We start from the raw sequence: 56027 nt of genomic DNA, 5'->3' as shown, positions 1-56027 counted from the left end.
CGGCTTAGAAGGCTTAGAAGGCTTCGAAGTGGGCGTAGTGGGCGGCGTGCCCAGGATGGTGAAGGACTGCGTCGCCTTCCGGCCGTCCGTGCACGGGAACGACGCGGTGTACCGGCCCGGCGTCCTGATTGCCGTGGTGTACCCGGCGTGCTTGCCCCAATTGCCCCCTTCGCTCCACTTCAGCGGGGCGGCGAACCCCTTCGAGGTGACCGGCCCGGCGGGCGTGCAGCCGTTGCCCATCCCGGCGTACACCTGCGCGTAGATCTGCCCGCCCGGCTGGACCTCCGTCGTCATGCCCCAGGTGACCTCGTCGGCCGCCGCCGGGGCCGCCACCGTGAGTGTCGCCGCCCCCGCGGCCGTTAGTCCGATCAGTGTTTTCTTCAGCATGCTCGATCCCCTCTCCTGCGTACTCCCTCCACGCTTGAGCCGGGGAAACGGTTGAGCCGCACCGATGTTCAAGTACGTGAACGACTATCGAGTCTATGTTTTGCGGTCACGTATGGGTTAACTTGTCCGCCGTTGATCCCGTTCGACGACGAGGGAGACCGCGATGCGCACCGGCCGGCTCGTTCTTGCCGCGGTACTGGGGTTGTCGCTCGCGGCACCGGCCACGGCGGTCGCGGACGCGCAGCCGTGGCGCGACGCCCGCCAGTCGCCCGACCGCCGCGCCGCGGAGCTCGTCGCCGCGATGACCCTCGACGAGAAGATCTCCCAGCTGCACCTGCAGCCCGACGCGCAGCACCAGCGGTTCGTCCCGCCGATCCCGCGGCTCGGCGTCCCCGGGTTCCGGATCGCCAACGGCCCCGCCGGGATGGGCCCGGCCGACGACAAACCGCAGAAACCGGCGACCGCGCTGCCCGCCACGATGGCGCTCGCGTCGACGTTCGACACCGATCTCGCGCGCCGTTACGGCCGCCTGATCGGCGACGAAACCCGCGCCCTCGCGCACAACGTGTCCGAAGGGCCCGACATCAACATCGCCCGCGTGCCGCGCAACGGCCGGACGTTCGAAGGCATGGGCGAGGACCCGGTGCTCGTCGGGGCCATGGGCGCCGCCGACATCCGCGGCATCCAGGAGAACGGCACCATCGCCGAGGTCAAGCACTACGCGGCGAACAACCAGGAGACCCAGCGCCAGAGCATCGACGAGCACATCGACGAGCGCACGCTCAACGAGCTGTACCTGCCGCACTTCGAGCAGGCCGTGACCGAAGGCCACGCGGGCTCGGTGATGTGCGCCTACCCGAAGATCAACGGCGTCTTCACGTGCGAGAACCCGGCGCTGCTGCAGGACAAGCTGCGCGACGACTGGGGGTTCAAGGGGTTCGTCCAGTCCGACTGGGGCGCCGCGCACAGCACCGTCGGCTCGGCGAACGCGGGCATGAACCTCGAGATGATCGACGGCACCTGGTACGGCGAGAAGCTGAAGCAGGCCGTGCTCGCCGGGCAGGTGAGCGAACAGCGCGTCGACCAGCTGCTGCTGCCGCGGTTCCGCACGATGTTCGCGTTCGGGCAGTTCGACCACCCGCCGGTGCTCACCCCGCTGCCGACCGCGGAGCACGACGCCGCCGCGAAGCAGTTCGCCGAACGCGGCATGGTGCTGCTGCGCAACGAGCACGCCCAGCTCCCGCTCGACGACCGTGCGGTGCGGTCGATCGCGCTGATCGGGCCGTTCGCCGGCAAGGCCAAGACCGGCGGCGGGGGCAGCTCCGCCGTCATCCCGACGTCCACAGTGGACCCGTTGCCGGGGCTGCGGGCGCGGGTACCGGGTGCTGCGGTGACGTTGGACGACGGCAGCGACCCCGCCCGGGCCGCCGCGCTGGCGGCCGGTTCCGAGGTCGCGGTCGTGATGGTCGGCGACAACGAAACCGAGGGCAAGGACCGGCCGAGCCTGGCCCTGGACGGCAACCAGGACGCGCTGGTGGCGGCGGTCGCGGCGGCGAACCCGCACACGGTGGTCGTGGTGAAGAGCGGCGGCCCGGTGTTGATGCCGTGGGCGTCGTCGGTGCCGGCGATCCTGCAGGCGTGGTACCCGGGCCAGCAGGACGGTGCCGCGGTGGCGGGCGTGCTGTTCGGCGACGTCAACCCGTCGGCGAAGCTGCCGATCACGTTCCCGGCGGCGGACGCGGACACCCCGGCGAACACGGCGGCGCAGTTCCCCGGCGTGAACGGTGTCGCGCAGTACTCGGAGGGGCTGCAGGTCGGCTACCGCTGGTTCGACGCGCAGGGCCGCGCCCCGCTGTTCCCGTTCGGATACGGCCTGTCGTACACGACGTTCGCGTTCTCGGGGCTGTCGGTCCGGTCGGCGGGCGACGGCGCGACGGCGACGTTCACGGTCCGCAACACCGGCCACCGCGCGGGCGCGGAAGTGGCCCAGCTGTACCTCGGTTTCCCGGCGGCCGCGGGCGAACCGCCGCGGCAGCTGAAGGGGTTCTCGCGGGTCGAGCTGGCGCCGGGGCAGTCCCGCCGGGTGACGATCCACCTGTCCGCGCGTGACTTTTCGGTCTGGGACACGGCGAGCCACGCGTGGACGCCGGTGAAGGGCGGGTTCACGGTTCAGGTGGGTGACTCGTCGCGGTCGTTGCCGCTGCAGGCCCCGCTCGTGCGCCGCTGACGGAGGCCGCATCGCGGAGTTGTCCACAGCGCGGTCGTGATGTGGATCAGTGCGGCCGCGCGGTGGCTTTCCCCGGCTTTTCGTCGGAGAGGGCCGATACGCTGGAAGCGGGCAGGCCCCCAGGGAGGGCGGGGGTTTCGAACCGGGCGGGCGGGGGTTTCGAACCGGGCGCCGAGCTGGGGCGCCGGACGGGGCCAGTACCTGTTGTGGTGTGTCGGCGGCCTGTTGCCCGATCGCGGTGAACGACTGTGCTCCCGCAGCGACCGCGGCCGGCGCCAGGACCGATCCCGGCGAGTGCCGCACTCCGCGCCGCTTCCGCGGGGGCAGGCACCAAGGCCAGGTTATCGCGTAGATCAGCTACTTTGATCAAGGTCGGCGGAGGCCAACCGGGCCACCACGGCAGGTAGGGGAGAAGAGACAACAGCGGGGCTCGCACAGATCATGGGCTTCGACAACCACATGGTCACCACCGAGATCCGTGCGGCCCGCAACGACACGACTTTGCCGGAACCCTGCCAAGGAGTGCGGAGGTCGGCGTGGCGTCCGCTTCAGGCCTTGCAGCCCGGTGTGCTCGCCGCCGCGGTCAGCAGTTCCGGGGACTCCGCCAGCGGGGCCACCGGGTCGTAAGTGCCGTCGACGTCCTGCTGGGCCTGTTCCAACGCCTTCCACGCCGGATCCTGCGAAGCCGCATCACCCGGCTTCGCCTCGTCCAAGGCCTTCTTGGCGTCTCGCGCCCGGTCGCGGGCCGTCGTGTACTTCGTGACGAACGCCTGCCGGACCGTTTCGGCCAGCGGGACCGGCGCCGGCGGGAGTGTCTTCAGACGGTCGACCACCTCGCCCGTGCGGTCCGCGATGCCGCCCAGCTCCTGGCTCAGCGCCCGCTGCGCCTCCTCGACCGAGCCCGGCTCCGACGTTCCCGGGACCGCCTCGGCGTTGGTGCGCCTCCGGTAGTCGTGGATCGCCGAGCAGAAACCGTCCAGCCAGGCGAGCGTCGCGGGGTCGGCGGACGCGGGCGTCGGCGGCGCCGTCACCGTCACGGTCGGCGGTGCCACCGGGGCCGTTCCCGAACACGCCGTCAGCAGCAGGCAGGCCCCCAGCAAACCCGGCACGATCCTCATGGCGTCCCCTCACCGTTTGCGAGTACACGCGCGAGGGGCCCCGCCGGTTGCGTCACGCCGCGGCGAGCGTCCCGCCCAGCGCCAGCCGCCCGTCGTCGGTGAGCTCCGCGCGCGTCCACTGCCCGACGGCCACCACCCGGACCGGCCGGATGAGGCCGGCCCGCGCCAGCTCGTGCGCCGTCGCCTGGTCGCAGCACGGCAGCCCGTCGACCCGCAGGTCCGGTTCGCAGCTGCACGTCAGCTCGGCCCGGCCGGCGCCGACCGCCCGCAGCATCGCCAGTGCCCTTCTGTTCAACATGGTCGTTCCCCCTCCGTGGTGCTGTCCTGGAGGAGACGTGACCGCCGTCACCGAATACGCGGTTTTCGCGAGGTTCCCCCGAACGGTGCACCATGACGCCATGACGAAACAGATCGAAGACCCGGCCGTGCGCGCGTTCGTCGACGCGCTGAACGCGGGCGACCGCGAAGCGTTCCGGGCCGCGCTGACGCCCGACGCGACGATGTCCGACGACGGCACCGACCGCGACCTGGCGGAGTGGACCGAAAAGGAGATCTTCTCCAGCGACGGCCACCTGGAAGTGGAAACCGCGCAGGACGAGGGGCGGCGGTTCGTCGCGAACTACTCGAACTCGACGTGGGGCGCCATGCGGACGCGGTGGGCGTTCACCGTTCGCGACGGCAAGGTGGCGCGCTTCGAAACCGGTCAAGCCTGAACCCTGACCGGCTTCAGAGCCGTTCCTGCAACGCGTCCGCCGCGGCGAGCAGGTCCGCGGCCCAGCGCGCGCCCGGCTTGCGGCCGATGCGCTCGATCGGGCCGGACACCGACACCGCGGCCACGACCGTGCCCGCGGAATCGCGCACCGGCGCGGAGATGCTCGCCACACCGGGCTCGCGCTCGGCGACCGACTGCGCCCACCCGCGGCGGCGGACCTCCAGGAGCGTCCGCTCGCCGAAGACCGCGTCGGCCAGGATCGTGCGCTGCGTGTGCGGATCCGCCCACGCGGCGAGGACCTTCGCGCCCGAGCCCGCCGTCATCGGCAGCCGCGACCCCACCGGGACCGTGTCGCGCAGGCCGGACGGCGGTTCCGCGGTCGCGACGCACACGCGCTGGACGCCGTCGCGGCGGTAGAGCTGCACGCTTTCGCCCGTGACGTCGCGCAGTTTCGGCAGCACCACACCCGCGGCGTCGAGCAGCGGGTCCGTCGAACCGCCCGCCAGCTCGGCCAGCGCCGTACCGGGACGCCAGCGGCCGTCCGGACCGCGGCGCAGCAGCCGGTGCACCTCGAGCCCGACCGCGAGCCGGTGCGCGGTGGCCCGGGGCAGGCCCGTCCGCGTGCACAGTTCCGCGAGGCCGCAGGGGTCGTCCGCGACCGCCTGCAGGACGGCCACTGCTTTGTCCAGTACTCCGATACCGCTATGCTGTCCCACGAACCGATACTAGCGTCCCGCAGTTTGGGAAGTCCAGTATCTGGGAAAACCCTGAACTCGAGCTGCGCCCTCCTTCGCGGCTCGCACCCGAATTCGCAGGTGCGCGCCCGAGTTCGTCGACGAACCGTGGAAGGAGCCGGAGATGACCAGCCCGACCGGCAAGGCCCGCACGCTGGCGGAGAAGGTGTGGGAAAGCCACCTCGTGCGCCGAGGTGAAGGCGCCGAGCCGGACCTGCTCTACATCGACCTCCACCTGCTGCACGAAGTGACCAGCCCGCAGGCCTTCGACGGCCTCCGCCTGGCCGGGCGGCCGGTGCGCCGCCCCGACCTGACCATCGCGACCGAGGACCACAACGTCCCGACCGTCGACATCGAGCTCCCCATCGCCGATCCGGTCTCGCGCACCCAGGTCGACACCCTTCGCCGCAACTGCAAGGAGTTCGGGGTCCGGTTGCACCCGATGGGTGACGCCGAGCAGGGCATCGTGCACGTCATCGGCCCGCAGCTCGGCCTGACGCAGCCCGGGATGACCGTGGTCTGCGGCGACAGCCACACCTCCACGCACGGCGCGTTCGGCGCCATCGCCTTCGGCATCGGCACGTCCGAGGTCGAGCACGTGCTGGCCACGCAGACGCTGCCGCTGCGTCCCTTCAAGACGATGGCGATCACCGTCGACGGCGAGCTGCGGCCCGGCGTCACGGCGAAGGACATCATCCTCGCGGTGATCGCGAAGATCGGTACCGGCGGCGGGCAGGGCTACGTCCTGGAGTACCGCGGCAAGGCCATCGAAGCGCTCTCGATGGAGGCGCGGATGACCGTCTGCAACATGTCGATCGAGGCCGGCGCCCGCGCCGGGATGATCGCGCCGGACGAGACGACGTTCGCCTACCTGAAGGGCCGTCCGCACGCGCCGCAGGGCGCCGACTGGGACGCGGCGGTGGAGAACTGGCGGCAGCTGCGCACCGACGACGGCGCCGAGTTCGACGCCGAGGTGCACCTCGACGCGAACGAGCTCACGCCGTTCGTGACCTGGGGCACTAACCCCGGCCAGGGCCTCCCGCTGGGCGCCGACGTGCCCGACCCGGAGCAGATCGCGGACGAGAACGACCGCATCGCCGCTGAAAAAGCCCTGTCCTACATGGACTTGAAGCCCGGCACGCCGTTGCGCGAGATCGCCGTCGACACCGTTTTCCTCGGCTCCTGCACCAACGGCCGGATCGAGGACCTGCGGGCCGCGGCCGAGGTGCTGCGCGGTCGGAAAGTGGCGGACTCGGTTCGGATGCTGGTGGTTCCCGGCTCCATGCGGGTCCGCAAGGCGGCCGAGGAGGAGGGCCTCGACGAGGTCTTCACCGCGGCCGGCGCCGAGTGGCGCCAGGCAGGCTGCTCGATGTGCCTCGGCATGAACCCGGACCAGCTGAAGCCGGGCGAGCGCAGCGCGTCGACGTCGAACCGCAACTTCGAGGGCCGGCAGGGCAAGGGCAGCCGGACGCACCTGGTCTCGCCGCTCGTGGCCGCCGCCACGGCCGTGCGGGGCACGCTGTCGTCGCCGGAAGACCTGCTGACCGCCGCCCGCTGACCCACCCGAGGGAGCTACCGACATGGAACCGTTCACCCAGCACACCGGCATCGGCGTCCCGCTGCGCCGGTCCAACGTGGACACCGACCAGATCATCCCGGCGGTCTACCTCAAGCGGGTGACCCGGACCGGGTTCGAGGACGGCCTGTTCGCCGCCTGGCGCGGTGACCAGGACTTCATCCTCAACACCGAGCCGTTCTCGCGGGGCAGCGTGCTGGTCACGGGGCCGGACTTCGGCACCGGGTCCTCCCGCGAGCACGCCGTCTGGGCGCTGATGGACTACGGCTTCCGGGTCGTCATCTCCGCCCGGTTCGCCGACATCTTCCGCGGCAACTCCGGCAAGGGCGGCCTCGTGGCCGCCCAGTGCGAGCAGCACGACGTCGAGCTGCTCTGGAAGCTGCTGGAGAACGAGCCGGGCACCGAGGTCACGGTCGACCTCGAGACCAAGACCGTGCGGGCCAAGGACTTCACCGCGCCCTTCCAGATCGACGACTACGTCCGCTGGCGGCTGCTGGAAGGCCTCGACGACATCGCTCTCACGTTGCGCCATGCCGGTGAGATCGACGCGTTCGAGGCGGCCCGCCCCTCGTGGAAGCCGACGACCACCCCGGTCGCCGCTCCGTAGCCCGTCCGAGGGGCGGAATCCCTTGCGCTGCCGGGAATTCCGCCCCTTTTCGATCGGCTGCGACACCACACCAAACGGCCCTCGCGGGGATCTCCCGCGAGGCGGAACCCGCCCCGGGACAAGGGAAAGATTCCGCGTACCGTTTGGAATTTGTGCTGCCTTGGTAATACCGTGTCGCTAGTCGGCCCGACGCGGCCGTGGACGAGTACTTCCTTCTTGGAGGACTGGAATGGCCAACAAGGCCCAGCTGATCGAGGCGCTGACGGAGCGCCTGGGCGACAAGAAGGCCGCTTCCGAGGCGGTCGACGGTCTGGTCGACATCATCATCCGGACGGTCAACAAGGGCGAAAAGGTCAACATCACCGGCTTCGGGGTGTTCGAGAAGCGTGCCCGCGCCGCTCGTACCGCGCGCAACCCGCGTACCGGTGAGGCCGTGAAGGTCAAGAAGACCAATGTGCCGGCGTTCCGCGCCGGAACCACGTTCAAGGACGTCATCTCCGGCGCGAAGAAGCTGCCGAAGGCGACGCCGGTGAAGCGCGCGTCTTCCCGTACTACGACATCTTCCCGGGCGACGACGTCCACGCGGGCGGCCGCGGCCAAGCCGGCGACGACGCGCGCGACGACGACGCGGACCCGCGCGGCGGCGGCCAAGCCGGCGACGACAACGCGCGCGACGGCCGCGAAGGCGACCACGTCCCGCGCGAAGGCGGCTCCGAAGGCGACCACGGCTTCGAAGACGACGGCGGCGAAGTCCACGGCGGCCAAGACCACGGCTGCCAAGACGACGGCGGCGAAGACGACGGCCGCGAAGTCCACGACGACCCGGCGCACGACGGCCGCGAAGGCTCCGGCCCGGCGCACCACGGCGGCGAAGAAGAGCTGACCACCCGAAACTGTCGGACCCCTGCGGTAACGTGAAAACGGGGGTCCCCCAGGGGGTGACCCCCGCTGGGCGTAGGACATTCACGGCAGGGCCCCGCGCACCCGTGCGCGGGGCCCTGCCGTGTTCGCGGGCTTGCCTGCGCTGGCTTGGTGGGGGAGAAGCAGGTGGCCGTGGTGTCGTTGTCGCCGGGCTGAATGCCACGAGCGCGGCTGTAGTGAGCGCGGCGGCTGTCGCGGGCGCGGCTGCGGCGCGCGCGGCTGTCGCTGGCGGGGTTGTCGCCGGGCCGAATGCCGCGGGCGTGGCTGTGGCGAGCGCGGCGGCTGTCGCCGGCGCGGTTGTCGCCGGGCCGAATGCCGCGGGCGCGGCTGTCGCGGGCGTGGCTGTGGCTAGCGCAGCTGTGTCGAGCGCAGCTGTCGCCGGGCCGAACGTTGCCAGGTACACCGATGCCGACCGATTCCCCGCCCCAGGCGGAACGCGCGTTACCCACCGCCAAGATCGGCCGTCCGAACGGGATCCGGACACCACCCGCGCGGAGCACCCTTCCGCCCCGCAACCGGTTCCGCCCAATTTCGCAAAGTTGCTTGAGCGCCCGGCCGAGTGATGCCACGCTGCGTTCCTCGGGGTCCGCGTCCGGCGGTGTCCCGCGGCGCGCGCGAACCTGGGGGCGACCACCATCGAGATCCGGCTGCTCGGCCCGTTCCAGGCGCTCGTCGGCGGTTCGCCGGTCGTGCTGACCAGCTCCCGGCAGCGCGCGCTGCTCGCGACGCTCGCCCTCTCCGCGGGCCGCCTGGTGACGATCGACGCCCTCGCGCGCGGCGTGTGGGGCGAAGCGCCGCCCGCGCACATCCGCGGCAGCCTCCAGACCTACGTCATGCGGCTGCGCCGGCTGTGCGGCGAAGACACCGTCGTCACCGAACCGGACGGGTACCGGCTGGTCGTCGACCCGTCCCGGGTGGACGCGCTGCGCTTCCTCCGCACCCTCGACCAGGCCGCCGCCTCGAGCGAACCCACCCGCCGCCGCGCCCTGCTCACCGCCGCGCTCGCCGCCTGGGGCGGCACCCCCCTCGAAGGCGTCGGCTCTCCCGTGCTCGCCGCCGAATGGGGGCCGCTGCTGACCGAGCGGTACCTCTTCGCCGTCGAGCAGCGCATCGACCTCGACACCGGGCTCGTCCCCGACGCGCGGCTCGTCGCCGAACTCACCGACCTCGTCGCCCAGCACCCGCTGCGGGAATCGTTGTGGGAACGGCTGGTGCGCGTCCTCGCCCGGTCCGGCCGCCGCGCCGAAGCGCTGTCCCGCTACGCCGGGCTGCGCGCCCTGCTGGCCGACGAACTGGGCGTCGAACCCGGCGAGGACCTGCGCCGCCTGCACGCCGAACTGCTCGCCGCCGACAGCGAACCCGCCGTGCACACCGTGCCGCGCCAGCTGCCCTTCGACGTCGCCGGCTTCACCGGCCGCGGCCCCGAACTCGCCGAACTCGACCGGCTGCCGCCCGGCGGGGCGTCCGGCATCGTCGTCATCGAAGGCACGGCCGGGGTCGGGAAGACGTCGCTGGCCGTGCACTGGTCGCACCGCGTCCGCGACCGCTTCGCCGGCGGCCAGCTGTTCCTGGACCTGCGCGGGCACTCTGCGGGCACGCCCGTCACGCCCGAGGCCGCGCTGGCCGGGTTCCTGCGTGCCCTCGGCGTCCCGCCCGAAGCCCTGCCTTCCACAGTGGAGGAACGCTCCGCGCTCCTGCGCAGCCGCCTCGCCGGCAGCCGCACGCTCATGCTGCTCGACAACGCCCGCGACGCCGACCAGGTCCGCCCGCTGCTGCCCGGTCCGGGCAACCTCGTCGTCGTGACCAGCCGCAACCAGCTGCGCGGCCTCGTCGCCCGCGACGGCGCCCGCCGGATCGCCTTGCGCTCCTTCGACGACGTCGACGCCACCGCCCTGCTCGCCGGCAGCGTCGGACCCCAGCGCCTCGCCGCCGAACCGGACGCTGTCGCCGAGCTCGTCCAGCTGTGCGGCCGGCTGCCGCTGGCGCTGGCGCTGGCCGGGGAACGCGCGTCGCGCTTCTCCGGCGTTTCGCTCGCGGGGATCGTCGAAGAGCTGCGCGACCAGCGGCTGCGCCTGGACACCCTGCGCGACCCGCAGGACGCCGGCACGGATCTGCGCGCCGCGTTCTCGTGGTCGTACAAGGCGTTGCGCCCCGCCGCCGCGCGCTTCTTCCGGCTGCTCGGCCTGCACCCCGGCCACGGCTTCAGCCTGTCCTCGGCCGCCGCGCTCGCCGGCGCGAACCTGCGCGAAGCCCGCGAGCTCGCCGACCAGCTCGCCGCCGCGCACCTGCTCAACCAGCCCAGCACCGACCGGTACCAGTTCCACGACCTGCTGCGCGTCTACGCCGCCGAGCTCGTCGAAACCGAGTCGAGCGCGGCCGAACGCACGGCCGCGCTGCGCCGGCTCCTCGACTGGTACCTCGCGACCGTCGCCGAAGCGACCAAGCTCGTCCGCCCCGACCTGCTCACCGACGACATCGCGCTCGACGCCCCGCCCCTGCCCGCCGTCCCGTTCACCCAGCACGAACAGACGATCTCCTGGTACATGACCGAACGCGCGGCGCTCACCGCGCTCGTCGGCATCGCCGCCGAAAACGGCTTCACCGCCCACGCGTGGAAGCTCGCCTGGCTGCTGCGCGGGTTCTTCGCCGAGCGCCACGACCGCGACGACTGGATCACGACGGCCCGCACGGCCGTCACCGCCACCCGCGCCGCGGACGACAACACGGGCCTGCAGTACAGCGCCAACAACCTCGGCTCGGCGTACCTGCGCACCCTGCAGCCCGACAAGGCGCTCGAAGCCCTGGAGGAGGCGCGCGCGGCGTCCGAGCGGGGCGACGGGACCGCGCTGGCCGTGGCGATCCTGTCCAACCTGGCCGGCGCGTACTACGTGCGGGCCGAGTACGCCGAGGCCGAGCGCCACGCGCTGCAGGCGGTCCGGCTCGCCCGCGACCACGGCCAGCGGACGTTCGTGCCGCACGCGCTGCTGAACGTGAGCGCCAGCCGCATCGGCCTGCGCAACTACGACAACGCCGCCGAAGCGGCCCAGGCGGCGCACGAAGCCTTCGAAGGCTTGGGCGACCGCTATCACGCGGCCCTGGCGCTGGGGAACGTCGCCGAAGCGCTCGAAGGGGCCGGCCGGCACGAAGAAGCGGAGAAGGCGGGCTTGGAAGCGCTCGCCGAACTGAAGGAGCTGAACGCGGACTACGGCACGATCGACGTCCGGATCACCCTCGGCAGGCTCAAGCTCCGCACGGGGCGGGGCGAGGAGGCGCGGCAGCAGTGGGCCGAGGCGCTGAACGTCTGCCAGCGCCTCGGCGATCCCCGCATCCCGGAGATCCAGGCCCTGCTGGCGACGGTGCCGGCAGCCGGGCCCCCGGCCCGGGATGCGCCGTACCCCTAGCCCGGCGCAGCCCAGCGGGACCCGGTACCAGTACACCAAGATCGACTGTCACGACGCTGTCGCGTGACAGCGGCGCCTCAGCGGTGGCTGGGCGAGGGGGCCGGCAGTGCGCTCGGGTGGTAGTCGGCCGCCAGGAGGACCGGGCCCTCCTCCGCCGTCGGCGGGCGGAACGACAGGACCCAGAACGAGCCCTTCTTGCTCGGCACCACGCCGCCGCGCACGGCGGGCAGCTCCACGCCGTCGCGGTCGGCCAGTGCGCTGACCAGGTCCGGGATCACGCCGCCCTGGCTGCAGACCACCGGGGTCCCGCCGTCGCCCGCCAGCGCCAGCAGGCGCGCGACGCCCAGCACCGGGTCCGGCCAGTACCCCTCTTCCGACAGCAGCGGCTCGTGGCGCACCTCGGTGCCGACGTCTTCGGCGACCCCGTGCACCGTCTGCACGCACCGCAGCCGCGGCGCCGACAGCACCCGGTCCGGGCCGAACAGGCCCAGCACCCGCCGCAGCGCGGACGCCTGCTTCAGGCCCGCCTCCGACAACGGCCGCAGGTCGTCGTCGCCGGTCCACTCGTCGCGCTTGCCCGCCTTCGCGTGGCGCACCAGCACCAGCGTCGTCAGGCCCACCGGGACCTCGCAGAAAGCGCGCAGCACCCGCACGTCTTCCGGCCGTGTCAGCAGCTTCTCCGCCGCCGTCGCGTCGAGCCAGCGCAGCTCGTCGACCTCGTCGTTCGCCGCGAACTCACCCGACACGGCTTCGGCGCTGAAGTAGTCGACCGTCTTCGGGACCGTCCCGCCGCCGTCGCGCGCCGGCACCGGGTACGCCGTCCGGGCCACGTACCGGCCCAGTACCGCGTCGAACCCCGTCTCCTCGCGCACTTCGCGCACGGCGGCCTCGGCGATCGTCTCGCCCGGATCGAGCTTCCCCTTCGGCAGCGACCAGTCGTCGTACCGCGGGCGGTGGACCAGGGCGACCTCCGTCACCCGACCGGCGACGCGCCACAGCACCGCGCCGGCCGCCCGTACCTCGTGGGTCATCCGGCGGCCCCGTGCAGCTTCGCCAGCTCCAGCTGGTGGTCGCGCACCCGCGAGCCGTCCGCCGGGAACGGCGACCACTCGCCGCTCGCCGTCAGCACCCAGCACCGCGTCGCCGGGTCGAGCGCCGAGTCGAAGATGTCGTCGAGCTGCCGGGTCAGCTTCGGGTCCTTGACGCGCACCAGCGCCTCGATCCGCCGGTCCAGGTTCCGGTGCATCATGTCCGCGCTGCCGATCCAGTGCGTCCCGCCCGCGCGGAAGTGGAAGATCCGCGAGTGCTCGAGGAACCGGCCGAGGATCGACCGCACGTGGATGTTTTCCGACAGGCCTTCGACGCCGGGTTTCAGCGCGCAGATCCCGCGGACCACGACCTCGACGGGCACGCCGGCCTGCGACGCGTGGTAGAGCGCGTCGATCACCTGCTCGTCGACCAGCGAGTTGCACTTGATCCGGATGCCGGCCTGCTGCCCGGCCCGCGCCAGCTCGATCTCCTCGCCGATCGCCCGCACGATGCCACGGCGGATGCCGTGCGGCGACGTCAGGATCGTCCGGTAGGTGTCCTGCCGCGAGTAGCCGGTCAGGACGTTGAACAGGTCGGTGATGTCCGCGCCGATGCTCGGGTCGGCCGTCAGCAGCCCGAGGTCCTCGTACAGCCGCGCGGTCTTCGGGTTGTAGTTGCCGGTGCCGATGTGGCAGTAGCGCCGGATCGTCGAGCCCTCCTGGCGCACGACCATCGACACCTTGCAGTGCGTCTTCAGCCCGACCAGGCCGTACACGACGTGCACGCCCGCGCGCTCCAGCGTCCGCGCCCAGGTGATGTTGGCCTGCTCGTCGAAGCGCGCCTTGATCTCGACCAGCGCGACGACCTGCTTGCCCGCCTCGGCGGCGTCGATCAGCGCGTCGACGATCGGCGAGTCGCCGGACGTCCGGTACAGCGTCTGCTTGATCGCGAGGACCTTCGAGTCGGCCGCCGCCTGCTCGATGAAGCGCTGCACGCTGGTGGAGAACGAGTCGTACGGGTGGTGCACCAGCACGTCACCCTCGCGCAGCGTCGCGAAAACGCTCTTCGGCGTCTCACGCTCGCCGAACGCCGGGTGCGTCGCCGGGACGAACGGCCGGTCCTTCAGCTCCTTGCGGTCCACTCCGGACAGCTGGTGCAGGCAGGTCAGGTCGAGCAGGCCGGGCACCTCGACGACGTCCGCCGGGTCGACGTCCAGCTCGCGCAGCAGCAGCTCGAGCATGTGCTCGCTCATGTCCTGCGCGACCTCGAGCCGCACCGGCGGGCCGAACCGGCGCTGCGCCAGCTCGCGCTCGAGGGCCTGCAGGAGGTCCTCGTCACGGTCTTCGTCGACCTCGAAGTCGGCGTTGCGGGTGACGCGGAAGACGTGGTGCTCGGTGACGTCCATGCCGGTGAACAGCTCGCCGAGGTGCGCGGCGATGAGCTCTTCGAGGGGCAGGAACGTCGCCGTCCGGCTGGTGCGCTCGGTCTCGACGCGCATCAGGCGCGGCACGTTGCTCGGCACCTTCACGCGGGCGAAGCGCTCGGTGCCGCCTTCCGGGTCGCGGACCGTCACGGCGAGGTTGAGCGAAAGGCCCGAAATGTAGGGGAACGGGTGCGCCGGGTCGACGGCCAGCGGCGTCAGGACCGGGAAGATCTGCTCGGAGAAGTAGCTGGACAGCCGGAGCTGGTCGGCGCCGGAGAGGTCGGCCCAGCCGACGATCCGGATGTCGTGCTCGGCCAGCTGCGGGCGCAGGTTCTTCTCGAAGGCGCCGGTCTGGCGTTCGACGAGGTCCTGGTTGCGCTTGGAGATGTAGTCCAGCTGCTCGCGCGGGGTGAGCCCGTCCGCGCTGCGCACCAGCAGGCCGGTCTCGTCGCGGCGCTTCAGGCCGGCGACGCGGACCATGTAGAACTCGTCCAGATTGGACGCGAAGATGGCGAGGAACTTCGTCCGCTCGAGCAGCGGCTGCGACTCGTCCTCGGCCAGCGCGAGCACGCGGGCGTTGAAGTCCTGCCAGGAGAGTTCGCGGTTGAAGTACCGGTCGTCCGGCAGCGTCTCGACGGCGGTCGGCGCGGCGGTGACCGCGGGCGGCGCGGACGGGACGGCGCGGAACTCCTCGGCGCCGCGCGGGTTGCCCTGCGCGGCGCTGCGGCGCCGGGTCGCGGCCGGGGTGGCCGCCGCGGCGGTCGTCTTGCGGGTCCTGGCCTTGCCGGCGGTGGCGCGGGCGGCGGTGTCGCGCGCGGTGGACTTCGACGGGACCTTCTTCGCCGCGGTGGTCTTCTTCGCCGTCTCCGATGATCCGTTCGCCGGGTTCCGTCGCCTCCGCGGTGCGGGCGTGCCGTCGTCTGTGCTCACGGACCCCATTCTTCACCAAGCCAGGCTGAATTGCGCAGGCCGCGGTGAAGGTCAGGTGAACAGCTCTGCGGTGTGTTTTCCGACACCCAGGCTGCTGACGTGGGCGAGGTCTTCGGGGGTGTCGACGTCGCTGCGGAGGCTCGGGAGTTCTTTCGCGAGCGGAACGGCCCCGGAGGCTTCGTGGAGGCGGGCCGAGCCGGGGCCGAAGCGCGGGTCGAGGGGGGCGCCGGGCGCGGACAGCAGGAGGGTGGTGCCGGTGCCTTGGCGGTCGGCGACGAAGGCTCTCCTGTTGTCGCTTTCGGCGATGGCCTCGGTCAGGTCGATGGCGCGCAGGGCGGGGAGGTCGGCTTGGAGCGCTCCGACGACGGCGTGCGGATCGTCTTTCCGGAGCAGCTCGGCGCCGTGGCGGAAGGCGGCGTTGAGGGTTCTCTCGGGGGGTTCGGGGACGATCTCGACGCCCTCGACGCCCAGCTCGGCGAGTTCCGCGACGGCGGCCGGATCGGCGGCGACGAGCAGCACCCGCCGGACCCGCGCGGTCGAGGTGACGGCGGCGAGGGTGTCGGCGGCGAGCGCGAGGACGAGCAGGGGGTGAAGCTCGGGCGCGACGGCACCACGCAGCCGCGACTTGCCGTCGCGGGGGTGTTTCATCGGCACGACCAGGTCCACGTCCACGTGTCCATCTTTACCCGAAACGGCGGGTGGGTGTCGGGGGGAGGGGCGGGTTGTCCACAGGTTGCGGGGGTTGTGGACAAGTCGGGAGTCAGGAGGTTGGGCCGGAGCCGAGCGCCGGGCCGGCGGCGCTGAACGACCCTCCGCGAAGCCCGCGACAGACTTCCCGGCCGCCGGTCCACCCCCGCCTCCGACCCATGATCGTCGACCAAGGAGACCCTCCCTGGACTGCCCTTACCCCGGCGCGGCAGGATCTGGGGGAGCTGACGTGGAGGAGGAGATCGTGGCCCGGCGTGAGAAGGGCGGCTTCTGGGTGGGGCTGGCCGCCGTACTGTTCTACCCGCTCACCGGCATTGCCCGGCGGGTCTACGTCGGGGCCGAGAAGATCCCGCGGCAAGGGCCGGCTCTCCTGGTCATGAACCACATCTCGCACCTGGACCCCGCCGTCGACGCCGTCTTCGTGCACCGGCAGAAGCGCGTCCCGCGGTTCCTCTTCAAGGAGAGCTTGCTGCGCGCGCCAGTCCTCGGCCCGATCGTCGGAGGGTCCGGGCAGATCCCCGTCTCGCGCGGGTCCGCCGCCGCCGGGGACAGTCTCAAGGCCGCCCACCAGGCCCTCGAAGAAGGGAAGATCGTCGTCATCTACCCCGAGGGCACCATCACCAAGGACCCCGCCGGCTGGCCGAAGGAGTCCTTCACCGGCGCCGCCCGGCTCGCGCTGCAGAACGACGTCCCCGTCATCCCCATCGCGCGGTGGGGCACCAGCCAGATCTTCAACGGCTACACGAAGAAGTTCACGCCCTTCCCGCGCAAGACGATCACCCACTCCGTCGGCGACCCGATCGACCTGTCCGCCTACCGCGGCGGCAACACCCGCAGCGCGTCGAAGCTGCGCGAGGTCACCCAGGTGATGATGGACGAGGTGACCCGCCTGCTCGGCGAGATCCGCCACGAAGAACCGCCGTCGGCGAAGCCGGGGGACCCCGCCTGATGCGCGCCGACGTCCAGCGGGTCACCGTGCTCGGGGCCGGCTCGTGGGGCACCGCCTTCGCGAAGGTGCTCGGCGACGCCGGGCGCGACGTCACGATGTGGGCGCGCCGCGAACAGGTCGCCGAGGACATCCGCGAGCGGCACGCCAACGGCGCCTACCTCCCCGGGATCCAGCTGCCCGGGAACGTCACCGCGACCAGCGACCCCGAAAAGGCCCTGCACGACGCCGAAGCCGTCGTCCTGGCCGTGCCCAGCCAGAGCCTGCGCGCGAACCTCTCGGAGTGGCGCCCGCTGCTGCCGCCCGGCGCGATCCTCGTCAGCCTCGCCAAGGGCGTCGAACTCGGCACGCTCAAGCGGATGAGCGAGGTCATCGGCGAGATCGTCGGGATCGACCCCGGAGAAGTCGTCGTCGTCACCGGGCCGAACCTGGCCAAGGAGATCGCCGCCGGGCAGCCGTCCGCTTCGGTGCTCGCCTGCGCCGACCACGAACGCGCCGTCGCGATCCAGCGCGCCTGCGCCAACTCCTACTTCCGCCCGTACACCAACACCGACGTCGTCGGCTGCGAGCTCGGCGGCGCGTGCAAGAACGTCATCGCGCTCAGCACCGGCATGGCCGCCGGCCTGGGCCTGGGCACCAACACGATGGCGACCCTCATCACCCGCGGCCTGGCCGAGATGGCCCGGCTCGGCGCCAAGCTGGGGGCGGACCCGCTGACCTTCGCCGGGCTCGCCGGCGTCGGCGACCTGGTCGCGACCTGCTCTTCGCCGCTTTCGCGCAACCGCACCTTCGGCGAACGCCTCGGCCGCGGCGAGACGCTCGAACAGGCGCAGGCCGCCGCCGGCGGGCAGGTCGCCGAGGGCGTCATGTCGTGCTCGTCGATCCGGGCGCTGGCGCGGAGCGTCGGGGTCGACATGCCGATCACCGACGCGATGCACCGCGTCTGCCACGAGGGCGTCGACCCGCGGCAGGCGGGCGCGGAGCTGCTGGGCCGGTCGCAGAAGCACGAATGGTCCTGAAAGCCGGCCTTCTTCCCGGTTGCTGAGACGTCTTGACCGGTTCCGGGATGCCTGCGACGCTGGTCGCATGATGGCGCACGGACTCACCGAGCTGCGAGGTACGTCGTACCTCAGCGCCGTCATGTGCGCGTGTCGCTGTTGTCGGTGAACCCCGCCCCGGCCCAGCTCGACACCCCTTTTCTTCCGTGAGGACCCTCATGTTCGCCGTTCCGGACAACACCCTGCTGCGTCCCGAAAACCCCGCGCTGCGCCACCCCGTGCGCGTCGCGCTGGAGGTCGCCGCCGACCGCGACCGCTGGAAGCACCTGCTGCGCTACGACCCCGACGAGCGTTTCGCGACGCTCGTCGAGAAGGACGAGCAGCAGGAGGTCTGGCTGATGAGCTGGCTGCCCGGCCAGCGCACCGACCTGCACGACCACGCGTTCGCCAGTGGCGCGTTCACGCTGGTCAGCGGCCGGCTGACGGAGGCCGTGGCCCGCCGCGCGCCGGACGGCCGCGCGATCACCGAGCTGCACGCGCTGGCGGCGGGGCAGTCGCGGGTGTTCGGCCCGGGGTACGTGCACGAGGTGCGCAACGACGGCCCCGACCCGGCGGTCTCGATCCACGTCTACCGCGACGCGGGCCGCGCGATGCGCCCGTACCACCTCGACCCGCTGGGTGGCCCGGTCCTGGACTGAACCACTCAGTCCAGGTCGCCGCGGGCGCGGAACTCCCGCTCGATCGCGGCCCGGTCCGCGCCGCCCGCCAGCAGTGCGTGCAGCAGGATCCGCGCCTTCCGCGCGTCCAGCCAGCCGGCCATCGTCGCGCCCAGCGCGATCAGGCTGGACTCCGAGCCGTGGAAGCCGTAGGTCGACCGCAGCGTCGGGCCCGCGCCCGTTCGCGAAGCGACGACCACCGGCAGCGAAGGGACCAGCCGCGAAATCACGTCGGCCGTGCCGGCGGACACGTGCCCCGCGCCGGTCGCCGCGACCACGATCCCGCGCACGTCCGGCTGCGTGGCCGCGTGCGCGAGCACCGCCCCGGAGTCGGCCAAACCGGTCTCGACCACCGGGACCACGCCGCCGAAGTCCTCGCCACGCAACGGTGCGAGCCGGGGCGGTGACGGGTGGAACCAGTGCACCGCGTGCTCGACGACCATGCCGAGCGGACCCGCCGGCGCCGACGAGAACGCCTCCAGGTGGCTCGAATGCGCCTTCCGCACCCAGCGCGCCGCGTGGACGTCGTCGTTCAGCGTCACCAGGACACCCCGGCCGCGGCTGCGCGGGTCGGCCGCCACGGTCAGCGCGTTCCGCAGGTTGGCCGGGCCGTCCGGGCTGAGCAGCCCCGCGTTGCGCATCGCGCCGGTGACCACCACCGGGACGTCCGACGGCCAGACCAGCTCCAGGAAGTACGCGGTCTCCTCCAGGGTGTCCGTGCCCTGGACGACGACGAACCCGTCGGCCTCCTGCCGCAGCCCCCAGTCGCGGCACCGCAGCAGCGTCGCGAAGTCCAGCGACGCGCTGCCGATGCCGGCCAGCGTCTCGGCCAGGACGTCCATCGGCAGGTCGCCGAGGCCGCCGAGCAGGTCGGCCGCGCCGAGCCGGGGCACCGCGCCGCCGGAACCGGCGACCGGGGCCATGGAGATGGTGCCGCCGAGGGAGGCGAGGGCGATCAAGGACATGCGGCCACCCTATTCAGCCGGCCTTGACCGCCTGGAGCGTGTAGCTCGCCGCGATCCGCGACGGCGTGTCGCGCATCCGCCACTCGTTCCCGTCGCGGACCATCTGCCCGGGCACGGCGTCCCACGGAACGCTGTCGTGCTCGGTGAACCCGGTCAGCGTCAGCCCGTTGTCCAGCAGGGCGGTGATGATCTCGCCGAGGGAGTGGGCCCACTCGTGGGTCACGGTGTGGTGCTGCTCGCCCGCCACCTCGACGTAGCTGCCCGGTTCGTCGAACACGAGCGGCTCGGTGTGCTCGAAGTACGGGTAGCGCGGCACGGCCGGGTCGACGGTTTCGTCGAGCGTCGCCAGCATCGGGTGGCACTCCCGGATGAACAGCCGCCCGCCGGGGCGCAGCAGCCCGGCGACCACCGCAGCCCAGCGCGCCACCGACGGCAGCCAGCACAGCGCGCCGATCCCGGTGTAGACCAGGTCGAACCGCCCGGAGCCCAGCACCTCGACGGCGTCGTACACGTTGGCTTCGTGGAAGTCGATGGACGCGCCGACCGCCTCGGCCCGCCGCCGGGCCTCTTCGAGCGCCGGTCCCGAGAAGTCCAGGCCGGTCATCGAAGCGCCGAGCCGGGCCAGGGAAATCGTGTCCGAGGCCAGGTGGCACTGCAGGTGGACGCCGCGCAGCCCGCTGATGTCGCCCAGGCGCGGCCGGTCGAACCGCACGACGGGACTGAGGTGCGCCGGATCGGTGACGAAGTCGTCGAAGCTGTAGCCCGGCGACGCCGCGTGCAGCACCGCGCGTTCGTCCCAGTTGGCCTTGTTGACGGCGAACGAGTCCGTCACGACGTCGCCGCCCGTTCGGCCGCGCTGCGCAGCACGCAGAACTCGTTGCCCTCGGGGTCGGCGAGCACGGCCCAGCCGGTGCCGTCGGGCTTGCGGAGGTCGTTCACCAGCGTGGCGCCCAGCCCGAGCAGCCGCTCGACCTCCTCGTCGCGCGGGCCGTCCGGCCGCAGGCACACGTGGAGCCGGTTCTTGACCGTCTTCGGCTCGGGGACGCGCAGGAACAGCATGTCGATGCCGCCTTCGAGCTCGATGCCGCACTCGTCGTCGCCGGGCTGGTCCTCTTCGGGCACCGGCTTCCCGGTGACCTCGCTCCAGAACCGGCACAGTTCGTACGGATCGGCGCAGTCGACGGACACGTGCAGGACGGACGACGGCATGGCTCTCCTCCGGGCAGACGGCTGGTCCCGAGTCTGGCCGAGTCACCGGGTGAGCGCGAACGGATTACGACGCGAGCGCGAGCCCCGCCGTCCGGTGCACGCGGCGGCTGTCGTCGACGATGAGGATCTCGCAGTCCGGCCGGTCGGCCGCCCACGTGATGCCTTCGGCGCCCATCGCGAACGCCGCCGTCGCCAGCGCGTCCGCGGTGACCAGGTCGCGGGCCATGACGGTGACGCTCAGCAGCCCGGTCGCCGGCGCGCCCGACCGGCCGTCGAGGATGTGCGAGCCGCGCTCGTAGGCCGCCGACGTCGCGATGGCGCCGTCGCGCGACTCCAGCACCGCGCACACGGACAGGGGCTGCTCGGGGTGGCGGACGCCGACCCGCCACGGCCGTCCGGGCCGCGGCTCGCCGGCGGTGACGACGTCGCCGCCGGCGTTGAGGCAGAACGTCGTCGCGCCTTCGGCCTTGAGCATGTCGGCGGCGCGCTGCACCGCCCAGCCCTTCACCACCGCGCACGGGTCGAGGCCGCGGCCGGGCAGCCGCGCGCGGAACGCGCCGCCGGAAAGCTGCTCGTAGTACGCGCAGAGCTCGAGCACCTCGAGCAGGTCGTCGCTCAGCCCGCCGGCCGTCAGCTCGCCGCGGTCGTACCGGCTGACCTCGCTGTCCTCCTTGAAGGGGCTGAACTTCGCGTCGACGTCGCGGAACCAGGCGAACACGTCGTCGACGATTTCGGCGAAATCGCCCTCGTCCCGCAGGTCGAGGGAGATCGGCAGGCCCATCACCTGCTCCACGCGCGTGGTCATCTGCTGCCCCGTGCGTCGATGGCCGCCTGCAGCGACGTCTTGTAGGACTCGCTCGTCTCGGTCGCCCCGGTGATCGTGTCGATGTCGGCGCTCTGCGCCTTCATCGCTTCTTCCTGCAGGCGCGGCAACGCGGTCAGCGCGCGGCCGTCGTCCGGGGCCCGCAGCAGCGTGACCGCGACCATCCGCGACCCGGTGAAGGTCACCTGCACCTGCACGGTGCCGTAGCGGCTGGACTCCGCGGTGCCCTGGGTGGTCACCGTCGCATTCGCACTGTCCGAAGTGGACGGAGCAGTCGACGTCGAAGTGGGCGGACCGGCCGATGTGGACGGTGCGCTGGTGCTGGGCGGCGCCTGCGCGACGGAGGCGGTGTTGTGCACCGGCCCCGGCTCGAACCGCCAGACCGCGATGAACCCCGCGATCGACAGCGCGACGACGAAAATGGTCTTCTTCACGACAGCGTCCCCCTAGGCCGCGAGGCTGAAGCGTTCGGCGTGGACCTGGGTCTTCGGCACCTTCAGCTCGCGCAGGCTGCGCAGCACGGCCGACGTCATCCCGGGCGGGCCGCAGACGAACACGTCCCGTTCGTGGACGTCCGGCACCATCATGTGCAGGTTCGCCGGGCCGAGCATCGCCCCGCGCGGGCCGACCGCCTGGTCCGGTCCGGTGAGGACGCTGACGACGGCGCCGCGGGCCTTGGCCAGCCCGTTCAACTCGGGCAGCAGCACCGCGTCGGCCTGCGTGCGCACCCGGTACAGCACGACGACGTGGCCGTCGATGTCCTCCAGCAGCGCCCGGATCGGCGTGATGCCGACGCCGCCCGCCACGAGCAGCGCGTTGGGCCGCCGCTGGTGGATCGTCGTGAACGCGCCGTACGGGCCTTCGGCGAACACCCGCGTCCCGACGCGCAGGTTGCGCAGCGACGCGCTGGCGTCGCCGAGCGCCTTCGCGGTCAGCCGCAGCGTGCGGCCGTCGGGCGCGGCCGAGAGCGAGAAGGGGTTGGCCTGCCACCAGCGGTCCTTCGTGAGGAAGCGCCACAGGAAGAACTGGCCCGCCCGGGCCGGCATCTTGTCGAGGTGCTTGCCGGTCATGTACACCGAAACCACGTCCGGGGCTTCGGACACGACCGCGGTCACGCGCAGCTGGTGGCGCAGGTTCCGCCACAGCGGCAGCAGGACGCGCCCGGCGAGCACGGCGGCGCCGGCGCCGAGCCAGAGCGTCCACCAATAGGTCTTCGCGGTTTCCGAGCCGGCGAACGACTGGCCCAGCGCGATCTGGTGGGTGAACGCCAGCAGCACCGCGGCGTAGGTGTAGAGGTGGATGAAGTGCCACGTCTCGTACGCCAGCCGCTTGCGCGCGAACTTCGCCGAAGCCGTCCCGACGACGAGGATCACCGCGAACGCGACCAGCGCCCGCAGGATGCCTTCGAGGGTGTCGGCCATCTCGACCAGTTCGTCGACGACGCCCTTGCTCGACACCTCCGCGTAGCCGAACGCGATGAACACCAGGTGCGCCAGCAGGGTCCACAGGATCGTGAAGCCGGTCCAGCGGTGCCACGTCGTGAGCCGGTCCATCCCGATCCGCCGGTCCAGCCAGGGCAGCCGCGCGACGAGCAGCAGCTGGACCGCCATGGCCAGCGCGCCGTACATCCCGGCGAGCCGCCCGATGCTGATCAGCACGTTCTGCGACAGGCCGGCCTCGGCGAACAGCGCGGTGACGGCCGCCACGTTGGCGCCCAGGAAAAGGAAGAGGCCGGATTTCGCGGCGATCCGGGGGCGGATCGCCGGGCGCGTGGCCTCGGCGGTCTGCGTCATGGTGGTCACACGGATCCCCTTCGGTTTCGGTTCACGAAGGCCAGCCTCGCCACGGACCCTGTGGCGAGTCTGGGTACCGGCTGTCGGATTCCTGTCGGCCCGCGCCACCGCTCGCCGAGCACGCGCGCGCCGGGAGAAGATGGGGTGGTGCAGCCTGCCGAGCCCGTCCGCCTGCTCGTCGTCGACGACGAGCCGCACATCGCCGACCTCGTCGCCACCGTCGCCCGGTACGAGGGCTGGCACGCGGTCACGGCCGGGTCCGGGAAGGCCGCGCTGAGCCGGGCCGCCGAGTTCGGGCCGGACATCGTCGTGCTCGACCTGATGCTGCCCGACCTCGACGGCTTCACCGTGCTCGACCGCCTGCGGGAGAACGGCAGCGCGGTCCCCGTGGTCTTCCTCACGGCCAAGGACGCGACGGCCGACCGGGTGGCCGGGCTCACCCGCGGGGGCGACGACTACCTCGTGAAACCGTTTTCCGTCGAGGAGCTGATGGCCCGGCTGCGGGCGGTGCTGCGGCGCAGCCACGGCGGGGTGCCCGCCGCGGCGCGCGGCGCGGTGCTGCGTGTCGGGGACCTGACGCTGGACGAGGACACCCGCGAGGTCCGGCGCGGCGACCGCCCGGCCGAGCTGACCCCGACCGAGTACGAGCTGCTGCGCTACCTCATGCGGCGCTCGCCGTCGGTGCTGACGAAGGCGCAGATCCTCGACCACGTCTGGGAGTACGACTTCGGCGGCCGGTCCAATGTGGTCGAACTGGTCATCTCGCACCTGCGGCGCAAGGTCGACGCGGGCGACGGCGAACCGCTGATCCACACCGTGCGCGGCGTCGGGTACGTCGTGCGCCAGGCCAACCGGTGAAAGCCTTCTTCGCGAAGTGGTACGGGGCCTGGCAGCGCACGCGGCTGGGCACCCGGATCACGCTCGGCCTCGGCGCGCTCGCGCTGGTCGTGTTCGCGGCCGTCGGCGTCACGACGGTCGGGATCATGCACGGCTACCTCGACCGGCGGCTCGACGAGCAGCTGTCCAAGAGCCAGAACACCCAGCTGCCGCAGCTGCGGGAGACGCACGGCTCGCCGCAGTCGGTCTACTCGTGGTACTCGGCGCTGTACAAGGTGCGCGACGGCGTCGCGACGCCCGAGCCGGGCGGTCAGCTGCCCGGCGACGCCAAGCCGCTGGCGAAGATCGCCGCCGACGCGGTGGACGGCGACGTCACCCGCACGATCTACCTGTCCGACGACGGGCCGTACCGGGTGCGCGCGTGCCCGGTCGACAACGGGTCGGTGCTGCTGTCGGCGGCCCCGCAGAAGGACCTCGAGGGGACGGTGCGGCAGCTGGTCTGGGTCGAGGTCGGCGCGTTCACGTTCGCGCTGGCCGTGCTGGTGGTCGTCGGGCGGCTGGTGCTGCGCCGCGGCCTGCGCCCGCTGGCCGACATGGCGGGCACCGCGCACGACATCGCGTCCCACGACCTGACGGCGAACGCCGACCTGCCGGTGCGCGCGGCGGGCACCGGCGGCGGCGCCGAGGTCGAGGAGCTGCGGACGGCGTTCAACGTGATGCTGGCCCACATCGACACGTCCCTCGCCGCGAAGACCGAGGCGAACGAGCGGCTGCGCCGGTTCGTCGCGGACGCCTCCCACGAGCTGCGCACGCCGCTGACGTCGATCCGCGGCTACGCCGACCTCTTCCGCTACGCGGCGGCGAACGAGCCGGCGGAGCGGGAGGCGCACCTGGCGAAGATCCGTTCGGAGACGGCTCGGATGAGCGTGTTGGTCGACGACCTGCTGCTGCTGGCGCGGCTCGACGCGCGGGCCACCGAGACGCCGTTGCGGCCCGAGCGCGTCGATCTCGCCGAGCTGGCCGGGGACGCGGTGGACGCGTTCGCGGCCGGGCGGCCCGACCACCCGGTCTCCTCTTCGCTCGCGACGGCGGTCGTTTCCGCGGACCCGCTGCGGCTGCGGCAGGTGCTCGACAACCTGCTGGCCAACGCCGCCGTGCACACCCCGCCGGGGACCGCGGTGCACGTCTCGGTGGCTGCTTCGGCCGGCGAGGCGGTGGTCGAGGTCCGTGACGCCGGACCCGGGATCGCCGTGGCCGATCAGGAGCGGATCTTCGACCGGTTCTTCCGCGTCGACGACTCGCGCACCCGCGGCAACGGCGGCACCGGGCTCGGGCTGTCGGTGGTCCAGTCCCTGGTGACGGCGCACGGCGGCACGGTCACGGTGTCCTCGGAGCCGGGCCGGACGACCTTCACGGTCCGGTTGCCGCTCGCGCGGTGACGTGCGGCGGGACCTGCCAGCCGGGGGAGAGGTCTTCGGACGGCTCGGGCGCGCCGAAGACCGTCCGCACCGGGAGGACGCCCGCCCAGGCAGCATCGGCCTCGAGGTCCTCCGGCTCGTCGTCCGGGCCCTCGGCGCGCATCTTCACCGACGCCTCGGCGAGGTCGAGCGCGAGCACGCTGACCGCGGCGAACTCCTTCGCGTTGACCTCGCGCGCGTGCTCCCACGAGCCCGGCGCGAGGTGGTCGGTGAGCACCTTGAGGCCGTGCATCTTGGCTTCGGCGTCGAGCACCGGCCTCGCCTTCCCGAAGATCACCGCGCTGCGGTAGTTCATCGAGTGGTTGTTCACCGAGCGCGAGTAGACGATGCCGTCGAGGAGCGTCACCGTGACGCAGACGTCGAGGTCCCGCGCCGCCGTGCGGAGGCTCGCCGCGCCGGTGGAGCCGTGCAGGTAGAGCGTGTCGCCGTCGCGGCCGTAACCGGTCGGCAGGACGACGGGCGCGCCGTCGCGGACGATGCCGAGGTGGCAGATCAGGCCTTCGTCGAGGACGGCGTGCAGCGCCGAGCGGTCGGTCACGGCGCGGTGCTTCTTGCGGCCGAGCGTGGTGCGGGGCGTGGTGGACAGCATGCGACCAGCGTCTCCCAGCGCAGTGGCATCGGAAAACGTCCACTTCTCGTACACTTGGGAAGTCCACTCGACTTCGGGGAGGCTTCCCGTGACCCACGCCGACACCGCGCTCCCGGTCAGCCTCGACCGGTCGGCGGTGACGCCGCTGGCCGTCCAGCTCGCCGACGCGCTGCGCGAAGCCGCCGCGACCGGGCACCTGCGCGGGGGTGACCGGCTGCCGTCGACGCGGGCGCTGGCCGGCCGGCTCGGCGTCAGCCGCACGGTGACGTCGGCGGCCTACGAGCAGCTGCACGCCGAGGGCTGGATCGCCGGGCGGCACGGCTCCGGCACGTACGTGACGACGCCGCCGTCCTTCTCGGCTTCGGAGGTGCCGGCGCCCGCCGTCCCGGCGCCCGAGGCCGCCGCGCCGGTGCTGCTCGACCTCGGGCCGGGGACGCCGTGGGCGGACGGTCTGGACCGCGCGGCCTGGCGCCGCGCGTGGCGGGCCGCGGCCGACCCGGATCCCCTGGTCCGGGCGCACCGGGCGGGGCTGCCGGAGTACCGCGCGGCGGTGTCGGAGCACCTGCTGCGCCACCGCGGGCTGGCGGCGGGCTCGGTGCTGGCGACGGGCGGCACGACGGCGGCGGTCGTCGAGCTGGCGGCGGCGGTGCTGGAGCGCGGGGACGTCGTCGCGGTCGAGGAGCCGGGCTACCAGCGCGCGGTGCAGGCGTTCCGCCGGGCGGGCATGCGGGTGGTGGGCGTGCCGGTGGACGACGAGGGGTTGCGGCCCTCCGCGATCCCGGCGGGCGCGCGGGCGGTGTACTGCTCGCCGGCGCACCAGTACCCGATGGGCAGCAGGCTCTCCGCGGCGCGGCGGGTATCGCTGGTGGAGCTGGCGCGCTCGTCCGGGATGCTGGTGATCGAGGACGACTACGACGGCGAGCTGCGGTTCGACGTGGCGCCGTTGCCGATGCTGGCTTCGCTGGCACCGGACGTGGTGGCGCACCTGGGGACGACGTCGAAGATCCTCACCCCGACGCTGGGGGCGGGCTGGATGGTGGCCCCGGAGGCGATCACGTCGGCGGTCCTGGCGTACCGGGATTCGACGGGGACGCGCCCTTCGCCGGCGGGGCAGCGGGTGTTGTACGAGTTCGCGCGGAACGGCGACCTGGGCAGGCACCTGCGCAAGCTGCGACGCGAGATGGCGGAGCGGCGAACGTTGCTGGCCGGGGCTTTGTCGTCGGCCGGGATCCCCATCCGGGGCGACGACGCCGGGGCGCACCTGGTGGTGCCGTTCTCGTCGGCTTCGGTGGAGGAGTCGGTGATCGCATCGGCCGAGCGGCGGGGGATCCGGCTGGACGGGCTGGCGCGGCACTTCGCGGACGAGCCGACGGCGCACGGGGTGGCGATCGGGTACGCGGGGTGTTCTCGGGAAGCGTTGGTGGCGGCGTTGCCGACGTTGGTTTCTTTGCTTCGCTGAGGTTCTCTTGGCCTGGTGCCTGGTGCCTGGTGCCTGGTGTCGGTTGCCCGGTGCCCGCGCCGCCTGCCGCCGCCTGCTGCCCGCTGCCCGCTGCTCGTCGCCGGCAGTCCGCTGCCCGGTGTCCGCTGCCCGTCGCCCGCCGGCTGCGCCGCTTGCGCCGCAGCCGGCCCGGGGCCGGGACCGCGCTGATCGCCGCCGCCCCGAGCCCGAGCCGGTTCGCGACCTGCGCCGCCTGCCTGCTGCCCGCGCCGCCGCCTGCCTGCCTGCCTGCCTGCCTGCCTGCCGCCGGCTGCCCGCTGCTCGTCGCCGGCAGTCCGGTGCCCGGTACCCGGTGCCCGGTACCCGGTGCCCGGTACCCGGTGCCCGGTACCCGGTGCCCGGTACCCGGTGCCCGGTACCCGGTGCCCGGTGCCCGGTGCCCGGTGCCCGGTGCCCGCTGCCCGGTGCTCATCGCCCGCAGGCTGCGCCGCTTGCGCCGCAGCCTGTCCGGGGCCGGGATGCGCGGATCGCCGCCGCTCCGAGTCCGAGCCGGTCCTCGATCTGCGCCGCCTGTCTGTTGCCCGGGCCGTCGCCTGCCGCCGCCTGCTTGCCGCCCGGCTGGACCACCGGGTGCCTGTGCCGGGATGAGCGGATTGCCGCCGCGCCGAGCCGGAGCCGGTCCGCGACCTGCGCCGCCTGCTCGCCGCTCGCGCCGCCACCCTCCGGTCCGCGGCCGGAAGAGCAGCGGTTGTCCACAGGACCGCCGTGATGTGGACAACCTGGCCCAGCCGGCGGCTTTTCCGCGGTTTTGCGTCGGTGCTGGGCGATACGCTCGAAGTGGCGGTGAGCCCCCAGGGAGGGCGGGGTCCGGCCCGGGCCCACCGGCCCCTCGATGTACCGGACGTGCCAAGGCCCCCGCGGGTTGCGCTCGCCGCTCGGGCGGCGCCGTCCGTCGCACCGGGCTCGGCTGTTCCGCGAGGTCACCGGGTACGGTGGCTCACCATGAGCGAGAAGATCCGGGTGGCTGTCGTGTTCGGCGGGCGCAGCAGCGAGCACACCATCTCCTGCCTGTCCGCCGGCAGCGTCCTCGGGAACCTCGATCCGGCGCGGTTCGAGGCGGTTCCCGTCGGCATCACCCGGGAAGGCCGCTGGGTGCTCGGCACCGGCGACTCCGCCCAGCTCGCCATCCGCGGCCGCGAACTGCCCTCGGTCGACGACGGCAAGGGCCTCGTCCTCGCCGGCGATCCCTCCAGCCGGGGGCTCGTCGCCGTCGAACCCGGGCGGGAAAGCGAACTCCTCTCGCAGGTGGACGTCGTCTTCCCCGTGCTGCACGGCGCCTTCGGCGAAGACGGCACCATCCAGGGCCTGCTCGAGCTCGCCGGCATCCCGTACGTCGGCCCCGGCGTGCTCGCCAGTGCCGCCGCCATGGACAAGGAGACCGCGAAGAAACTCCTGGCCGCCGAAGGACTTCCGGTCGGCACCTTCACCGCCCTCAAGCGCGGTCAGTCCACTTTGGACGAAGCCGACCGGGTCAAGCTCGGCCTGCCCGTCTTCGTCAAGCCCTCGCGCGCCGGGTCGTCCGTCGGGATCAGCCGCGTGACGTCGTGGGACGACCTCGACGCCGCCATCGAGTTCGCGCGCGCCACCGATCCCAAGGTCCTCGTCGAGGCCGCCGTCGTCGGGCGCGAGGTCGAGTGCGGGGTCCTCGAATTCCCGGACGGGCACGTCGAAGCGTCGCTGCCCGCCGAGATCCGCGTCCTGTCCGAAGACGAAAACGCTTGGTACGACTTCGAAACCAAGTACCTCGGCGACGACGCCGAGCTCGACATCCCCGCCAAGATCGACGACGCCCTCACCGAAAAGCTGCGCGCGATGGCGGTGCGGGCCTTCCACGCGCTCGACTGCCAGGGCCTCGCCCGCGTCGACTTCTTCGTCGGCGCCGACGGCGAGCTGACCATCAACGAGGTCAACACCATGCCCGGCTTCACGACGAAGTCCGCCTACCCGAAGATGTGGGAGGTCACCGGCGTGGACTACCCGACGCTGCTGACCACGCTCATCGACACGGCGATCGCGCGCGGAACCGGACTCCGCTAGAACTTCAGCGGCTTGGCCGGCAGCTTCGCCGCCACGGTGTCCGAGATCGTCTGCAGCGGGCCGGTCCCGGCGCTGTCGGGCACGGTCAGCGCCGCGTAGACCTCGCGGTCCACGACGTACCACGTCGACGCGCCCTCGCCCGGCACCTGCAGCCACTGGACGCCGTTCACCAGGCGCAACGCCGCCGTCGGCGTCAGCTCCGGGGGCCGGTTCAGCCCGCACCGCAGCACCAGCGGGTCGTCCGCGCCCCAGGCCACCGTCGCCGGCGGCGCGGGGGCCGCCAGCTCACGGACCTTGAGGGACTTCCCGTTCGACGTCAGCTCCGCGGGCATCGCGCCCAGCAGGGTCGTGCAGCCCGGGGAGGCCGCAAAAGGCGCCGGCACGGGAACCAACGGCAGCGGACCCACGTCGTCCGAGGAGGATCGCTGGGTCACCGCGAAGACGGCGACGGCGACCGCCAGGGCCACGGCGAGCGCGGCCGCGGTGACGAGGACCACCCTGGGCGGAGCACCGGTGTCGGAGTCAGGCACCCCCCAACTACACCACTGGTCAGAGGTGGACGACCGGGCAGGTCAGCGTCCGCGTGATGCCCTCCACGTTCTGCACCTTCGCGACCACGAGCTGGCCGAGCTGGTCCACGTTGTCGGCCGCCGCGCGGACGATCACGTCGTACGGTCCGGTGACGTCCTCCGAGCTGGTCACACCCGGGATGCTGGAGATCTCGGCAGCCACCGCGGCCGCCTTGCCGACCTCGGTCTGGATGAGGATGTATGCGTGGACCACGGCGCGCCCTTTCGTCGGGATCGATCGGCTCAAGGTAGGAACGTCATCAGCAACGTATCGCCAGCTCATCGAAAAACATAGGGCATCCGACTATCGGTGATCGACCTTTGTCCCGGTAGAGAAAGCAGAGGTGACCGGTGTCACCGAACGACGGAACGGTCGCCGAGACCGGCGAGTTCGCGCTCATCCGCGCCGTCACCGAAGGACGGCGCCAGCCCCCGGGCACCCTGCTCGGCCCGGGCGACGACGCCGCCGTCGTCGCCGCCCCCGACGGCCGCGTGGTCGCCAGCACCGACGTGCTCGTCCAGGGCGTCCACTTCCGGCTCGACTGGTCGCCGCCCGAGTACGTCGGGCGCAAGGCCGTCGCGGTGAACCTGGCCGACATCGCCGCCATGGGTGCCACCCCGACCACCGTCCTGGTCGGGCTCGCCTGCCCGCCCGACACCCCGCGCGAGGTCGTCACCGGCCTCGCGGACGGCATGTGGGCCGAAGCCGAACGCGCCGGCGTCGGCGTCTCCGGCGGCGACATGGTCCGCGCCGACCAGCTCGTGATCAGCGTCACCGCGTTGGGCGACCTCGGCGACCGCGAGCCGGTGACGCGCTCGGGTGCCCGGCCCGGCGACGTCCTCGCGGTGAACGGGCGGCTCGGCTGGGCCGCGGCCGGCCTGGCCGTGCTCGGGCGCGGGTTCCGCTCCCCGGTCGGCGTCGTCAACGCCCAGCGCTGCCCGGAACCGCCCTACGAAGCCGGCCCGCGCGCGGCGCTGGCCGGGGCCACGGCCATGATCGACGTCTCCGACGGCCTGCTCGCCGACCTCGGGCACATCGGGGAGGCGTCCGGCGTCGGCATCGACGTCCGCACCGCCGACCTCGACATCCCGGCCCGGCTCACCGAAGTCGGCGCCGCGCTGGGCGCCGACCCCCTCGACTGGGTCCTCACCGGTGGCGAAGACCACGCCCTCGCGGCGACCTTCCCGCCGTTCACCGAACTCCCCGACGGCTGGCGCACGATCGGCGTCGTCACGATGGCCGACTCCGGGATCACCGTGGACGGGAAACCGTTTTCGCGAGAAGGCGGCTGGACGCACTGGCGCTGATCTAGGCTTCGGAAGCGTGAGAATCGTTCCAGTTCCCTACGACCACCCCGACGCGGCCAAACTCATGGCGGCGGTGCAGCAGGTGTACGTCGAGCGCTATGGCGGCGAGGACGCCACGCCGATGAGCCCGGCGGACTTCGACCCGCCGCAGGGCCTGTTCCTCGTCGGCTACCAGGGCGACGAGGCCGTCGCCTGCGGGGCGTGGCGCGCCCACGACGGCCCCGAGCCGGATTTCCGGGAGGGCGACGCCGAGTTCAAGCGGATGTACGTCGCCGACTCGGCGCGCGGCCGCGGCTTCGCGCGGATGATCCTGTTCGAACTGGAACGCACGGCGGCGTTGTGCGGCCGCAAGCGCGCGGTCCTGGAAACCGGGACCAAGCAGCCGGAAGCCATCGCGCTGTACACGTCGTCCGGGTACGCCGAGATCCCGAAGTTCGGTCTCTACAAGAACGAGCCGGGAAGCCAGTGCTTCGGCAAGGACCTCACCTCGGTGTGAGCTTCAGCAGGGCCGCCTGATGCGGCCGCAGTGACGCCGAGACGCCGGTGCCGGTGTCCTGGTGGGCCCAGAGATCCCGGACGTTCCACGAGCCGGGGATCGACGCGGAGACGGTCGCGGTGGTGCTGCCGGTGTTGAGCAGCACCACCGCGAACCCGCCGCCGGTAAGCGGTTTCCCCCACACCTGGTAGCCGGGCCCGGCGTCGAGCCGGCGGCCCTGACCGCCCGCGAAGTCCTGGTCGACGGCGATCGCCTCGGGGTTGCCGAGCGTCGCGAGGTCGGTACCGCGCAGCTTCGCCGGGTCGGTGCCGGCGAACAGCGGCGCGTTCAGCACGGCCCAGACGCTGAAGTGCGCGCGGGCCTCGTCGGCGGTCAGCGTGCCGTTGCCGACCTGCAGCATGTCCGGGTCGTTCCAGCCGCCCGGGCCGCCGCTGTGCACGGCGACGGCGGCCTGCTGGTCGATCGTCGCGAGCACCGAGTCCCAGGTCGGGACCAGGTCGTAGGTGGTGCGCCACAGGTTCGCCACCGGCCGCGCCCAGGTCCACGGGCTGGAGACGCCGTACTCGGAGATCGCGTAGACGATCGGGCGGGGCAGCGCGGCCAGTTCGTCGCGCATCTTCTCGAACGCGGCCTTGCGGTCGAGGCCGTCGACGGTGTCGGCGTTGCACCAGTCGTACTTGAGGTAGTCGACACCCCAGCGGCCGAACGTCTCGGCGTCCTGGCGTTCGTGGCCGAGCGAGCCGATGCCGGACGCGGGGTAGGCGTCGTTGGCCATGGCGCAGGTGCGGCTGCCGGGTACGGCGTAGATGCCGAACAGCAGGCCGCGCGAATGGACGTAGTCGGCCAGGTCGGCGATGCCGTGCGGGAACCGCTTCGGGTCCGGCCGCAGGGAGCCGTCGGCGGCGCGCGCGGGCGCCTGCCAGCAGTCGTCGACCACGACGTACTTGTAACCCGCGTCACGCAGGCCGGTGTCCGCGAGCGCGTCGGCTGCCTTCTTGACCACGTCTTCGGTGAGGTCGTAGCAGCGGACCTGGTTCCAGCTGTTCCAGCCCATCGGCGGCGTCCCGGCCAGGCCGTTGGCGAGTGCGGGGGACGCCGTGGGCAGGCTGAGCAGCCACGTCAGCACGACGAGGAGGAGCACGAGCGGGCTGGTTTTCTGCTTCACGGCAATGCCGTGATCCAATCGCAGGGCACGTGAAACCGCAGTCACTCGGAGGCGGCATGCCGATCTACGCACTCGGTTCGCTCGAACCGACGATCCACCCCGACGCCTACGTCCACCCGGACGCGACGGTGATCGGCGACGTCCGGATCGGCGCGCACGCGTCGGTGTGGCCGCAGACCGTGCTGCGCGGCGACCACGGCTACATCGAGATCGGTGAGCGCTCGAACGTCCAGGACGGCTGCGTCCTGCACTGCACCGAGCGGCACCCGACGATCCTCGGGCCGTCGTCGGCGATCGGGCACGCGGTGCACGTGGAGGGCGCGACGATCGGCACCGGCTGCCTGATCGCGTCCGGTGCGGTGGTGCTGAACGGTTCGGTGATCGAGGACGGCGGCATGGTCGGCGCGGGCGCGGTGCTCTCGTACGGCTCCCACGTCAAGACCGGCGAGATCGCGCTGGGCGTGCCGGGGAAGACGCGGGAGAACAAGTCGTTCAGCGCGGAGAACATCGCGCTGGTGGTCGACTCCTACGTCGAGCGGGGCCGCCGGTTCAAGGCGGAGCTGAGGCGGCTCGACCCGCTCGGGTGACGTCGGCCACGCCCGGTAGGCTTGCGCGCCGTGACCGCACGACCGCTGCAGGACATCGTCGAGGCAGGCTGGGCGAAAGCCCTCGAACCGGTGGCGCCGCAGGTCGCCGCGATGGGGGAGTTCCTCCGCGCGGAGATCGCCGCGGGCCGGACCTACCTGCCGGCGGGTGAGCACGTGCTGCGGGCGTTCAAGCAGCCGTTCCACGACGTGCGGGTGCTGATCGTCGGCCAGGACCCGTACCCGACCCCCGGGCACGCGGTGGGCCTGAGCTTCTCGGTGGCGCCGGACGTCCGGCCGATCCCGAAGAGCCTGGTCAACATCTACAAGGAGTACTGCGACGACCTCGGTCACCCGCTGCCGTCCAACGGCGATCTGACGCCGTGGGCCGACCAGGGCGTGCTGCTGCTCAACCGGTCGCTGACCGTGCAGCCCGGGAAGTCCAACTCGCACCAGGGCAAGGGCTGGGAGGCGGTCACCGAGCAGGCGATCAAGGCCCTCGCGGCCCGGTCGGAGCCGATGGTGGCGATCCTGTGGGGCCGCAACGCCCGCAACCTGCGCCCGATGCTGGGTGACGTCCCGTGCATCGAGTCCGCGCACCCGAGCCCGCTCTCGGCGCACAACGGCTTCTTCGGGTCCCGGCCGTTCAGCCGGGCCAACCAGCTCCTGGAGCAGCAGGGCGCGGCGCCGGTGGACTGGAAACTTCCCTGACGATCGGTGTCCGGATCGGTGTGACGGCTCCGACCAGGGGTAAACGAACCTTGGAGGACACCCCATGAACGTCACTTCGGCCGACGGCACGACCATCTTCTTCGAGCAGCGCGGCGACGGCCCGCCGGTCATCCTGGTCGGCGGCGCGTTCAACGACCGGACGACCACGGTGGGCCTGGCCGAGGTCCTGGCCGGCGACTTCACCACGATCGTTTACGACCGCCGTGGACGCGGGGACAGCGGGGACGCCCCGGAGTACGCGGTGGAGCGCGAGATCGAGGACCTCGCGGCGCTGATCGCGCACGTGGGCGGGACGGCGTCGGTGTTCGGGCACTCGTCGGGCGCGGTCCTGGCCCTGGAGGCGGCCGCGGCGGGGATCGGGATCGAGCGCGTGGTGGCGTACGAGCCGCCGTACGCGACGGACGAGCACCCGCGCGGTGACGTCGTCGACGAGGTGCGGGCCCAGCTCGCGGCGGGGGACCGCGACGGCGCGGTGGCGACGTTCCTGCAGGTGGCGGGCACGCCGGCGGAGATGGTCGAGGGGATGAAGCAGGCCCCGGTGTGGGGCTGGTTCACGGCGCTGGCGCACACGCTGCCGTACGACCTGACGATCTGCGGCCCGGGTGCCCGGATCCGCGCGGAGAACCTGGCGAAGATCACGGTCCCGACGCTGGTGATCGGCGGCGGCGCCAGCGACGAGACCCTGCAGGCGGGCGCCCGCGCGGCGGCCGCGGCGGTGCCGGGCGCGCGTCACGAGACCCTGGAGGGGCAGGACCACGGCGTGCTGCAGTTCCCGGAAACCCTCAAGGACCTGCTGACCGGTTTCCTGAAGTGAGCTGACTTTTCAAGCCGACCCCGCCGGGGGTCCAGGGGGCTTGCCCCCTTACGCGCCCCCTGGGGGGCAAGCCCCCAGGGGGCGCGTAAGGCGAAAAAAATGGCGAGCGCTCTCCGCGAGCACTCGCCACCCTTCCGTTTCGCCTTACCCGCGAACGACCTTGCCCGCCTTGATGCACGAGGTGCACACGTTCAGGCGCTTGCGCTGGGACACACCCACCTTGGCGTGGACGGTCTGGATGTTCGGGTTCCACCGGCGGTTGGTACGGCGGTGGGAGTGCGAGACCGACTTGCCGAAGCCGGGTCCCTTGCCACAGACGTCGCACACGGCAGCCACGTCGAACTCCTTTGGATCTGGGTCATAGAAATGAGCCCAGATGCACTGGGCAACTCGACCATAGTAACTACTGGCTTCGCGAGGCCCCGCACCGGGTCGATACGCTGCCTCGGACCGGTCAGGAGGTTACGGGGTGCGGGTGCTGGACGCGGCGGCGGTGTCGGCCTGGGCTGCGGGTTGTGTGCACAGCCTGGCGAGCCTGCGGCCGGCCATCGACGAGATCAACGTCTACCCCGTCGCCGACTCCGACACCGGCTCCAACATGCTCTTCACGATGACCGGCGCGGCCGCGGAACTGGCCGCCGCCACCCCGGAAGACGCCGCCGGCGCGCTGAAGATCCTCGCCCGCGGTGCCGTGGCCGCCGCCAAGGGCAACTCCGGCGTCATCCTCTCCCAGGTCGTGCGCGGGCTCGCGGACCGCGCCGAAGGCGAGCTGGACGGCGCGTGGCTGGCGAAAGCGCTCGGCCACGCCGACGAGGTCGCCACCGGTGCCGTGAGCCGCCCGGTCGCCGGGACCATCCTGACCGTCCTGCACGCCGTCGCCCTCGCCGTGCGCGGGGACACGGGCAGCCTCGGCGAGGTCGCGCGGAAAGCCGCGGAAGAAGCCGCGCACGCCCTCGAGAAGACGCCGCTGCAGCTGCCCGCACTGGCCAAGGCGGGGGTGGTCGACGCCGGCGCGCGCGGGCTCGTCGCGGTGCTCGACGCCCTGGTCGGCGTGCTCACCGGCGCCGAGATCGAGCGGGAGCACGCGCTGGCAGTGCCCACCGCGGCGGAGCAGGCCTACGCCTGGGAGGTCATGTACCTGCTCGACGGCGTCGACGAGCAGAGCCTGCCGACCCTGCGCAAGGAGCTGAGCGGCCTCGGCGACAGCGTCACGGTCGCCGGCGACGGCTCGGGCAGCCACGCCGTGCACGTCCACTGCGCCGACATCGGCGCCGCCATCGAAGCCGGGCTCGCCCTGGGGCGTCCGCGCAGGATCCGCGTCGAACCGCTGCTCACGCCAACGCCGATCGAGCCGGGCGGCGGGATCGACCGCACGGTCGTCGCCGTCGTGCACGGCGGTGCGCTGGCCGAGCTGCTGCGCGCCGAAAGCATCCCCGTGCTGGCCGTGCCCGAGGGCGAGACGCCGAGCGTCGAAGACGTGATCAGCCTGCTCAACGAAGCCGCCGGCCGGCACGTCACCGTGCTGCCCGGCAGCGTCGAGCTCACCGCGGCGGTCGACACCGCGGCCGGGCACGCGATGGCCGCCGACCGGGACGTCGTGGTCATCCCGTGCGTCTCGCCGGTGCAGGTGCTGGCCGCCCTCGCCGTGCACGACGCCGGGCGCCGCACCAACGACGACGTCGTCGCGATGGCCGAAGCGGCCGCCGCGACCAGGCGTGGCGAACTGCGGATCGCGCAGGAGGAGTCGCTAACCTGGGTGGGCCGGGCCCAGTCCGGTGACGTGGTCGGCCTGGTCGACGACGAAGTGGTGCTGATCGAGCCGGCACCCGCGTCCGAGACGAACCTGGTCGCCGCCGCGATGAAGGTGCTCAACCGGATGCTGGCGCTCGGCGGCGAGCTGGTGACCGTGCTGAGCGGGGCCGACGCCCCGCCCGGGGTCGCCGAGGAGCTGGCGGAGCAGCTGCGGCTGGAGCACCCGGAGGTGGAGCTGGCCGGCTACGCCAGCGGCCAGGCGGACGCCGTGCTGCTGATGGGAGTCGAATAGCGAGATGGCCGGACTGCGCGACAAGCTGCCGCTGCTGCTGGGCGCCAAGACGGCGAAGGCGCTCGCCACGTCGCTGGGTATCGAGACGGTCAGCGACCTGCTCCGCCACTACCCCCGCCGCTACGCCGAGCGCGGCGAGCTCACCGACATCGCCGGCCTCGAGCTGGGCGAGCACGCGACCGTCCTGGCGCGCATCGAAAAGGTGAGCAAGCGGCGGATGAAGTCCCGCAACGGGACCATCCTCGACATGGTGATCACCGACGGGAAGCGCCGGCTCACCTGCGCCTTCTTCAACCAGGCCTGGCGCGAGAAGGACCTGGTCCCCGGCAAGCACGGCTTGTTCGCCGGCAAGGTGTCCGCCTTCCGCGACACCCTGCAGCTGACCAATCCCGAGTACGAGCTGTTCGAGGCCGACCGCGCCGACGAGGCCATGGACGACTTCCTCGCCGCGATCATCCCGGTCTACCCGGCGGCGCAGGGCATGCCGACCTGGTCGATCGCCAAGTGCGTCCGGCAGGTCCTCGACGTCCTGGAGGTCGACGAGGACCCGATGCCCGCGGAGCTGCGGCGGCTGCACAAGCTGTCCGACCTCGACACCGCGCTGCACGGGATCCACCGCCCGGGCAACTGGGCGCACCTGGAGGCGTCGAAGAAGCGGCTGAAGTGGGACGAGGCCATGGCCGTCCAGCTGATCTTCGCGCAGCGGCGCCATTCGGCCATCTCGCGGCCGGCGAAGGCGAACCCGCACGTCAGCGGCGGGATCCTGGACGCCTTCGACAAGCGGCTGCCCTTCGACCTCACCGCGGGCCAGCGGGGGATCGGCGACGAGATCGCCGCCGACCTCGCGTCGGAGCACCCGATGAACCGGCTGCTGCAGGGTGAGGTCGGCTCGGGCAAGACGATCGTCGCGCTGCGGGCGATGCTGCAGGTCGTCGACAACGGGCGGCAGGCCGCGATGCTGGCGCCGACCGAGGTCCTCGCCGCCCAGCACGCCCGGTCGCTGCGCGAGATGCTCGGCGACCTCGGCCAGGCCGGCGAGCTGGGCGCGGCGGAGAACGCCACGAAAGTCACGCTGCTGACCGGGTCGATGGGGGCGAAGGAGCGCAAGAAGGCGCTGCTGGAGATCGTCAGCGGCGAGGCGGGCATCGTCGTCGGCACGCACGCGCTGATCCAGGACCACGTCGAGTTCGCCGACCTCGGCCTCGCCGTCGTCGACGAGCAGCACCGCTTCGGCGTCGAGCAGCGGGACGCGCTGCGCACCCGCGGGTCCGGCGACACCAGCCCGCACGTGCTCGTCATGACCGCGACGCCGATCCCGCGCACGGTCGCGATGACCGTGTACGGCGACCTCGAGGTGTCGGCGCTGCGGGAGATGCCGGTCGGGCGGTCGCCGATCTCCACCACGGTCGTGCCGGTCGCCGAGAAACCCGCGTGGTTCGAGCGGATCTGGCAGCGCGTCCGCGAAGAGGTCGGCAAGGGGCACCAGGCCTACGTCGTGTGCCCGCGGATCGGCGACGAGCCGCCGTCGGACAAGAGCGACAAGCGCCCGCCGCTCGCGGTCCTCGACGTCGCGCCCGAGCTGGAGCACGGCGCGCTGCAGGGGCTGAAGATCGGCGTGCTGCACGGCCGGATGCCGCCCGACGACAAGGACGCCGTGATGCGGGCCTTCTCCGCGGGTCAGTTGGATGTCCTGGTGGCCACGACGGTGATCGAGGTCGGCGTCAACGTCCCGAACGCGACCGCGATGGTGATCATGGACGCCGACCGGTTCGGCGTCAGCCAGCTGCACCAGCTGCGCGGCCGCGTCGGCCGGGGCAGCGTGCCCGGGCTGTGCCTGCTGGTCACCGAGGCCCTCGACGGCACGGCGACGCGCGAACGGCTGGCGGCCGTCGAGTCGACCACTGACGGCTTCGAGCTGTCGCGCCTCGACCTGGAGCTGCGGCGCGAAGGCGACATCCTCGGCGCCGCGCAGTCCGGCAAGCGGTCGACGCTGAAGCTGCTTTCGCTGCTGCGCGACGAGGACGTGATCGCCGCGTCGCGGGCGAGCGCGCAGGAGATCGTCGAAAAGGACCCGGACCTGAAGAAGTACCGCGGCCTGGCCCAGATGGTCGCCGACGTCGTCGACGTCGACCGCGCCGAGTACCTGGAGAAGAGTTGATCCGCGCCGCGACGGTGGCCGACGCACCCGCGATCGGCGAGGTCCACGTGCGGTCCTGGCAGGCGGCGTACGCGGGGCTGATCCCGGCGGACTTCCTCGCCCGGCTCTCGGCCGAGTCGCGCGCGGCGTCGTGGGCCCGGCACATCGGGACCGGCGCCGGCTCGGTCCTGGTCGCCGAGGAGGACGGCGTCGTCGTGGGGTTCGCGGCGTTCGGTCCCGGCCGGCTCTTCGCGCTGTACCTGCTGCCGGAGCACTGGGGGCGGGGCCTCGGCCGGGCGCTGCACGACCGGGTCGTCGAAGAGCTGCCCGGGGACAGCGCCGTCCTGTGGGTGCTGTCGACGAACGAGCGGGCGAAGGCCTTCTACGCGCGGCAGGGCTGGGTCGACGACGGCGTCACCCAGACCGAGACGGTCGACGACGGCCGCGTCACGCTGGAGGAGCGGCGGTTCAGTCGCCGGTTGCGGTGAACGCGCCGGCTTTCGCGGCGGCCGCGGCGGCCTTCGCGGCGACTCCGGCGTCCCGCGGGGTCACGCCTTCGCGGGAGACGAACAGGCGGTAGAAGACCGGGCCGCACGCGACCCGCACGACCTCGACCGGATCGGTGCCCGCCGGGACCTCGCCGCGTTCGACGGCCCGGTCGACCACGACGGCCGAGCGGGCGTGGCGGTCGACGTAGAACTCGCGCAGCGCGTCCGCCGCGCGGGCCGAGAGGAACGCCGCCGAGATCGACGCCGTCGGCAGCTCGCGCTCGCCGGGGGAGGTGAAGTAGTGCACCAGCTCCAGGTTGATCCCGCGCAGGTCGCCCTCCAGCGAGCCGGTGTCCGGCGCCGTCCACTCCTGCTCGGTGCCCATCAGCAGGGCCGCCGCGACCAGGCCTTCGGCGGACTCCCAGCGGCGGTAGAGCGTCGTCTTGTGGACCCCGGACCGCTCGGCGACCGCCTCGACGGTCAGCTCGGCGTACCCGCGTTCCCCGAGCAGCTCCAAGGTGGCGTTGAGGGCGGACAGGCGGGTCCGCTCGGTACGGCCGCCCGGGCGCTTGGTGCCGGAAATCTCGGTTGCCAACTGCTACTCCTGTTGCGTTAGTGTGCCCAGTATGCCAGAACCCGACTCCATCGACGTCGCTTCCGTGGCCGAGCTGATCGGCGCTGCCGAGGTCGTCGCCATCGGCGAGAACAACCACCACATCCGCGAGTTCGGTGTCCTGCGCGACCGTCTCCTCCGGTACCTCGTCACCGAGCGCGGGTTCACCGTGCTGGGGTTCGAGGGCGGGTTTCCCGAAGGGCACCTGGTCGACACCTGGCTGCGGGGCGGGCCGGGCGAGGTTGCCGACATCGCCCGGGACGGCTTCACGTTCGGCCTCGGCGACTCGGCCGAAGTGCACTCGATGCTGACCTGGTTGCGCGGGCGCGGGGTCCGGTTCTTCGGCTTGGACGTGCCGAGTTCGGCGGGTTCGCCGGTGCCCGCGCTGCGGGCGGTGCGCGAAGTCCTGTCGCGGGTGGATCCGGCCAATGTGTCCCTTGTGGACACCGCGCTGGCGGCCTGCGAACCGTACGCGTCGGTGAGCAGCGCGGTCGCGCCCGGGCGTTACGGTGCCATGAGCGTGGAGGCGCGGAACGCGGCCACCGCGGCTCTGACCGTCCTCAAAGGACATGTCGAGTCGCTGGCGCCCGAAGCCGCGCACGACGCGGAGGGCGCGCTGCGGGTCGACCTGTACCTGCGGGAACTGGCCGCGCTGATGGCCGGCCAGGCGCCGGAGCCGCAGAGTTCGTCGCGGGACACGTACATGGCGGCCACCGTCCGGATGCTGCGGCGGCGGTTCCCCGGCGAGAAGATCGTCCTGATGCTCCACAACGGACACCTCCAGCGCGTGCCGTTCTCGCCGATGCCCGGCATGACGGCGCCGTCGGCGGGGACGCTCCTGGCCGCGGAGCTGGGCGATCGCTACTTCGCGTTGGCGTTGACCGCGGTCTCGGGGACGACGACCGGACTCGCTCCCGACGACGCTTTCCCGCTCGGGTTCCGGATGTTCGAGCAGGCACTGGACGCGCCCGCGGAAGGCAGTGTCGAGGCGGCGCTGGCCGCCGAGGCGCCGTGCGTGGTCGCGCGTCCCGCGGCGACGGCCATCCGGCACGCGCACATGACGGTGCCGGTCGACGTCGCCTCGGCGTTCGACGCGGTCGTCTGCCTGAACGGGCAGGAAACGATTTTCCGCTTCGCCGCTGAATAGGTGTGCCCGTTCGGCTGCTTGCCGTAGTGCGCCGGCTGGGCGTTTCCTTCCGGTATGGCCGGGCGGAGGCGGGCGCTGATCGTCGCCAACGGCGAGTACGACAACGCGGGGCTGCAGTGGCTGGGCTCGCCCGCGGCGGACGCCGACGCCCTCGCCGGCGTGCTGGCCGACCGCGCGATCAGCGACTTCGACGTGCGCGTGGTGCGGAACGAGACCGCGCACGTCGTCCAGGCGGAGATCGAGGACCTGTGCGCCGAGGGCCGTCCCGACGACGTCCTCCTGCTGCACTTTTCCTGCCACGGCCTGAAGGACGATTCGGGCGGGCTGTACTTCGCGGCGCGCAACACGCGGCCGGACCGGCTGCGGTCGACGGCCGTGCCGGCGCAGTTCGTCCAGCAGTGCATCCGCCAGACCCGCTCGCGCAGCGTGGTGCTGCTGCTGGACTGCTGCTACGGCGGGGCGTTCGGGCAGGGCGTGGCGGTCCGGGCGTCGGGCGACGCGAACGTCCTGGACAGCTTCCGCGGCGGCCGCGGCCGCGCGGTGATCACGGCGTCGAACTCGATCGAGTACGCGTTCGAGGGGGCGACGCTGGCTTCGGACGAGCCGGCCCAGCCGTCGGTGTTCACCGCGGCGCTGGTGGAGGGGCTGCGCACGGGCGAGGCCGACCGCGACGAGGACGGCTGGATCGCGCTGGGCGAGCTGTACGAGTACCTGTTCGACCGCGTCCGCGAGCGCAACCCGAAGCAGACGCCGAGCCGCGACATCGAGATGCAGGGCGAGCTGTACCTGGCGAAGAGCCGGCGCCGGCGCATCAAGCCGTCCCCGGTCCCGCCGGACCTGGCGGGGGCGATCGCGGCGGAGAACCCGTTCACCCGCCTGGGGGCGGTGGCGGAGCTGCGCCGCCGGCTGGCGAGCGACAACCTGCCGGTGGCGGTGGGGGCGTTCGAGGCGCTCCGGGAAATGGCTTCGACGGACATCGAGCACGTGGCGGCGGCGGCCGCGGACGCGTTGTCGTTCGCCGTGGTCCGGGTGGACGTGGCTTCGGTGAAGTTGTCGGCACCGCCGGGGTCTCGCGCGTCGGCTTCGCTGCGGGTGTCGGGTCCGCCGGTGGCGCGGGAGGTGCGGTTCGACCCGTCGCACGCGTGGATCCAGGCGGCCGAGGTGGCCGGCGGAGCGGAGCTGACGGTGACGGCGGGGGAGTCGGGGGTACGGCGCGGCAAGGTGGTGGTGACCGGCCCGACGGGCGACGTGGTGGTGGGGGTGGAGATCGAGACGGAGCCCGTGGCGGTGGCGGCCGCGCCGGAAGCCGCCGCTCCTGCCGAACCCGAGCCCGAACCCGAACCTGCGCCGGCCGCGGAAGCCGAGCCTGAGCCGGCCGCGGAAGCCGAGCCTGAGCCGGTGGCCGCTGCAGGTCCCGACCTCGCGCCCGAGCCGGTGGCCGCTGCAGGTCCCGACCTCGCGCCCGAGCCGGTCGCGGAATCGCCCGCGGCGGAGCCGGAGCCGAAGCGCCCCAATGTGGCCTTCGGTGCGTCAGACGCACCGAAGGCCACATTGGGTGCGTCTGACGCAACCAAGGCCACATTGGGGCGCTTGCGGCGGGCCAGCACCAGCCCGCCCAGTGCCACCGCCGTCACCAGGAAGCCCGCGCTGACCCCGTAGGCCAGCCGGAACCCAGCCGCCAGCGCCTCGCGACGGTCCACACCGGACAGGCCCGCCGTGCGGGACGCGGCCACCGAAGCCAGCACCGCCGTGCCGATCGCCGCCCCCACCTGCTGGGTCGTGTTGATCAGGCCGGACGCCACGCCCGCGTCCCCGGCCGGCACGTCCGACATCGCCAGCCCCATCAGCGCCGGGATCGCCGCGCCCGCGCCGAGGCCCATCAGCAGCAGCGGCGGCAGCACACCGGTGAAGTAGTCGTCGCCGGCCTGCGTCAGCAGCAGCAAGCCCACGATCACCAGGCCCAGGCCGGACAGCAGCACCGTCCGCGGTCCGAACCGCGCCGACAGCTTGTCCGCGAAGCCCAGCGACGCCACCGCGATCACCAGGGGCACCGGCAGGAACGCGACGCCGGTGCGCAGCGCGTCGAGGCCCAGCACCTGCTGCAGGTACAGCGCCGTCACGAACTGGAAGCCCAGCATCCCGGCGACCATCAGCACCATCACCAGGTTCGCGCCGGTGACCGCGCGGATCCGGAACAGCCGCAGCGGCAGCAGCGGCGTGCGCGCCTTCGCCTGCCGCACCACGAACGCCGCCAGCAGCACCGCGGCGGCGACCAAGGCGCCCCACGCGGACGACGAAATCCCGTACACGCCCAGCATCACGGCCGCGGTGACCAGGACCGCGCCGAGCACGTCGAGGCCCGCCCGGAGGCCGGTGCCGCGATCCGGTGCGACGACCCTGACCGCCAGCACCAGTGCGGCGACGCCGATCGGCAGGTTGACGTAGAACGTCCAGTGCCAGTTCAGCGCCTGCGTCAGCGCGCCGCCCGCGATGAGGCCGATCGACGCGCCCGCGGCCTGGGTGAAGCTGTAGACGCCGATCGCGCGGGCCCGCGCCCGCGGCTCGGGGTACATCGTGACGATCATGCCGAGCACGACGGCCGAGGCGAGCGCGCCGCCGACACCCTGGACGAACCGCGAGACGACCAGCACCCCGGCGTCCTCGGAGAGCCCGGCGACCAGCGAAGCGAAGGTGAACAGGCCGAGCCCGCCGAGGAAGACGCGGCGGCGGCCGAGCAGGTCGCCCAGCCTGCCGGAGATGAGCAGCAGGCCGCCGAAGGCGACCAGGTACGCCGTGACGACCCAGGCGAGGCCGGCGGGCGTGAACCCGAGGTCGGCCTGGATCGCGGGCAGCGCCACCGCGACGATGCTGCTGTCCAGCACGACCATGAGCGACGCGGCGCACAGCACCGCCAGTGCGAGGCCGCGGGAGCGGGTGGGGTGATTCTCGGCCATGTGAGGCCCCTCCAGTCGAGCGTTCCCCCTGGTCGTTGCCAGGGCACTTCTTGTAACAGTGCCCATCATGTGTGACCATGGGTGCGCGCGTAAGGAGGCACTTCCATGTCCCAGGGGAACATCGATGTACCCGTCCAGGTCACCGAGATCGACCCGGAGAAACTCGACGTCTGCACTGTGCTCGAGGTCATCAACCGGATCAGCGGCAAGTGGGCGATCGGCATCCTGCTGGAGGCCATCCGGGGCCCGGTCCGGTTCACCGAGCTGGAGCGCGCGGTCAACGGGATCAGCCGCCGGATGCTGACCCTGACGCTGCGCAACCTCGAACGGGACGGCCTGCTCGAGCGCACGATCTACCCCACGGTCCCGCCGCGGGTGGAGTACGAGGCCACGGCGATGGCCAAGGAGCTGTACCAGTCGCTGAACGGCCTGCTCGGCTGGGCGGAGCGACACCGCGACGACATCGCCGCGGCGCGCGTCGCCTACGACGCCGCCTGAAGCCGCCGAAGACGTGGAAACGGGCCGCTGCGCGAGGTCGGGGAAACTCGCACAGCGGCCCGTCGTGGCTCGTGCTCAGCGGGGGCGTGAGCACGAACGTTTCGGTGCTACTTCGCCGCGACCGCTTCGGGCTCGGGCTGCCGGTCCTCGTCGACCATCGTGGCTTCGTCGAACGGCGCCTGCCCGGCGAACACGCGCTGCGCCTGCTCGCGGTCGAACTCCTTCGTCCAGTTTCCGATGAGGACGGTCGCGACGGCGTTGCCGGCGAAGTTCGTCAGCGCGCGGGCCTCGGACATGAACCGGTCGATGCCGAGGATGAAGCCGACGCCGTTGACCAGTTCGGGGCGGTGCGACTGCAGGCCGCTGGCCAGGGTCGCGATGCCCGAGCCGCTGACGCCCGCCGCGCCCTTCGACGCGATGATCATGAAGACCAGCAGGCCGATCTGCGCACCGATCGACAGCGGCTCGTCCTGGGCGGCGGCGATGAACAGCGTCGCCATCGTCAGGTAGATCGCGGTGCCGTCCAGGTTGAACGAGTACCCGGTCGGCACCGTGATGCCGACGACCGACTTGTCGACGCCCAGGTGCTCCATCTTCGCGATCAGCCGCGGCAGCGCCGACTCCGACGACGACGTCGAGAGGATCAGCAGGAACTCGCGGCCGAGGTAGCGCAGCAGGTGCCAGATGTTCACGCGGGCGCCGAGCCAGAGCACGATGCCGAGGATCACGAACACGAACACCAGACAGGTCACGTAGAACCCGATCATGATGACCGCGAGGCTCTTCAGCGCCGCCCAGCCGGTCGCGCCGACCACCGCGGCGATGGCGCCGAACGCGCCGATCGGGGCGGCCCACATGATCATCGCCAGGACGCGGAAGACCAGCCGCTGGATGTGCTCGACACCGCGCAGGATCGGCGCGCCCTTCGAGCCGAGCTTCTGCAGCGCGAACCCGACGAGGAGGGCGACCAGCAGCGTCTGCAGGACCTGGCCTTCGGTGAAGGCCGACACGAACGTCTTCGGGATGATGTGGAGCAGGAAGTCGACCGGTCCTTCGGAGCCGGTGGCGGACTTCTGGACGCTCTTCACGTCGGCCGGGTTCAGGTGCAGCCCGGTGCCCGGGTGCAGGATGTTGCCGACGACGAGGCCGATCGCGAGCGCGAACGTCGACATGACGATGAAGTAGACCAGCGCCATGATGCCGACCTTGCCGACCTTGGCCGCTTTCGCGACCGAGCCGACGCCGAGGACGATGGTGCAGAAGATGATGGGGGAGATCATCATCTTGATCAGGTTGACGAAGCCGTCGCCCAGGGGCTTGAGGCCCTTGGCGAAGCCGGGGAAGAGGAAACCCACCAGGATCCCGAGCAGGACCGCGACGATCACGGCCAGGTACAGGTAGTGGGTCTTGTCCCGCTTGCGCGGGGTGTCCTCGGTGGTCGGTGGGGTCGGCACCGTTGCCTCCAGCTCAGGGGTGTTCCAGGTTGCGGCACACTGTAGGCGCCGGCCGGTGATCCGGCTCACTTGTGTTCATTGAGTTCGCGCACCGTCCCCTTCGGACACCGGAGCGCGTGTGCTGGTATGAGGAGGTGCCCCCGACGATGCGGTCCCGCTGGAGCCTGGCCCGCCAGCTGCTCGTGCTGCAGCTGGCGGTGCTCTGCGTGCTCGCCGGCGCCGGCATCACGTTCGCCTACCTCGACGCCTCCCGCGCGGTGAACGAAAACGCGCGCGACCAGGTCCGCGCGGTGGCCTCGGCGGTGGCGGACGCCCCGACCGTCGTCAGCGCGGCCGCGGCGCCGGACCCGAGCGCCACGCTGCAGCCGTACGCGGTGCGGGTGCAGGCCGACACCGGCGTCGACTTCATCACGATCATGAGCCCGGCCGGGATCCGCTACACCCACCCGAACCCGGCGCTGATCGGGCAGCACTACATCGGGACCATCACGCAGGCGCAGCAGGGACAGCCCTACACCGAGACCTACACCGGCTCGCTGGGCCCGTCGGTGCGCACGGTCGTCCCCGTGTTCGGCCCGGACCGGCGCGTGGTCGCGCTGGTCGCCGTCGGGATCACCGTCGCCGCGATCTCGGCCGAACTGCGCGAACGCCTGTGGCCGCTCTTCGGCGTCGCCGGGGCGGTGCTGGTGGTCGGGGCGCTGGGCGGCTGGCTGATCAGCGCCCGGCTGCGGCGCCAGACCCGCGGGATCGCGCCGGACGAGCTGAGCAACCTGTTCGAGTACCACGAAGCCGTGCTGCACTCGGTCCGCGAAGGCGTGCTGCTCGTCGGCCGGGACGGGCGCATCGGCCTGTGCAACGACGGCGCGCGCGCCCTCCTCGGCCTCGACGCCGACCCGGTCGGGCGCGAGCTGACTTCGCTGGGGCTGCCGGAGGAGCTGGTCTCGGCCTTCGGGTCCGCGGAGAACCGCGCCGAGGAACTGCACCTGACCGACGCCCGGGTGCTGCTGGTCAGCACGACCGCGGTCCGCTCGGGCGGCCGGGCGCAGGGCACCGTCGTCGTCCTGCGCGACCACACCGAACTGCAGGCGCTGACCGGGGAGCTGACCACCGCCCGCGGGCTCGCGGAAGCGCTGCGGTCGCAGGCGCACGAGGCCGCGAACCGGCTGCACACGGTCGTTTCCTTGGTGGAGATCGGGAAACCCGAGCAGGCCGTCGAGTTCGCGACCGCCGAGCTCGCGCTCGCCCAGGAGCTGACCGACCGCGTCGTCGGCGCCGTCGCCGAGCCGGTGCTCGCGGCGCTGCTGCTCGGAAAGGCGGCGGAGGCGAGCGAACGCGGGGTCGAGCTGACGGTCACGCCGGACACAGTGATCGACGACGTCTCACTCGGCATCGAGGCCCGCGACCTGGTGACGATCCTCGGCAACCTGATCGACAACGGCCTGGACGCGGCCGTGCGCGGCAGCGGCAAGCCGGCGGTCGTCGTCACCGCCCGGACGGACGAAGACGGGCTGCTGCTGCGCGTGGCCGACAGCGGCCCGGGCGTCCCCGAGGACGCCGACGTCTTCCGCCGCGGCTGGTCGACGAAGGCCGAGGACGGCCACGGCCTCGGCCTGGCCCTGGTCGGCCAGGCGGTACGCCGCTACGGCGGCACGGTCGACGTCGGCCACGACGGCGGCGCCGTGTTCACCGTGCGGCTGCCGAGACAGGGGGCGGGCCGGTGATCCGGGTGCTGGTGGTGGAGGACGAGCCGGTGGCCGCCGAGGCGCACCGCGTGTACGTGGAACGGCTCCCGGGCTTTTCGGTGGCCGGCGTCGTCCATTCCGGTGGCGAGGCGCTGCGGTTCTGCGAACGCGAGCCGGTCGACCTGGTGCTGCTGGACTTCTACCTGCCGGACACGCACGGATTGGCGGTGTGCCGGTCGCTGCGCGCGGCGGGCCTGCCGATCGACGTCATCGCGGTGACGTCCGCACGCGACCTCGGCCTGGTGAAGGCCGCGGTGTCGGTGGGGGTGGTGCAGTACCTGCTGAAGCCGTTCACGTTCGCGACCCTGCGCGAAAAGCTGGAGCGCTACGCGGAATTCCGCGACGCGTCCGGCGAAGTGACGGGCCAGGCGGAGATCGACCGGGCACTGGGCGCGTTGCGAACGACCGAGCAACCGCCACTGCCGAAGGGGATGAGCGTCCAGACGCTGGAGGCGATCAGGGACGCACTGGCCGGTGCGGCGGAAGGGCTTTCCGCGGGCGCGGCGGCGTCGGCGATCGGCGCGTCCCGCGTGACGGCTCGGCGGTACCTGGAGTACTTGGCGGACAACGGGATGGCGCACCGGGAACCGCGCTACGGGCAGGTGGGACGGCCGGAGGTCTGGTACCGGCTCACTCGCGTATAACGACTTATAGCCGGTCGCTCAGGAGCTGGGCGATCTTCGTGTAGACCTCGGGCGCGAACGGCCGCATCGCGAGTTCGGCCAGCCGGGTCTGGCCGTGCGACTTCTTCACGACCAGCAGCATCACGTCACCGTATCCGCGGCCGTTGCCGGCCACGTTGTCGTTCAGCTTGCAGGTGCGCGTGGTGCCGTCCACGCCCGCGATCGGCGCCGCCGCCTCCACACACGGCTTGGTCCACTCCCTGACCAGCGCCGGAACCTGCCCGGTGCCCGGGACGACCGTGATGTACAGGTCGAACAGCTGCCGGCCGCCGGTCCGGCTGGCGTAGTTGCAGTGGTAGGTCGTGGCGCCCTGCTGCGAACTCGGCGCCTCTTCGACCGCGTAGGTGTCCAGGACGACTCCCATCACGGCACTCGACTCGGTCACCCCCAGGAACGGGCAGGCCGACGTCACCTTGGCCGGCGAGTGCGGCGGCGGTGGCTGCGGTGTCGTCGGCGGCTGCGAGCCCGGCCCCGGCCCCAGCGCGGGCGCCTCGGACGACGGCCGGTCCGTCGCGGGAGGCCTCGACGTGGTCGTGGGCGTGGGCGGCGCGACCGGCGCCGGTGCCGAACACGCGGCCAGCAGGGCCAGCGCACCGGCCGTGATCAGGATTCCCCCTCGATTCCCCATTTCGCGAGGATAGCCCGACTTCCGGCGGTTCCGGCGGCTTTTCCGGTGCGGTAGACCGGGACCATGACGAAGTGGGCCGGATGGGTCGCCGCCGTTGTCCTGGGCCTCGGGCTCGCCACCCCCGCGCAAGCCGCCGAACCGGCCGCCTCCGTCACGGGCGTCCAGGTGACCGGGCCCGTCGCGCAGCGGTTCAACCTCGTCGTCCTCGGGGACGGCTACACCGCCGCCGAGCAGCCCAAGTTCTTCGCCGACGTCCAGCGGCACGTCAGCACCCTCTGGTCGCTCGAGCCGTTCAAGTCCTACCGCGGCTACTTCAACGTCTACGCCGTGTCGATCGCGTCGCCCGAGTCCGGTGTGGACTGTGACCCTTCGCTCGACGCACCGAAGCGGGACACCCCGCTGAACATGGGTTTCTGGGGTGGTTGCAACCCGCAGAGCGTCCAGCGCCTGCTGACCGTCGACGACGCGGCCGCGCAGCGGTACGCCGATCTCGTCCCCGGCACGACGAGCGCGAACCGGCAGATCCTGGCGCTGGGCAACAGTTCCACCTACGGCGGCGCGGGTGGCGCGTACGCGACGGCGTCCGGCGGGAACGCGCTGTCCGCGCTGATCTCCCCGCACGAGCTGGGCCACTCGCTCGGCGGTCTCGACGACGAGTACGACTACTACGCCCGCAACGTCCCGGGCGGCGCGTACGAGGGCGGCGAGCCGGACTCGATCCACCACACGCTGCTCACCGAGCAGCAGATGCGCGACCAGCACGCGAAGTGGTGGCGCTGGCTGGGCGAGCCCAGCGAGGCCGGCGGCACGATCGGCCGGTTCGAAGGCGGGCTCTACACCCAGACCGGTGTCTGGCGGCCCAGCGCGCACTCGATGATGAAGACGCTCGGCTACGCGTTCGACCAGGTCGGCCGCGAGCGGATGACGCAGCGGATCTCGGCGAAGGTGCCGCTGATCGGCGGCGGCACCCCGGCCGGGACGATCGGCGCCGACCGCGTCGTGTGGGTGCGGCCCCTGCACCCGGTGAGTCACAGCCTGGACGTGAGCTGGACGCTCGACGGCCGTCCACTGCGCGGTTCGACGGCCCTCGACCTGCGGCAGGCCCACGTGAAGCCGGGGAAGCACACGTTGACGGCGACGGTGACCGACCCGACACCGTTCGTCCGCGACCCGGCCGTCCGGCCGACGGCGACCCGCACATGGACCGTGGACACGTCGGTGGTCACGCCACCGGCCGGCGGCCCGCCGGTGGTCGCGTCGACCCCGACCACCGCACCGGTCGGCGGCCACGACGTCGTGTACGTCGAGACGGGGGAGCCGACCGACGCGATCCCGCAGGTCCGCTGGACCCTCGACGGCAGGCCGGCCGGAAGCGGACCGGACTTCGCGCTGAAGGAGTCACGCGGGCAGCACACGCTGACGGCGACGACCGGCGGAACCACGCTGACGTGGACGGTGGACGCGGACGGCCCGACGACGACGATCGCACTGCCGCCGGGAGCCGTGTACCACGGTTCGTTCACGATGAAGCTGACGGCGTCCGACGGAATGCCGGAGTTCCGCGTGGACGGCGACGGCTGGCACAAGTACTACGGCTGGCCGACGGACCCGGGAGCGCCGTACCTGTTGACGCCGCGCGGAACGGAGATCGACGGTTTGGCGTACGGAAACCTCGGGTCGGGCGGGTTGACGGTGTCGCCGTTCAGCGAGCGGAAGCCGGGGTACGGGCGCCACCGCATCGAGTACCGCTCGATCGACGCGGCGGGCAACGTGGGCCCGACCCGGTCGGTCACGGTGACGCTGTTGCCGTGAGTCAGCGTGGCCGGCCCGGCACCCCCGGCCGGGTCTGCCAAGGACGCGGCCCGTCGAGCGGCCGGTATTCGACGCCCAGCGCGTCCAGCCGCGGCAGGTGGTGGTCCCGCAACCGCGGTAAAAACTCCGCATAGTCCCGGGAACCGCTGCTCCAAGCCACCTCCGCGAACGCCGACAACCGCGGGAAAGCCATGTAGTCCACCCGCCGGATGTCGTCCAAGTGCTCGCTCCACACCTGGGCCTGCACCCCGCGCAGGCGGGACCCCGTCAGCGCCGGCTCGTACTCGTACACGTCCTGGAGCGTGTGGACCCAGCCGACCGGGATCGGCTCGTCCGGGTCCGGGGACTGGCGGTGGTCCAGGTACACGTGCTGCTCCGGGCACATCACCACGTCATGGCCTGCCGAAGCCGCTCGGATGCCCGCCTGCTCGTTCTGCCACGAGCCGATCACCATCGGGGGTAGGTCGGGGATGTCGAGGACCTCGTCCCAGCCCATCGGTGTCCGGCCGCGCGCGATCAGGTGCTCGGCCAGCCGGCGGACGAACGCTCGGTGCTCGTCGGTCGCGCCGGGGGTTTCGTCGCCGCCCAACGCGATCACCGGGGACGGGAAGATCTCCAGGAGGTGGTCGAACACCGTCCGGAAGAAGTCCAAAGTGGACGGCGACGGCGAAAGGAGCGAAGTGCTGATCCCCCAGGAAGTCCAGACCTCGTACGACGACGAAGTCCCGAGTGAAGGGTAGGCGGCCAAGGCGGCCCGGGCATGGCCGGGGATGTCGATCTCCGGCACCACCGTAATGGCCCGGGAAGCCGCGTACGCCACGATTTCCCGCAGGTCGTCGCCGGTGTAGAACCCGCCGTGCGGACGGCCGTCCTGCGCGCCCCCGCTGCCCACCATCGACGACGGCCGCCAGCCGCCCACCGACGTCAGCCGGGGATGAGCCGGGACCTCGAAGCGCCAGCCCTGGTCCTCGGTGAGGTGCAGGTTGAGCACGTTCAGCTTGTGCGCGGCCAGCAAGTCGACGAACCGCAGCACTTCGGCCTTGGTCCGGTAGTGCCGGGCGACGTCGAGCAGGCACCCGCGCCAGGCGAACCGCGGGTGGTCCTCGACCACGCCGCACGGCACGGACAACGGACCGCCGAAGGAAGCCGCGCGGAACGCCGACGGCCCCGCGAGCTGCCGCAGGGTCTGCCGCCCGTAGAACTCCCCCGCAAGATCGCCGCAGTACAGCACGACCCCGGACGGCGAAATCTCCAGCCGGTACCCCTCGGCCGGCAGCGACGCGGCCCGAACGTCCACAGGGGACGGCCACGGGCACGAACCCCGCGCGGGCGTCACGGAAACCGGCCGGGGGAGCAGAGTGTCGAACATGTCAGCCCTTCACGGCGCCGGCCATCCCGGACACCAGCCGTCGTTGCACGAGGACGAAGAACACGAGAACCGGGATCGTCATCAGCGTCGAGGACGCCATCACCGCGCCCCAGTCGGTGTCCTCCGGCTTGAAGAACACCAGGATCGCCTGCGGCAGCGTCTGGTTCTCGGTCTTGGAGATGATGAACGTCTTGGCGAAGAGGAAGTCGTTCCAGGCGTGGATGAACGCGAGCACGCTCACCGCCACCAGCCCGGGAGCCACCAGCGGGAACAGGATCTGCCAGGTGAACCGCATCCGCGACGCGCCGTCGAGCTTCGCGGCTTCTTCGAGTTCCACCGGCACCGCGGCGACGAACCCGCGCAGCATCCAGATCGCGAACGGCAGGCTGAACGCCAGGTGCACCAGCACCAGCGAGCCCAGCTCGTTGAGACCCAGCGCGGGCACCGCGCCGCCGAGCGACCGCATCAGGAAGAACAACGGGATCGTCAGCGCCTCGACCGGAACCATCTGCGCCACCAGGATCATCACCAGCAGCACGGTCCGGCCCCGGAAGGAGAACCGCGTCAGCGCGACCGCCGAAAGGAACGACAGCAGCAGCGAAAGCACGACCACGACCAGCGCCACCACCAGGCTGTTCACGAAGAACCGCCCGAAGCCGGACACCGTGAGCACGCGCGAAAAACTGTCGAACGACGGGCTGAACGTCCACGGCTTCGGGTTCGCCGACTGGATCTCACCCGCCGGCTTGAACGCCGAGAGCAGCATCCAGTACAGCGGGAAGGCGACGATCCCGGCGACCACCACGGTGACGACTTCGGCGACGAACCGCCCCGGACGTTTCACAGCCATGCCGCGCTCCGGCGTTGCGACCGGACGTACAGCCCGGTGACCGACAGCAGCAACAGCGTCATGACGACTCCGATCGCCGAGCCGAGGCCGTACTCCTGCCCGGCGAAAGCCTGTTGGTACGCATAGACGTTGAGGACCAGGTTGCGCCCGGCGACCCCGCCGCCGTTGGTCATCACGTAGATCTGGGTGAAGACCTTGAAGTCCCAGATGATCGACTGCACGGTCGCGATCATCAGCAGCGGCCGCACCATGGGCAGCAGGATCGACCACGTCGTCCGCCACATCGACGCGCCGTCGAGCGACGCGGCTTCGAGCACCTCGTCCGGGACGCCCTTGATCCCCGCGTACATCGTGACCAGCACGAACGGGAACGAGCACCAGATCACCTCGGCGGCGACGAGCCCGAACGCGCCGAGCGTGCCGAAGGTCCACGAGTGGTGCTCGAACGGCAGCCCGATCCCCGACAGCACCTCGTTGACCAGGCCGAAGTCGGTGTCGAAGAGGAACAGCCAGACGTAGGAGCCCGCGATCGCCGGCGTCGACCACGCACCCAGCGCGGCCAGGAACAGCAGCGTGCGGGGGAGCGAACGCACCCGCGAAGCCAGCACCGCGAGCCCGGTGCCGACGACGAGCGAACCGACGACGCAGGCCGCGGCGAACCCGACCGTCTTGCCGAGCACCGTCCAGAACTGGACTTCCGACAGCAGGTCGGCGTAGTTCGCGACGCCGAGGAACACCAGCGGCGCGTTGCCCGCGGCCTGCGGCTGGCCGTAGTCGTAGAACGAGATCAGGACCAGCTGGTAGATCGGGTAGGCGAGCATCGCCGCGAGCAGGATGCCCGCCGGGGCGAGGTAGAGCGCGGCGGCCCGGCCGTCCCCCTTCCGCCGCGGCCGCCGCGCGGGGGCCGTGACGGAAGGGGCTTCCTGGACGGTCACCACTAGCCGAAGGCCTTGTCCATCGCCGCGGCCGCGTCGGCCAGCGCCGCCGCCGGGTCCTTGCCGCCGGTCGCGATCTGCTGGACGGCCGTCGGCAGCACGTTCTGGCTGTCGATCTTCGACCACGCCGGCGTCGCCGGGACGAACTTCGTGCCCGCCTTGAGCGTGTCGACGAACGGCTTGAGGAACGGGTCGTTCGCCGCGAGCTTCTGCTGCACGCTGCTCAGCGTCGGCAGGTTCCCCATCGCCGTGTACATCTTCTCCTGGTACTTCGCGCCGCCGAGCAGCTCGACGAACTCGAGAGCCAGGCTGCGGTGCTTGCTGGCGTTGAAGACGCCCAGGAGGTTGCCGCCGGCGAACGCGGGGGCGACGCTGCCCGCGGTCGTGCCCGGGATCGGGACGACGGCGTACTTGCCCTTGACCGCACCCTGTTCGACGGCCTTGCGGTTGAAGTCGCCGCCGATGGTCATCCCGGCCTTGCCGCCGGCGAACGCCGTGACGCTCTGCGTGCCGGTCAGGTTCGCGCACTGCGCGGGCGGGCAGATGTCGTCCTTGAGCAGGCTCGCGTACTGCGTGACACCGGCCTTGGCGTGGTCCTCGGTGACGGCGGACTTCCACTTGCCGCCGTTGTCGCGCGCCAGCTCGCCGCCGTTGGCCCAGAGGAACGGCAGCATCGCGTAGGTGTACTTGCCGCCGACGGAGATGCCGTAGAGATCCGGCTTGGCGGCGCGGATGCGCCGGGCGGTGTCGGTGAGTTCGGCGAGCGTCGTCGGCGGCTTGAGGCCCAGCTCTGTGAAGACGTCGGTGCGGTAGTACAGCGCGCGGATGCCGGTGTACCAGGGCAGGCCGTAGGTCTTGCCGCCGGACTTCGCCGTGTCGAGCACGGTCGGGATGAGGTCCTTGCCCTCGCTCCACGACGCGAGGTCGCCGGTCAGGTCGGCCAGCGCGCCGGTGGCGGCGTAGCTGGAGACGTCGGTGTTGCCGAACTCGGCGACGTCCGGCGCGTTGTCCGGGTCGTTGAAGGCGCCGGAGAACTTGTCGGCGCGGCCTTCGACCGGCACCCACTGCACGTCGACCTCGACGCCTTGGTGCGCGGCCTTGAACTCGGTGATGGCGTCCTTGACCGCGGCCTCCTTCGGCGCGCGGTTGGCCTCGTCGAACAGCCAGACGCGGACGGTGCCGGTCTTGTCGTCGCCGCCGGAGCCGGCGGGCGCGGACTGGGTGGGCGCGCAGCCGGCGAGCAGGGCCAGCCCGGCGACCAGGGGCAGGGTGCGGCGCAGTCTCATGACGATCCTCCAGTGGGCAGGGTCGTGAGTGCGTAACAGTGTTAGAACACTGTTACG

The 56027-nt window shown here is 72.1% G+C and carries 51 protein-coding genes and 2 pseudogenes (1 of these 53 running past the window's edge); 27 read left to right on the top strand and 26 right to left on the bottom strand.

The window, feature by feature from the left end; all coding sequences use genetic code 11:
* Positions 1-387, bottom strand: partial view of a hypothetical protein gene (locus AB0J40_RS26235; protein WP_364457415.1) — the 5' portion only. Its footprint begins 90 nt before the window's first position; 387 of the gene's 477 nt are visible here — the first part of the coding sequence; the start codon lies at positions 385-387; the stop codon falls past the left edge of the window.
* A gap of 163 nt (positions 388-550) precedes the next feature.
* Here AB0J40_RS26235 and AB0J40_RS26230 point away from each other — a divergent pair, with 163 nt between their 5' ends.
* The gene (locus AB0J40_RS26230) at positions 551-2614 is read left to right on the top strand and encodes a glycoside hydrolase family 3 C-terminal domain-containing protein (protein ID WP_364457413.1); all 2064 of its coding nucleotides are present in this window, start codon (positions 551-553) and stop codon (positions 2612-2614) included.
* Between the two features lie 548 nt (positions 2615-3162).
* On the opposite strand, the gene AB0J40_RS26225 is transcribed toward AB0J40_RS26230, so the two are convergent.
* Together AB0J40_RS26225 and AB0J40_RS26220 are read right to left on the bottom strand one after the other, a co-directional pair.
* Complete coding sequence (locus AB0J40_RS26225) at positions 3163-3732, bottom strand: hypothetical protein (protein ID WP_364457411.1); 570 nt, start codon at positions 3730-3732, stop codon at positions 3163-3165.
* A gap of 52 nt (positions 3733-3784) precedes the next feature.
* Positions 3785-4030, bottom strand: a complete 246-nt coding sequence (locus tag AB0J40_RS26220) for a hypothetical protein (RefSeq protein ID WP_364457409.1) — start codon at positions 4028-4030, stop codon at positions 3785-3787.
* Positions 4031-4130: 100 nt separating this feature from the next.
* Between AB0J40_RS26220 and AB0J40_RS26215 the strand changes: the two genes are divergently transcribed.
* Positions 4131-4445: a nuclear transport factor 2 family protein gene (locus AB0J40_RS26215; protein WP_364457407.1), complete on the top strand. Its 315-nt coding sequence runs from the start codon at positions 4131-4133 to the stop codon at positions 4443-4445.
* A gap of 13 nt (positions 4446-4458) precedes the next feature.
* Here AB0J40_RS26215 and AB0J40_RS26210 read toward each other — a convergent pair whose 3' ends face one another.
* Positions 4459-5160 carry an IclR family transcriptional regulator gene (locus AB0J40_RS26210; protein ID WP_051183801.1) on the bottom strand — a complete coding sequence of 234 codons (702 nt, stop codon included), beginning with the start codon at positions 5158-5160 and terminating at the stop codon, positions 4459-4461.
* A 142-nt stretch (positions 5161-5302) separates the two neighbouring features.
* Between AB0J40_RS26210 and leuC the strand changes: the two genes are divergently transcribed.
* The 4 genes from leuC (at position 5303) to AB0J40_RS26190 (ending at position 11683) form a co-directional block, all read left to right on the top strand.
* Complete coding sequence (leuC, locus tag AB0J40_RS26205; protein ID WP_364457405.1) at positions 5303-6736, top strand: 3-isopropylmalate dehydratase large subunit; 1434 nt, start codon at positions 5303-5305, stop codon at positions 6734-6736.
* Positions 6737-6758: 22 nt separating this feature from the next.
* Positions 6759-7361 carry a 3-isopropylmalate dehydratase small subunit gene (leuD, locus tag AB0J40_RS26200; protein ID WP_364457403.1) on the top strand — a complete coding sequence of 201 codons (603 nt, stop codon included), beginning with the start codon at positions 6759-6761 and terminating at the stop codon, positions 7359-7361.
* A gap of 229 nt (positions 7362-7590) precedes the next feature.
* Positions 7591-8244, top strand: coding sequence for an HU family DNA-binding protein (locus tag AB0J40_RS26195; RefSeq protein ID WP_364457401.1), 654 nt, complete (start codon positions 7591-7593; stop codon positions 8242-8244).
* Positions 8245-8971: 727 nt separating this feature from the next.
* A complete protein-coding gene (locus AB0J40_RS26190; RefSeq protein ID WP_364457399.1) occupies positions 8972-11683 on the top strand; it encodes a BTAD domain-containing putative transcriptional regulator in 2712 nt (903 codons plus the stop codon).
* 77 nt (positions 11684-11760) lie between these two features.
* On the opposite strand, the gene AB0J40_RS26185 is transcribed toward AB0J40_RS26190, so the two are convergent.
* Genes AB0J40_RS26185 through cofC form a run of 3 tightly spaced genes read right to left on the bottom strand, consistent with a single transcriptional unit; the run spans position 11761 to position 15737 of the window.
* Positions 11761-12714: an NUDIX hydrolase gene (locus AB0J40_RS26185; RefSeq protein ID WP_364457397.1), complete on the bottom strand. Its 954-nt coding sequence runs from the start codon at positions 12712-12714 to the stop codon at positions 11761-11763.
* Positions 12711-15074, bottom strand: coding sequence for an RNA degradosome polyphosphate kinase (locus tag AB0J40_RS26180; RefSeq protein WP_364457395.1), 2364 nt, complete (start codon positions 15072-15074; stop codon positions 12711-12713). The genes AB0J40_RS26185 and AB0J40_RS26180 overlap by 4 nt, the downstream gene beginning before the upstream one ends.
* Positions 15075-15116: 42 nt before the next feature.
* Positions 15117-15737, bottom strand: coding sequence for a 2-phospho-L-lactate guanylyltransferase (gene cofC, locus AB0J40_RS26175; protein ID WP_364457393.1), 621 nt, complete (start codon positions 15735-15737; stop codon positions 15117-15119).
* 265 nt (positions 15738-16002) lie between these two features.
* Between cofC and AB0J40_RS26170 the strand changes: the two genes are divergently transcribed.
* The 3 genes from AB0J40_RS26170 to AB0J40_RS26160 all read left to right on the top strand — a co-directional run bounded on the left by AB0J40_RS26170 (position 16003) and on the right by AB0J40_RS26160 (position 18415).
* Complete coding sequence (locus tag AB0J40_RS26170) at positions 16003-16722, top strand: lysophospholipid acyltransferase family protein (RefSeq protein WP_364457391.1); 720 nt, start codon at positions 16003-16005, stop codon at positions 16720-16722.
* Positions 16722-17738 carry an NAD(P)H-dependent glycerol-3-phosphate dehydrogenase gene (locus tag AB0J40_RS26165; RefSeq protein WP_364457389.1) on the top strand — a complete coding sequence of 339 codons (1017 nt, stop codon included), beginning with the start codon at positions 16722-16724 and terminating at the stop codon, positions 17736-17738. The genes AB0J40_RS26170 and AB0J40_RS26165 overlap by 1 nt, the downstream gene beginning before the upstream one ends.
* Positions 17739-17935: 197 nt before the next feature.
* Positions 17936-18415 (top strand): cysteine dioxygenase family protein, encoded by a 480-nt coding sequence (locus AB0J40_RS26160; RefSeq protein ID WP_364457388.1) that lies wholly within the window; start codon positions 17936-17938, stop codon positions 18413-18415.
* A 5-nt stretch (positions 18416-18420) separates the two neighbouring features.
* Here AB0J40_RS26160 and AB0J40_RS26155 read toward each other — a convergent pair whose 3' ends face one another.
* From AB0J40_RS26155 to AB0J40_RS26130, 6 genes are all read right to left on the bottom strand, one after another.
* On the bottom strand, positions 18421-19398 hold the full coding sequence (locus tag AB0J40_RS26155; RefSeq protein ID WP_364457386.1) for an asparaginase: 978 nt from the start codon (positions 19396-19398) through the stop codon (positions 18421-18423).
* A 13-nt stretch (positions 19399-19411) separates the two neighbouring features.
* A complete protein-coding gene (locus tag AB0J40_RS26150) occupies positions 19412-20230 on the bottom strand; it encodes a class I SAM-dependent methyltransferase (RefSeq protein WP_364457384.1) in 819 nt (272 codons plus the stop codon).
* On the bottom strand, positions 20227-20607 hold the full coding sequence (locus AB0J40_RS26145; protein WP_364457382.1) for a VOC family protein: 381 nt from the start codon (positions 20605-20607) through the stop codon (positions 20227-20229). Before AB0J40_RS26145 ends, AB0J40_RS26150 begins: the two co-directional genes overlap by 4 nt.
* A 64-nt stretch (positions 20608-20671) precedes the next feature.
* Positions 20672-21412 carry an FAD:protein FMN transferase gene (locus AB0J40_RS26140; protein ID WP_364457380.1) on the bottom strand — a complete coding sequence of 247 codons (741 nt, stop codon included), beginning with the start codon at positions 21410-21412 and terminating at the stop codon, positions 20672-20674.
* Positions 21409-21864: an FMN-binding protein gene (locus AB0J40_RS26135; protein ID WP_364457378.1), complete on the bottom strand. Its 456-nt coding sequence runs from the start codon at positions 21862-21864 to the stop codon at positions 21409-21411. The genes AB0J40_RS26140 and AB0J40_RS26135 overlap by 4 nt, the downstream gene beginning before the upstream one ends.
* Before the next feature lie 12 nt (positions 21865-21876).
* On the bottom strand, positions 21877-23223 hold the full coding sequence (locus AB0J40_RS26130) for a ferredoxin reductase family protein (RefSeq protein WP_364457808.1): 1347 nt from the start codon (positions 23221-23223) through the stop codon (positions 21877-21879).
* A 147-nt stretch (positions 23224-23370) separates the two neighbouring features.
* On the opposite strand from AB0J40_RS26130, the gene AB0J40_RS26125 reads away from it, so the two are divergent.
* Together AB0J40_RS26125 and AB0J40_RS26120 are read left to right on the top strand one after the other, a co-directional pair.
* On the top strand, positions 23371-24081 hold the full coding sequence (locus tag AB0J40_RS26125) for a response regulator transcription factor (protein ID WP_364457376.1): 711 nt from the start codon (positions 23371-23373) through the stop codon (positions 24079-24081).
* On the top strand, positions 24078-25499 hold the full coding sequence (locus AB0J40_RS26120) for an ATP-binding protein (RefSeq protein ID WP_364457374.1): 1422 nt from the start codon (positions 24078-24080) through the stop codon (positions 25497-25499). Before AB0J40_RS26125 ends, AB0J40_RS26120 begins: the two co-directional genes overlap by 4 nt.
* On the opposite strand, the gene AB0J40_RS26115 is transcribed toward AB0J40_RS26120, so the two are convergent.
* Entirely contained in the window at positions 25471-26127 is a 657-nt protein-coding gene (locus tag AB0J40_RS26115) for a pyridoxamine 5'-phosphate oxidase family protein (protein WP_364457372.1), read from the bottom strand. The genes AB0J40_RS26120 and AB0J40_RS26115 overlap by 29 nt on opposite strands.
* An 88-nt stretch (positions 26128-26215) precedes the next feature.
* On the opposite strand from AB0J40_RS26115, the gene AB0J40_RS26110 reads away from it, so the two are divergent.
* Positions 26216-27586, top strand: a complete 1371-nt coding sequence (locus AB0J40_RS26110) for a PLP-dependent aminotransferase family protein (protein ID WP_364457370.1) — start codon at positions 26216-26218, stop codon at positions 27584-27586.
* A 981-nt stretch (positions 27587-28567) separates the two neighbouring features.
* Entirely contained in the window at positions 28568-29662 is a 1095-nt protein-coding gene (locus AB0J40_RS26105) for a D-alanine--D-alanine ligase family protein (protein ID WP_364457368.1), read from the top strand.
* Here AB0J40_RS26105 and AB0J40_RS26100 read toward each other — a convergent pair.
* Both AB0J40_RS26100 and AB0J40_RS26095 read right to left on the bottom strand, forming a co-directional pair.
* A complete protein-coding gene (locus AB0J40_RS26100; RefSeq protein WP_364457366.1) occupies positions 29659-30192 on the bottom strand; it encodes a DUF3515 domain-containing protein in 534 nt (177 codons plus the stop codon). The two genes, AB0J40_RS26105 and AB0J40_RS26100, sit on opposite strands and share 4 nt — an antisense overlap.
* Positions 30193-30211: 19 nt before the next feature.
* Complete coding sequence (locus AB0J40_RS26095) at positions 30212-30445, bottom strand: Lrp/AsnC ligand binding domain-containing protein (RefSeq protein WP_003091994.1); 234 nt, start codon at positions 30443-30445, stop codon at positions 30212-30214.
* 137 nt (positions 30446-30582) lie between these two features.
* Here AB0J40_RS26095 and AB0J40_RS26090 point away from each other — a divergent pair, with 137 nt between their 5' ends.
* Together AB0J40_RS26090 and AB0J40_RS26085 are read left to right on the top strand one after the other, a co-directional pair.
* Complete coding sequence (locus tag AB0J40_RS26090) at positions 30583-31539, top strand: thiamine-phosphate kinase (RefSeq protein ID WP_364457364.1); 957 nt, start codon at positions 30583-30585, stop codon at positions 31537-31539.
* A 16-nt stretch (positions 31540-31555) separates the two neighbouring features.
* A complete protein-coding gene (locus tag AB0J40_RS26085) occupies positions 31556-32035 on the top strand; it encodes a GNAT family N-acetyltransferase (protein ID WP_364457363.1) in 480 nt (159 codons plus the stop codon).
* Here the strand turns inward: AB0J40_RS26085 and AB0J40_RS26080 are convergent.
* Entirely contained in the window at positions 32022-33200 is a 1179-nt protein-coding gene (locus tag AB0J40_RS26080; protein WP_364457361.1) for a glycoside hydrolase family 27 protein, read from the bottom strand. The two genes, AB0J40_RS26085 and AB0J40_RS26080, sit on opposite strands and share 14 nt — an antisense overlap.
* Before the next feature lie 56 nt (positions 33201-33256).
* Here AB0J40_RS26080 and AB0J40_RS26075 point away from each other — a divergent pair, with 56 nt between their 5' ends.
* The 3 genes from AB0J40_RS26075 to AB0J40_RS26065 all read left to right on the top strand — a co-directional run bounded on the left by AB0J40_RS26075 (position 33257) and on the right by AB0J40_RS26065 (position 35330).
* Positions 33257-33787, top strand: a complete 531-nt coding sequence (locus AB0J40_RS26075; protein WP_364457359.1) for a gamma carbonic anhydrase family protein — start codon at positions 33257-33259, stop codon at positions 33785-33787.
* A 30-nt stretch (positions 33788-33817) separates the two neighbouring features.
* Positions 33818-34495, top strand: a complete 678-nt coding sequence (locus tag AB0J40_RS26070; protein ID WP_364457357.1) for a uracil-DNA glycosylase — start codon at positions 33818-33820, stop codon at positions 34493-34495.
* A gap of 64 nt (positions 34496-34559) precedes the next feature.
* On the top strand, positions 34560-35330 hold the full coding sequence (locus AB0J40_RS26065; protein ID WP_364457355.1) for an alpha/beta hydrolase: 771 nt from the start codon (positions 34560-34562) through the stop codon (positions 35328-35330).
* 144 nt (positions 35331-35474) lie between these two features.
* Here the strand turns inward: AB0J40_RS26065 and rpmB are convergent, their stop codons facing one another.
* Positions 35475-35666, bottom strand: coding sequence for a 50S ribosomal protein L28 (gene rpmB / locus AB0J40_RS26060; protein ID WP_003091970.1), 192 nt, complete (start codon positions 35664-35666; stop codon positions 35475-35477).
* A gap of 133 nt (positions 35667-35799) precedes the next feature.
* Here rpmB and AB0J40_RS26055 point away from each other — a divergent pair, with 133 nt between their 5' ends.
* Genes AB0J40_RS26055 through AB0J40_RS26045 form a run of 3 tightly spaced genes read left to right on the top strand, consistent with a single transcriptional unit; the run spans position 35800 to position 39999 of the window.
* Complete coding sequence (locus tag AB0J40_RS26055) at positions 35800-37374, top strand: DAK2 domain-containing protein (protein ID WP_364457353.1); 1575 nt, start codon at positions 35800-35802, stop codon at positions 37372-37374.
* 4 nt (positions 37375-37378) lie between these two features.
* The gene (recG, locus tag AB0J40_RS26050) at positions 37379-39532 is read left to right on the top strand and encodes an ATP-dependent DNA helicase RecG (RefSeq protein WP_364457351.1); all 2154 of its coding nucleotides are present in this window, start codon (positions 37379-37381) and stop codon (positions 39530-39532) included.
* Positions 39529-39999 (top strand): GNAT family N-acetyltransferase, encoded by a 471-nt coding sequence (locus AB0J40_RS26045; protein ID WP_364457349.1) that lies wholly within the window; start codon positions 39529-39531, stop codon positions 39997-39999. The genes recG and AB0J40_RS26045 overlap by 4 nt, the downstream gene beginning before the upstream one ends.
* Here AB0J40_RS26045 and AB0J40_RS26040 read toward each other — a convergent pair.
* Positions 39980-40594 carry a TetR/AcrR family transcriptional regulator gene (locus AB0J40_RS26040; RefSeq protein WP_364457348.1) on the bottom strand — a complete coding sequence of 205 codons (615 nt, stop codon included), beginning with the start codon at positions 40592-40594 and terminating at the stop codon, positions 39980-39982. The two genes, AB0J40_RS26045 and AB0J40_RS26040, sit on opposite strands and share 20 nt — an antisense overlap.
* Before the next feature lie 31 nt (positions 40595-40625).
* On the opposite strand from AB0J40_RS26040, the gene AB0J40_RS26035 reads away from it, so the two are divergent.
* Together AB0J40_RS26035 and AB0J40_RS26030 are read left to right on the top strand one after the other, a co-directional pair.
* Positions 40626-41759, top strand: a complete 1134-nt coding sequence (locus tag AB0J40_RS26035; protein WP_364457346.1) for an erythromycin esterase family protein — start codon at positions 40626-40628, stop codon at positions 41757-41759.
* 54 nt (positions 41760-41813) lie between these two features.
* Positions 41814-43349 (top strand): annotated as a pseudogene (locus AB0J40_RS26030) (caspase family protein); the annotation flags it as partial.
* Positions 43350-43351: 2 nt separating this feature from the next.
* On the opposite strand, the pseudogene AB0J40_RS26025 reads toward AB0J40_RS26030, so the two are convergent.
* Positions 43352-44713, bottom strand: a pseudogene (locus AB0J40_RS26025) (MFS transporter); the annotation flags it as partial.
* A 105-nt stretch (positions 44714-44818) separates the two neighbouring features.
* Between AB0J40_RS26025 and AB0J40_RS26020 the strand changes: the two are divergent.
* The gene (locus AB0J40_RS26020; protein ID WP_364457344.1) at positions 44819-45211 is read left to right on the top strand and encodes a helix-turn-helix domain-containing protein; all 393 of its coding nucleotides are present in this window, start codon (positions 44819-44821) and stop codon (positions 45209-45211) included.
* A gap of 107 nt (positions 45212-45318) precedes the next feature.
* On the opposite strand, the gene AB0J40_RS26015 is transcribed toward AB0J40_RS26020, so the two are convergent.
* Positions 45319-46665, bottom strand: coding sequence for a cation:dicarboxylase symporter family transporter (locus AB0J40_RS26015; protein WP_364457342.1), 1347 nt, complete (start codon positions 46663-46665; stop codon positions 45319-45321).
* Between the two features lie 146 nt (positions 46666-46811).
* On the opposite strand from AB0J40_RS26015, the gene AB0J40_RS26010 reads away from it, so the two are divergent.
* Together AB0J40_RS26010 and AB0J40_RS26005 are read left to right on the top strand one after the other, a co-directional pair.
* Complete coding sequence (locus AB0J40_RS26010; RefSeq protein ID WP_364457340.1) at positions 46812-48386, top strand: sensor histidine kinase; 1575 nt, start codon at positions 46812-46814, stop codon at positions 48384-48386.
* Positions 48383-49051 carry a response regulator gene (locus AB0J40_RS26005; protein WP_364457338.1) on the top strand — a complete coding sequence of 223 codons (669 nt, stop codon included), beginning with the start codon at positions 48383-48385 and terminating at the stop codon, positions 49049-49051. Before AB0J40_RS26010 ends, AB0J40_RS26005 begins: the two co-directional genes overlap by 4 nt.
* Before the next feature lie 4 nt (positions 49052-49055).
* Here the strand turns inward: AB0J40_RS26005 and AB0J40_RS26000 are convergent, their stop codons facing one another.
* Complete coding sequence (locus tag AB0J40_RS26000) at positions 49056-49718, bottom strand: hypothetical protein (RefSeq protein ID WP_364457336.1); 663 nt, start codon at positions 49716-49718, stop codon at positions 49056-49058.
* A 63-nt stretch (positions 49719-49781) separates the two neighbouring features.
* Between AB0J40_RS26000 and AB0J40_RS25995 the strand changes: the two genes are divergently transcribed.
* Positions 49782-51530, top strand: coding sequence for a M64 family metallopeptidase (locus AB0J40_RS25995; protein ID WP_364457334.1), 1749 nt, complete (start codon positions 49782-49784; stop codon positions 51528-51530).
* Position 51531: 1 nt separating this feature from the next.
* Here AB0J40_RS25995 and AB0J40_RS25990 read toward each other — a convergent pair whose 3' ends face one another.
* The 4 genes from AB0J40_RS25990 to AB0J40_RS25975 all read right to left on the bottom strand — a co-directional run bounded on the left by AB0J40_RS25990 (position 51532) and on the right by AB0J40_RS25975 (position 55970).
* Complete coding sequence (locus AB0J40_RS25990; protein ID WP_364457807.1) at positions 51532-52827, bottom strand: beta-N-acetylhexosaminidase; 1296 nt, start codon at positions 52825-52827, stop codon at positions 51532-51534.
* A 73-nt stretch (positions 52828-52900) separates the two neighbouring features.
* The gene (locus tag AB0J40_RS25985) at positions 52901-53749 is read right to left on the bottom strand and encodes a carbohydrate ABC transporter permease (RefSeq protein ID WP_364457332.1); all 849 of its coding nucleotides are present in this window, start codon (positions 53747-53749) and stop codon (positions 52901-52903) included.
* On the bottom strand, positions 53740-54684 hold the full coding sequence (locus AB0J40_RS25980) for a sugar ABC transporter permease (protein ID WP_364457330.1): 945 nt from the start codon (positions 54682-54684) through the stop codon (positions 53740-53742). The genes AB0J40_RS25985 and AB0J40_RS25980 overlap by 10 nt, the downstream gene beginning before the upstream one ends.
* 2 nt (positions 54685-54686) lie before the next feature.
* Positions 54687-55970, bottom strand: a complete 1284-nt coding sequence (locus AB0J40_RS25975) for an extracellular solute-binding protein (RefSeq protein ID WP_364457328.1) — start codon at positions 55968-55970, stop codon at positions 54687-54689.
* Between the last annotated feature and the right edge of the window lie 57 nt (positions 55971-56027).

Origin of the sequence: Amycolatopsis sp. NPDC049691 (assembly GCF_040675005.1) — a bacterium.
Classification (GTDB): Bacteria; Actinomycetota; Actinomycetes; order Mycobacteriales; family Pseudonocardiaceae; genus Amycolatopsis.
The sequence above is the reverse complement of the archived record's forward strand: the minus strand, read 5'-3'. Positions and strand labels throughout refer to the sequence as shown.

Coding starts and splice junctions, on each gene's coding strand:
- AB0J40_RS26010 (WP_364457340.1), top strand. CDS start 46,812: ATGCGGTCCCGCTGGAGCCTGGCCCGCCAGCTGCTCGTGCTGCAGCTG.
- leuC (WP_364457405.1), top strand. CDS start 5,303: ATGACCAGCCCGACCGGCAAGGCCCGCACGCTGGCGGAGAAGGTGTGG.
- AB0J40_RS25985 (WP_364457332.1), bottom strand. CDS start 53,749: ATGGCTGTGAAACGTCCGGGGCGGTTCGTCGCCGAAGTCGTCACCGTG.
- AB0J40_RS26230 (WP_364457413.1), top strand. CDS start 551: ATGCGCACCGGCCGGCTCGTTCTTGCCGCGGTACTGGGGTTGTCGCTC.
- AB0J40_RS26000 (WP_364457336.1), bottom strand. CDS start 49,718: ATGGGGAATCGAGGGGGAATCCTGATCACGGCCGGTGCGCTGGCCCTG.
- AB0J40_RS26180 (WP_364457395.1), bottom strand. CDS start 15,074: ATGGGGTCCGTGAGCACAGACGACGGCACGCCCGCACCGCGGAGGCGA.
- AB0J40_RS26140 (WP_364457380.1), bottom strand. CDS start 21,412: ATGACCACGCGCGTGGAGCAGGTGATGGGCCTGCCGATCTCCCTCGAC.
- AB0J40_RS26115 (WP_364457372.1), bottom strand. CDS start 26,127: ATGCTGTCCACCACGCCCCGCACCACGCTCGGCCGCAAGAAGCACCGC.
- AB0J40_RS26185 (WP_364457397.1), bottom strand. CDS start 12,714: ATGACCCACGAGGTACGGGCGGCCGGCGCGGTGCTGTGGCGCGTCGCC.
- AB0J40_RS26145 (WP_364457382.1), bottom strand. CDS start 20,607: ATGCCGTCGTCCGTCCTGCACGTGTCCGTCGACTGCGCCGATCCGTAC.
- AB0J40_RS26215 (WP_364457407.1), top strand. CDS start 4,131: ATGACGAAACAGATCGAAGACCCGGCCGTGCGCGCGTTCGTCGACGCG.
- AB0J40_RS26195 (WP_364457401.1), top strand. CDS start 7,591: ATGGCCAACAAGGCCCAGCTGATCGAGGCGCTGACGGAGCGCCTGGGC.
- AB0J40_RS26220 (WP_364457409.1), bottom strand. CDS start 4,030: ATGTTGAACAGAAGGGCACTGGCGATGCTGCGGGCGGTCGGCGCCGGC.
- AB0J40_RS26035 (WP_364457346.1), top strand. CDS start 40,626: ATGCCAGAACCCGACTCCATCGACGTCGCTTCCGTGGCCGAGCTGATC.
- AB0J40_RS26225 (WP_364457411.1), bottom strand. CDS start 3,732: ATGAGGATCGTGCCGGGTTTGCTGGGGGCCTGCCTGCTGCTGACGGCG.
- AB0J40_RS26075 (WP_364457359.1), top strand. CDS start 33,257: ATGCCGATCTACGCACTCGGTTCGCTCGAACCGACGATCCACCCCGAC.
- AB0J40_RS25995 (WP_364457334.1), top strand. CDS start 49,782: ATGACGAAGTGGGCCGGATGGGTCGCCGCCGTTGTCCTGGGCCTCGGG.
- AB0J40_RS26065 (WP_364457355.1), top strand. CDS start 34,560: ATGAACGTCACTTCGGCCGACGGCACGACCATCTTCTTCGAGCAGCGC.
- AB0J40_RS26020 (WP_364457344.1), top strand. CDS start 44,819: ATGTCCCAGGGGAACATCGATGTACCCGTCCAGGTCACCGAGATCGAC.
- AB0J40_RS26160 (WP_364457388.1), top strand. CDS start 17,936: ATGTTCGCCGTTCCGGACAACACCCTGCTGCGTCCCGAAAACCCCGCG.
- recG (WP_364457351.1), top strand. CDS start 37,379: ATGGCCGGACTGCGCGACAAGCTGCCGCTGCTGCTGGGCGCCAAGACG.
- AB0J40_RS25975 (WP_364457328.1), bottom strand. CDS start 55,970: ATGAGACTGCGCCGCACCCTGCCCCTGGTCGCCGGGCTGGCCCTGCTC.
- AB0J40_RS26130 (WP_364457808.1), bottom strand. CDS start 23,223: ATGACGCAGACCGCCGAGGCCACGCGCCCGGCGATCCGCCCCCGGATC.
- AB0J40_RS26155 (WP_364457386.1), bottom strand. CDS start 19,398: ATGTCCTTGATCGCCCTCGCCTCCCTCGGCGGCACCATCTCCATGGCC.
- AB0J40_RS26165 (WP_364457389.1), top strand. CDS start 16,722: ATGCGCGCCGACGTCCAGCGGGTCACCGTGCTCGGGGCCGGCTCGTGG.
- leuD (WP_364457403.1), top strand. CDS start 6,759: ATGGAACCGTTCACCCAGCACACCGGCATCGGCGTCCCGCTGCGCCGG.
- AB0J40_RS26105 (WP_364457368.1), top strand. CDS start 28,568: ATGAGCGAGAAGATCCGGGTGGCTGTCGTGTTCGGCGGGCGCAGCAGC.